At 61.4% G+C, this 56,781-nt stretch carries 52 protein-coding genes (2 of these 52 only partly in view); 21 read left to right on the forward strand and 31 right to left on the reverse strand.

What is annotated here, in order from left to right; translation table 11 throughout:
- The 7 genes from E5221_RS27920 to E5221_RS27950 form a co-directional block, all read right to left on the reverse strand.
- Positions 1-564 carry the 5' portion of a response regulator gene (locus tag E5221_RS27920; RefSeq protein WP_247846729.1) on the reverse strand. Its footprint begins 339 nt before the window's first position, so 564 of the gene's 903 nt are visible here — the first part of the coding sequence; the start codon lies at positions 562-564; its stop codon lies off the left edge, out of view.
- A gap of 164 nt (positions 565-728) precedes the next feature.
- Entirely contained in the window at positions 729-1,499 is a 771-nt protein-coding gene (gene phoU / locus E5221_RS27925) for a phosphate signaling complex protein PhoU (RefSeq protein WP_247846730.1), read from the reverse strand.
- A 63-nt stretch (positions 1,500-1,562) separates the two neighbouring features.
- Complete coding sequence (gene pstB, locus E5221_RS27930) at positions 1,563-2,396, reverse strand: phosphate ABC transporter ATP-binding protein PstB (protein ID WP_003258171.1); 834 nt, start codon at positions 2,394-2,396, stop codon at positions 1,563-1,565.
- Positions 2,397-2,468: 72 nt separating this feature from the next.
- Positions 2,469-4,085, reverse strand: coding sequence for a phosphate ABC transporter permease PstA (pstA, locus tag E5221_RS27935; protein ID WP_170977512.1), 1,617 nt, complete (start codon positions 4,083-4,085; stop codon positions 2,469-2,471).
- 71 nt (positions 4,086-4,156) lie between these two features.
- Entirely contained in the window at positions 4,157-6,445 is a 2,289-nt protein-coding gene (locus tag E5221_RS27940) for an ABC transporter permease subunit (protein WP_247846731.1), read from the reverse strand.
- Positions 6,446-6,584: 139 nt separating this feature from the next.
- The gene (locus E5221_RS27945; RefSeq protein WP_003258169.1) at positions 6,585-7,583 is read right to left on the reverse strand and encodes a phosphate ABC transporter substrate-binding protein PstS; all 999 of its coding nucleotides are present in this window, start codon (positions 7,581-7,583) and stop codon (positions 6,585-6,587) included.
- A 224-nt stretch (positions 7,584-7,807) separates the two neighbouring features.
- A complete protein-coding gene (locus E5221_RS27950) occupies positions 7,808-9,097 on the reverse strand; it encodes an MFS transporter (RefSeq protein WP_247846732.1) in 1,290 nt (429 codons plus the stop codon).
- 361 nt (positions 9,098-9,458) lie between these two features.
- On the opposite strand from E5221_RS27950, the gene E5221_RS27955 reads away from it, so the two are divergent.
- Together E5221_RS27955 and E5221_RS27960 are read left to right on the forward strand one after the other, a co-directional pair.
- Complete coding sequence (locus E5221_RS27955) at positions 9,459-9,857, forward strand: acyl-CoA thioesterase (RefSeq protein WP_003253317.1); 399 nt, start codon at positions 9,459-9,461, stop codon at positions 9,855-9,857.
- 71 nt (positions 9,858-9,928) lie between these two features.
- Complete coding sequence (locus E5221_RS27960; protein ID WP_247846733.1) at positions 9,929-10,825, forward strand: D-hexose-6-phosphate mutarotase; 897 nt, start codon at positions 9,929-9,931, stop codon at positions 10,823-10,825.
- Positions 10,826-10,886: 61 nt separating this feature from the next.
- On the opposite strand, the gene E5221_RS27965 is transcribed toward E5221_RS27960, so the two are convergent.
- The 4 genes from E5221_RS27965 to purE form a co-directional block, all read right to left on the reverse strand.
- Complete coding sequence (locus tag E5221_RS27965; RefSeq protein WP_013974825.1) at positions 10,887-11,456, reverse strand: DUF3299 domain-containing protein; 570 nt, start codon at positions 11,454-11,456, stop codon at positions 10,887-10,889.
- A gap of 12 nt (positions 11,457-11,468) precedes the next feature.
- The gene (locus E5221_RS27970) at positions 11,469-11,714 is read right to left on the reverse strand and encodes a GlsB/YeaQ/YmgE family stress response membrane protein (RefSeq protein ID WP_003260079.1); all 246 of its coding nucleotides are present in this window, start codon (positions 11,712-11,714) and stop codon (positions 11,469-11,471) included.
- A 96-nt stretch (positions 11,715-11,810) separates the two neighbouring features.
- On the reverse strand, positions 11,811-12,893 hold the full coding sequence (locus E5221_RS27975) for a 5-(carboxyamino)imidazole ribonucleotide synthase (protein ID WP_013974827.1): 1,083 nt from the start codon (positions 12,891-12,893) through the stop codon (positions 11,811-11,813).
- Between the two features lie 10 nt (positions 12,894-12,903).
- Positions 12,904-13,395 carry a 5-(carboxyamino)imidazole ribonucleotide mutase gene (purE, locus tag E5221_RS27980; RefSeq protein WP_003253304.1) on the reverse strand — a complete coding sequence of 164 codons (492 nt, stop codon included), beginning with the start codon at positions 13,393-13,395 and terminating at the stop codon, positions 12,904-12,906.
- A 270-nt stretch (positions 13,396-13,665) separates the two neighbouring features.
- On the opposite strand from purE, the gene E5221_RS27985 reads away from it, so the two are divergent.
- On the forward strand, positions 13,666-14,292 hold the full coding sequence (locus E5221_RS27985; protein WP_247846734.1) for a hypothetical protein: 627 nt from the start codon (positions 13,666-13,668) through the stop codon (positions 14,290-14,292).
- On the opposite strand, the gene E5221_RS27990 is transcribed toward E5221_RS27985, so the two are convergent.
- A complete protein-coding gene (locus tag E5221_RS27990) occupies positions 14,284-15,201 on the reverse strand; it encodes a LysR substrate-binding domain-containing protein (protein WP_013974829.1) in 918 nt (305 codons plus the stop codon). The two genes, E5221_RS27985 and E5221_RS27990, sit on opposite strands and share 9 nt — an antisense overlap.
- A 182-nt stretch (positions 15,202-15,383) precedes the next feature.
- On the opposite strand from E5221_RS27990, the gene aspA reads away from it, so the two are divergent.
- From aspA to E5221_RS28010, 4 genes are all read left to right on the forward strand, one after another.
- Positions 15,384-16,808: an aspartate ammonia-lyase gene (aspA, locus tag E5221_RS27995; RefSeq protein ID WP_003260072.1), complete on the forward strand. Its 1,425-nt coding sequence runs from the start codon at positions 15,384-15,386 to the stop codon at positions 16,806-16,808.
- A 183-nt stretch (positions 16,809-16,991) separates the two neighbouring features.
- The gene (locus E5221_RS28000) at positions 16,992-17,984 is read left to right on the forward strand and encodes an AraC family transcriptional regulator (protein ID WP_061550228.1); all 993 of its coding nucleotides are present in this window, start codon (positions 16,992-16,994) and stop codon (positions 17,982-17,984) included.
- 231 nt (positions 17,985-18,215) lie between these two features.
- On the forward strand, positions 18,216-19,259 hold the full coding sequence (locus E5221_RS28005) for a histone deacetylase family protein (protein WP_061550227.1): 1,044 nt from the start codon (positions 18,216-18,218) through the stop codon (positions 19,257-19,259).
- A complete protein-coding gene (locus tag E5221_RS28010; RefSeq protein ID WP_061550226.1) occupies positions 19,259-20,362 on the forward strand; it encodes a polyamine ABC transporter substrate-binding protein in 1,104 nt (367 codons plus the stop codon). Before E5221_RS28005 ends, E5221_RS28010 begins: the two co-directional genes overlap by 1 nt.
- Positions 20,363-20,392: 30 nt before the next feature.
- Here E5221_RS28010 and E5221_RS28015 read toward each other — a convergent pair whose 3' ends face one another.
- The gene (locus E5221_RS28015; RefSeq protein ID WP_061550225.1) at positions 20,393-21,937 is read right to left on the reverse strand and encodes a PLP-dependent aminotransferase family protein; all 1,545 of its coding nucleotides are present in this window, start codon (positions 21,935-21,937) and stop codon (positions 20,393-20,395) included.
- Between the two features lie 90 nt (positions 21,938-22,027).
- On the opposite strand from E5221_RS28015, the gene E5221_RS28020 reads away from it, so the two are divergent.
- Genes E5221_RS28020 through E5221_RS28030 form a run of 3 tightly spaced genes read left to right on the forward strand, consistent with a single transcriptional unit; the run spans position 22,028 to position 23,795 of the window.
- Entirely contained in the window at positions 22,028-22,657 is a 630-nt protein-coding gene (locus E5221_RS28020) for an FMN-binding negative transcriptional regulator (protein WP_061550224.1), read from the forward strand.
- 11 nt (positions 22,658-22,668) lie between these two features.
- Positions 22,669-23,115, forward strand: coding sequence for a GNAT family N-acetyltransferase (locus E5221_RS28025; protein ID WP_061550223.1), 447 nt, complete (start codon positions 22,669-22,671; stop codon positions 23,113-23,115).
- 8 nt (positions 23,116-23,123) lie between these two features.
- Positions 23,124-23,795, forward strand: coding sequence for a GNAT family protein (locus tag E5221_RS28030; protein WP_061550222.1), 672 nt, complete (start codon positions 23,124-23,126; stop codon positions 23,793-23,795).
- A 180-nt stretch (positions 23,796-23,975) separates the two neighbouring features.
- Here the strand turns inward: E5221_RS28030 and oadA are convergent, their stop codons facing one another.
- Entirely contained in the window at positions 23,976-25,784 is a 1,809-nt protein-coding gene (gene oadA / locus E5221_RS28035) for a sodium-extruding oxaloacetate decarboxylase subunit alpha (RefSeq protein ID WP_247846735.1), read from the reverse strand.
- An 11-nt stretch (positions 25,785-25,795) separates the two neighbouring features.
- The gene (locus E5221_RS28040) at positions 25,796-27,211 is read right to left on the reverse strand and encodes an acetyl-CoA carboxylase biotin carboxylase subunit (RefSeq protein WP_013974837.1); all 1,416 of its coding nucleotides are present in this window, start codon (positions 27,209-27,211) and stop codon (positions 25,796-25,798) included.
- A gap of 189 nt (positions 27,212-27,400) precedes the next feature.
- On the opposite strand from E5221_RS28040, the gene E5221_RS28045 reads away from it, so the two are divergent.
- Positions 27,401-28,363, forward strand: a complete 963-nt coding sequence (locus tag E5221_RS28045) for a LysR family transcriptional regulator (RefSeq protein WP_039612357.1) — start codon at positions 27,401-27,403, stop codon at positions 28,361-28,363.
- Here the strand turns inward: E5221_RS28045 and E5221_RS28050 are convergent.
- Both E5221_RS28050 and hexR read right to left on the reverse strand, forming a co-directional pair.
- Positions 28,305-28,523 (reverse strand): hypothetical protein, encoded by a 219-nt coding sequence (locus E5221_RS28050; protein ID WP_080563834.1) that lies wholly within the window; start codon positions 28,521-28,523, stop codon positions 28,305-28,307. The two genes, E5221_RS28045 and E5221_RS28050, sit on opposite strands and share 59 nt — an antisense overlap.
- A 213-nt stretch (positions 28,524-28,736) precedes the next feature.
- Positions 28,737-29,603, reverse strand: a complete 867-nt coding sequence (gene hexR, locus E5221_RS28055) for a transcriptional regulator HexR (protein ID WP_011536461.1) — start codon at positions 29,601-29,603, stop codon at positions 28,737-28,739.
- A gap of 103 nt (positions 29,604-29,706) precedes the next feature.
- Here hexR and zwf point away from each other — a divergent pair, with 103 nt between their 5' ends.
- From zwf to E5221_RS28080, 5 genes are all read left to right on the forward strand, one after another.
- Complete coding sequence (gene zwf, locus E5221_RS28060; protein WP_039612358.1) at positions 29,707-31,149, forward strand: glucose-6-phosphate dehydrogenase; 1,443 nt, start codon at positions 29,707-29,709, stop codon at positions 31,147-31,149.
- A gap of 87 nt (positions 31,150-31,236) precedes the next feature.
- Positions 31,237-31,551, forward strand: a complete 315-nt coding sequence (locus E5221_RS28065; RefSeq protein WP_013974840.1) for a hypothetical protein — start codon at positions 31,237-31,239, stop codon at positions 31,549-31,551.
- Positions 31,552-31,681: 130 nt separating this feature from the next.
- Positions 31,682-33,868, forward strand: a complete 2,187-nt coding sequence (uvrD, locus tag E5221_RS28070) for a DNA helicase II (RefSeq protein WP_061550219.1) — start codon at positions 31,682-31,684, stop codon at positions 33,866-33,868.
- 255 nt (positions 33,869-34,123) lie between these two features.
- A complete protein-coding gene (locus E5221_RS28075) occupies positions 34,124-34,978 on the forward strand; it encodes a TIM44-like domain-containing protein (protein ID WP_003260050.1) in 855 nt (284 codons plus the stop codon).
- Positions 34,979-35,092: 114 nt separating this feature from the next.
- A complete protein-coding gene (locus E5221_RS28080; protein ID WP_013974843.1) occupies positions 35,093-35,500 on the forward strand; it encodes an SMI1/KNR4 family protein in 408 nt (135 codons plus the stop codon).
- A 261-nt stretch (positions 35,501-35,761) separates the two neighbouring features.
- Here E5221_RS28080 and E5221_RS28085 read toward each other — a convergent pair whose 3' ends face one another.
- Positions 35,762-37,522, reverse strand: a complete 1,761-nt coding sequence (locus E5221_RS28085; RefSeq protein ID WP_247846736.1) for a cation:proton antiporter — start codon at positions 37,520-37,522, stop codon at positions 35,762-35,764.
- Between the two features lie 343 nt (positions 37,523-37,865).
- Here E5221_RS28085 and E5221_RS28090 point away from each other — a divergent pair, with 343 nt between their 5' ends.
- Positions 37,866-38,351: an acyl-CoA thioesterase gene (locus E5221_RS28090; RefSeq protein ID WP_003260046.1), complete on the forward strand. Its 486-nt coding sequence runs from the start codon at positions 37,866-37,868 to the stop codon at positions 38,349-38,351.
- Here the strand turns inward: E5221_RS28090 and pdxY are convergent.
- On the reverse strand, positions 38,348-39,220 hold the full coding sequence (gene pdxY, locus E5221_RS28095) for a pyridoxal kinase PdxY (RefSeq protein WP_013974845.1): 873 nt from the start codon (positions 39,218-39,220) through the stop codon (positions 38,348-38,350). The genes E5221_RS28090 and pdxY overlap by 4 nt on opposite strands.
- Positions 39,221-39,340: 120 nt before the next feature.
- Here pdxY and E5221_RS28100 point away from each other — a divergent pair, with 120 nt between their 5' ends.
- Positions 39,341-39,733: a DUF3301 domain-containing protein gene (locus E5221_RS28100; RefSeq protein ID WP_061550216.1), complete on the forward strand. Its 393-nt coding sequence runs from the start codon at positions 39,341-39,343 to the stop codon at positions 39,731-39,733.
- On the opposite strand, the gene E5221_RS28105 is transcribed toward E5221_RS28100, so the two are convergent.
- The 3 genes from E5221_RS28105 to zigA are packed head-to-tail and all read right to left on the reverse strand — an operon-like array spanning position 39,734 to position 42,577.
- On the reverse strand, positions 39,734-40,705 hold the full coding sequence (locus E5221_RS28105; protein WP_061550215.1) for a CobW family GTP-binding protein: 972 nt from the start codon (positions 40,703-40,705) through the stop codon (positions 39,734-39,736).
- 40 nt (positions 40,706-40,745) lie between these two features.
- Complete coding sequence (locus E5221_RS28110; RefSeq protein ID WP_061550214.1) at positions 40,746-41,372, reverse strand: DUF1826 domain-containing protein; 627 nt, start codon at positions 41,370-41,372, stop codon at positions 40,746-40,748.
- Positions 41,369-42,577: a zinc metallochaperone GTPase ZigA gene (gene zigA / locus E5221_RS28115; protein WP_247846737.1), complete on the reverse strand. Its 1,209-nt coding sequence runs from the start codon at positions 42,575-42,577 to the stop codon at positions 41,369-41,371. The genes E5221_RS28110 and zigA overlap by 4 nt, the downstream gene beginning before the upstream one ends.
- A gap of 201 nt (positions 42,578-42,778) precedes the next feature.
- Here zigA and folE2 point away from each other — a divergent pair, with 201 nt between their 5' ends.
- A complete protein-coding gene (gene folE2, locus E5221_RS28120; RefSeq protein WP_247846738.1) occupies positions 42,779-43,684 on the forward strand; it encodes a GTP cyclohydrolase FolE2 in 906 nt (301 codons plus the stop codon).
- Here folE2 and E5221_RS28125 read toward each other — a convergent pair.
- Positions 43,668-44,195, reverse strand: coding sequence for a DUF3617 domain-containing protein (locus tag E5221_RS28125; protein ID WP_247846739.1), 528 nt, complete (start codon positions 44,193-44,195; stop codon positions 43,668-43,670). The two genes, folE2 and E5221_RS28125, sit on opposite strands and share 17 nt — an antisense overlap.
- Positions 44,196-44,326: 131 nt before the next feature.
- On the opposite strand from E5221_RS28125, the gene cls reads away from it, so the two are divergent.
- Complete coding sequence (gene cls / locus E5221_RS28130; protein ID WP_247846740.1) at positions 44,327-45,766, forward strand: cardiolipin synthase; 1,440 nt, start codon at positions 44,327-44,329, stop codon at positions 45,764-45,766.
- 141 nt (positions 45,767-45,907) lie between these two features.
- Here the strand turns inward: cls and cfaB are convergent, their stop codons facing one another.
- Positions 45,908-47,092: a C17 cyclopropane fatty acid synthase CfaB gene (cfaB, locus tag E5221_RS28135; protein WP_013974853.1), complete on the reverse strand. Its 1,185-nt coding sequence runs from the start codon at positions 47,090-47,092 to the stop codon at positions 45,908-45,910.
- A 207-nt stretch (positions 47,093-47,299) separates the two neighbouring features.
- Between cfaB and lpdA the strand changes: the two genes are divergently transcribed.
- Positions 47,300-48,700, forward strand: coding sequence for a dihydrolipoyl dehydrogenase (lpdA, locus tag E5221_RS28140; RefSeq protein WP_247846741.1), 1,401 nt, complete (start codon positions 47,300-47,302; stop codon positions 48,698-48,700).
- A 125-nt stretch (positions 48,701-48,825) separates the two neighbouring features.
- Here the strand turns inward: lpdA and glmS are convergent, their stop codons facing one another.
- From glmS to atpA, 7 genes are all read right to left on the reverse strand, one after another.
- Complete coding sequence (glmS, locus tag E5221_RS28145) at positions 48,826-50,661, reverse strand: glutamine--fructose-6-phosphate transaminase (isomerizing) (RefSeq protein ID WP_247846742.1); 1,836 nt, start codon at positions 50,659-50,661, stop codon at positions 48,826-48,828.
- 3 nt (positions 50,662-50,664) lie between these two features.
- Positions 50,665-51,441, reverse strand: a complete 777-nt coding sequence (locus E5221_RS28150) for a DeoR family transcriptional regulator (RefSeq protein WP_247846743.1) — start codon at positions 51,439-51,441, stop codon at positions 50,665-50,667.
- A gap of 306 nt (positions 51,442-51,747) precedes the next feature.
- On the reverse strand, positions 51,748-53,115 hold the full coding sequence (gene glmU / locus E5221_RS28155) for a bifunctional UDP-N-acetylglucosamine diphosphorylase/glucosamine-1-phosphate N-acetyltransferase GlmU (protein WP_247846744.1): 1,368 nt from the start codon (positions 53,113-53,115) through the stop codon (positions 51,748-51,750).
- A 121-nt stretch (positions 53,116-53,236) separates the two neighbouring features.
- A complete protein-coding gene (locus E5221_RS28160; RefSeq protein WP_003260039.1) occupies positions 53,237-53,656 on the reverse strand; it encodes a F0F1 ATP synthase subunit epsilon in 420 nt (139 codons plus the stop codon).
- Between the two features lie 43 nt (positions 53,657-53,699).
- Positions 53,700-55,076, reverse strand: coding sequence for a F0F1 ATP synthase subunit beta (gene atpD, locus E5221_RS28165; protein WP_013974904.1), 1,377 nt, complete (start codon positions 55,074-55,076; stop codon positions 53,700-53,702).
- Between the two features lie 27 nt (positions 55,077-55,103).
- The gene (gene atpG, locus E5221_RS28170) at positions 55,104-55,964 is read right to left on the reverse strand and encodes a F0F1 ATP synthase subunit gamma (protein WP_013974905.1); all 861 of its coding nucleotides are present in this window, start codon (positions 55,962-55,964) and stop codon (positions 55,104-55,106) included.
- 48 nt (positions 55,965-56,012) lie between these two features.
- On the reverse strand, positions 56,013-56,781 hold the end of the coding sequence (atpA, locus tag E5221_RS28175; RefSeq protein WP_013974906.1) for a F0F1 ATP synthase subunit alpha. 776 nt of this gene lie beyond the right edge of the window; 769 of the gene's 1,545 nt are visible here — the last part of the coding sequence; its start codon lies off the right edge, out of view; its stop codon occupies positions 56,013-56,015.

Genomic DNA, 56,781 nt, shown 5'->3' on the forward strand with positions numbered 1-56,781 from the left:
CGGCGCAGGAGCGGCGGGCCGGGGGGCATTGGCCACTGGCCTGGCGGGTGCGGTTGCAGGTGCCGGAGCTGGCGCCGCGACCTTCACCGCTTCAGGCTTGCCGGCTGTCAGCGCATTCAGCGAGTCATTGGCGAACGCCGAGTTGACCCGTGCCGGGCCGCTTGACATCAGGCTGTCGAGCTTGCCGATCTTGGTCAGGGCCTTTTTCACCTTGGTCAGCAATTGCTCGTTGGTGAATGGCTTGCCGACAAAATCGGAAACGCCCGCCTGAATCGCCTGGATGACGTTTTCCTTGTCGCCACGGCTGGTCACCATGATGAATTGCAGGTTCTTCAACTCAGGCTGCTGGCGGCACCAGGTGAGCAGTTCCAGGCCGGACATTTCCGGCATTTCCCAGTCGCACAGAACCAGGTCGAACGCTTCCTTGCCCAGCATGGCCATTGCCTTGCGACCGTTGACGGCGTCGTCGATGGTCATGCCCGGGAAGGCATTGCGCAGGCATTTGCGGACCAGATCACGGATAAACGGGGCGTCATCCACGACCAGCACATTCACTTTACTCATCGATACTCCTTCTGAATCCCGACTAGCCTACCGCCGAATAATGGCCACTTGCTACAACCTGGTCACGCCGGGACTTCTTCACATCGTTCGCGGGTGCCTGCCGGCTCCTCGACCGCAAACGAAAACGCCCGGCCAAGGCCGGGCGTCGATGCTCGGGAGCAACCTTACTTATCGTCAGGTTCAGCCGGAACATTAGCGTTATCGCCGTCGGAAACAGCAGTGCCTTGCACTTCTGCCGTCATGCGCTTGAGGCCCATGTGACGCACGTCGGTGCCGCGCACCAGATAGATCACCAGCTCGGAGATATTGCGCGCATGGTCGCCGATACGCTCCAGCGAACGCAGGACCCAGATAACGCTCAGTACCCGCGAGATCGAGCGCGGGTCTTCCATCATGTAGGTCACCAGCTCACGCAGGGCGGTCTTGTATTCGCGGTCGATGGTCTTGTCGTACTGGGCCACCGACAGCGCCAGGTCGGCGTCAAAGCGGGCAAAGGCGTCCAGCGCGTCACGGACCATGTTGCGTACCTGATCGCCGATGTGGCGCACCTCGACATAGCCGCGCGGTGACTCGCCTTCCTCGCACAGCTGGATGGCGCGGCGGGCGATCTTGGTCGACTCGTCACCGATGCGCTCCAGGTCGATCACCGACTTGGAGATGCTGATGATCAGACGCAGGTCGGAGGCCGCCGGCTGACGACGGGCGAGGATGCGCAGGCACTCCTCGTCGATGTTGCGCTCCATCTGGTTGATCTGCTCGTCGACTTCGCGCACTTGCTGGGCCAGGCCCGAGTCGGCTTCGATCAGCGCAGTGACTGCGTCGTTGACCTGCTTTTCGACCAGGCCACCCATGGCCAGCAGGTGGCTACGCACCTCTTCGAGCTCGGCGTTGAACTGCTGGGAAATGTGATGCGTAAGGCTTTCTTTGTTGATCATCGTTCGCTCCGCGAAGAAGCTGCAAGCTTCAAGTAGTTCGTGTCGTGCCCTGGCTGGCCAGGCTTAGCCGTAGCGACCGGTGATGTAGTCTTCGGTCTGTTTCTTCGCCGGGTTGGTGAACAGGGTGTCGGTATCCCCGAATTCGACCAGTTTGCCCATGTACATGAACGCGGTGTAGTCCGAAACACGGGCCGCCTGCTGCATGTTGTGGGTCACGATGACGATGGTGTACTTGGATTTCAATTCGTAGATCAGTTCCTCGACTTTCAGGGTCGAGATCGGGTCCAGTGCCGAGCACGGTTCGTCGAGCAGCAGCACTTCCGGCTCCACGGCGATGGTGCGGGCGATGACCAGACGCTGCTGCTGGCCACCGGACAGGCCCAGTGCCGAATCGTGCAGGCGGTCCTTGACCTCGTCCCACAGTGCCGCGCCCTTCAGCGCCCATTCGACCGCTTCGTCCAGCACGCGCTTCTTGTTGATGCCCTGGATCCGCAGGCCGTAGACCACGTTTTCGTAGATGGTCTTTGGGAACGGGTTGGGCTTCTGGAACACCATGCCCACACGACGGCGCAGCTCGGCCACGTCTTCGCCCTTGCGGTAGATGTTATTGCCATACAGGTTGATGGCGCCTTCCACGCGGCAACCATCAACCAGATCGTTCATGCGGTTGAAGGTGCGCAGCAGGGTCGACTTGCCGCAGCCGGACGGGCCGATAAAGGCGGTCACGCGCTGCTTGGGAATGTTCATCTGCACATCGAACAGCGCTTGTTTGTCACCGTAGAACAGGCTCAGGCCCGGCACTTCGATGGCTACGGTTTCTTCGGCCAGGCGCAGGCTCTGCTTGTCGCGGCCCAGGGCAGACATGTCGATGCCGTGGGTATGGGATTCTTGCTGCATGGTCAACTCCATACGCTAACAATTCGTTTCCAAGGGCCGCCCGTTTAACGGGCGGCACGCTTGCAATCAGGATCAGCTGTCGAGGGCCTTGTACTTCTCGCGCAGGTGGTTACGGATCCACACGGCCGAGAGGTTGAGGGCCGCGATCACCAGCACCAGCAGCAACGCCGTGGCGTATACCAGCGGCCGCGCGGCTTCTACGTTGGGGCTCTGGAAGCCGACGTCATAGATATGGAAGCCCAGGTGCATGATCTTCTGGTCCAGGTGCAGGTACGGGTAGTTCCCGTCCACCGGCAGGGATGGAGCCAGCTTTACCACACCCACCAGCATCAGCGGCGCCACTTCACCGGCGGCGCGGGCCACGGCGAGGATCATGCCGGTCATCATCGCCGGGCTGGCCATCGGCAGGACGATCTTCCACAGGGTTTCGGCCTTGGTAGCGCCCAGGGCCAGCGAGCCTTCGCGCACGGTGCGCGGGATACGCGCCAGGCCTTCCTCCGTGGCCACGATCACCACCGGCACGGCCAGCAGCGCCAGGGTCAGCGATGCCCACAACAGGCCTGGGGTACCCAGGGTTGGCGCCGGCAGTGCTTCGGGGAAGAACAGGCGGTCGATCGAGCCACCCAGCACGTAGACGAAGAAGCCCAAGCCGAACACGCCGTAGACGATCGCGGGCACACCAGCCAGGTTGTTCACCGCGATGCGGATCAAGCGGGTCACCGGGCCCTGTCTGGCGTATTCGCGCAGGTACACGGCAGCCAGCACACCGAACGGGGTGACGATCACGGCCATGATCAGGGTCATCATCACAGTACCGAAGATGGCCGGGAAGATACCGCCCTCGGTGTTGGCTTCACGCGGGTCATCGCTGAGGAACTCCCAGACCTTGGTGAAGTAGGTGCCCAGCTTGGTGAACCCCGACATGGCGTTAGGCTGGATGGCGTGCACCACCTTGCTGAGGTTGATTTCCACTTCACGGCCGTTGCCATCACGGGCCACCAAGCTGTCGCGGGCGAAGGCCTGGTGCAGACCGGTCAGGCGGTCTTCGATGGCCTTGTAGCGACTGTTCAGCTCGGCGCGCTCGGCGTCCATATCGGCCTGGGCGGCGGCGTCCAGCTTGCCGTCCAGCTCCAGCTTGCGCGCTTGCAGACGCAGGCGCTCGAGGCCATGGTTGATGGCGCCGATGTCTTTCTTTTCGAGGCTTTGCAGTTCGCTGTTGAGCTGGTTGGCGCGCTTGAGGCGGGCCTGCAGCTCGGCCCAGGCCGCAGCGCCTTCGGCGACCACGCGGCCTTCTTCCTTGACGCTGACCAGGTAACCGTAGAAGTTGCCCCACTCGCGGCGCTCCAGGGCGACCAGGTCGGTCGGGTGCCTTTCGTCGACCAGCCAGTCGCCGACCACCCAGGTGAAGTCGCTGCCGTTGAGGTCGCGGTTGCCCACCTTGATCAGCTCACGGGTCATGAACTCCGGGCCTTGGTCAGGCACTGGCAGGCCGGCGCCCTTCAGGCGGGCACGGGGTACTTCTTCCTTTTGCACCACTTCGCCAATGACGACATGGTCGGCCTGGCCCGGCACCTTGTAGGTAGCCTGGACAAGATCGGCCGGCCAGAAGTGGCCCAGGCCGCGCACGGCAATCACCGCCAGCAGGCCAACGGTCATGATCACTGCCATGGCCACCGCGCCGCCGCTCATCCAGACGCCTGGGGCGCCGCTCTTGAACCAGCCTTTGAGGGAATCCTTTTTCACGGATCGCTACCTTTCTATCAAAGCGACGAGTATTTCTTGCGCAGACGCTGGCGAATCAGCTCGGCCAAGGTGTTCATGATGAAGGTGAACATCAGCAGCACCAGCGCGGCCAGGAACAGCACGCGGTAGTGGCTGCCGCCGACTTCCGATTCCGGCATTTCCACCGCCACGTTGGCGGCCAGGGTGCGCATGCCCTCGAACAGGTTCAGCTCCATCACCGGGGTGTTGCCGGTGGCCATCAGCACGATCATGGTCTCGCCCACCGCACGGCCCATGCCGATCATCAGCGCCGAGAAGATACCTGGGCTGGCGGTGAGGATGACCACGCGGGTCAGGGTCTGCCAGGGCGTCGCCCCCAGGGCCAGGGAGCCCAGGGTCAGGCTGCGCGGCACACTGAACACGGCGTCTTCGGCGATGGAGTAGATGTTCGGAATGACCGCGAAGCCCATGGCGATACCCACGACCAGGGCATTGCGCTGGTCGTAGGTTATCCCCAGGTCGTTGGTGATCCACAGGCGCATGTCGCCGCCAAAGAACCAGTTCTCGAGGTGCGGGCTCATGGTCAGGGCGAACCACCCGGTGAACAAGATGACCGGGATCAGGATCGCCGCTTCCCAGCCATCCGGGATACGCAGGCGGATCGACTCGGGCAGGCGGGTCCAGGCGAAGCCGGCCAGCAGGATACCGAGCGGCATCAGCAGGAATAGGCTGAACACGCCCGGCAGGTGGCCTTCCAGATACGGGGCCAGGAACAGGCCGGCGAAGAAGCCGAGGATCACCGTCGGCATCGCTTCCATCAGTTCGATCACCGGCTTGACCTTGCGGCGCATGCCCGGGGCCATGAAGTAGGCAGTGTAGATGGCCGCGGCAATCGCCAGCGGGGCCGCCAGGATCATGGCGTAGAACGCAGCCTTGAGGGTACCGAAGGTCAGCGGCGACAGGCTTAGCTTGGGCTCGAAGTCGGTGTTCGATGCGGTCGATTGCCAGACGTATTTCGGCTCGTCGTAGTTCTCGTACCACACCTTGCCCCACAGCGCGCTGAAGGAAATTTCCGGGTGCGGGTTGCGCAGGCTCAGCGGCAGCAGCTTGCCGCCTTCTTCGATGATGATGCGGTTGGCACGTGGCGACAGGGCCAGGATGCCAGGGCCTTCGGCGGCCGGCTCGACCAGCAGGGTACGGTGCGCGGTGCTGTGGAACACGCCCAGCTCGCCTGCGGCGTCGAGGGCGACGAAGCCCTTGCGGCGCTCTTCGGCGTCGATCTGCACGACCGCGGCCTTGCCCATCTGGAAGGTGCGGATCAGCTTGAAGCGCGATTCGCCATCCGGGTCACGGGCCATGAACCACTGGGCCAGGCCGCCCTTGGAGTCGCCGATGATCAGCGAGATGCCGCCGACTAGCTGGGCGGTGGCGGTAATTTCGGTGTCGGCGCTTTCAGACAGCTTGTAGCGGCCGTTGAGGCTCTTGTCGCGCAGGTTGAACACGTCCGCGGTGGCACGGCCGTTGATCACGTACAGCCACTGCTGACGCGGGTCGATGAAGATGTTCTTCACCGTTTCGGTCATCTGCGGCAGTTCGATGCGGTTCTGCTCGGTGGTGACCTCTTCGGTCATCATGTTTTCGGTGCGGGTCAACTCGACCACCTGCAGGTGCGCGCCGGTGGAACCAGCCAGCAGCAGGGTGTCGCCATTGACGTTTACGCTGACATGATCCAGCGCACGCCCCTGCTCGTCGAGCACGAACGGCTGCTCGCCGTACGGGTAGTCGATGCCGGGGGCGATGGTTTTCTTGTTGTCCGGGTAGGTGATCTTGTAGGTGTGGTGAAACACCAGTGCCTGGCCATTGGACAAGCCCAGCACCACCAGCGGGCTACCCGGCTGGTCGGCACTGATCGAAGTGACCTGGGTGCCTGCCGGCAGTGGCAGGTCGACACGCTTGAGCTCGTTACCGGTCTTGGTATCGAAGAACAGTGCCTGGCCCTTGTCCGAAACACGCATGCCCACCAGGTTCTGCTCTTCAAGCGCGATCATCAGCGGCTTGCCGGCATCCTGTTGCAGCCAGGTCGGCTCCAGGGCTTTCTTGCTGGTCAGCTCGGCGCCCTGGAACAGCGGCAGCACCACATAGGCCAGATAGAAGAAGATCAGGGTGATAGCCGCCAATACGGCAAGCCCGCCCACCAGTACATACCAGCGGGTCAGGCGGTCCTTTAGCGCGCGCATGCGGCGCTTGCGTTGCAACTCCGGCGTATTGAAATCAATCCGCACGGGCTGGGAGTTTTGGGTCATGTTGGAATTGGCCAGATCATTCATGCGCACACCCTAGCGGTCCCGTGTGACAAAAACATTACAAATTGGTGACGCACGAAAGCCCGCCGCACAGGAAACCTGGCTTCGGACTGAAATTTCGTGGAAGAGGCCGGGCATCAGCGCCGGCCTCCCCCTCAGTTACTTACTTCTTTGCGACGTTGCCTGCGTGGGACAGGCCCAGGTCAGCCAAGGTCTTGTCGACGACTTTGGCCGGCAGCGGGATGTAGCCATCCTTCACCACGACCTGCTGGCCGGCTTGCGACAGCACCAGCTTGACGAACTCGGCTTCCAGCGGAGCCAGAGGTTTGTTCGGCGCCTTGTTGACATAGACGTACAGGAAGCGCGACAGCGGGTAGGTGCCGTTCAAGGCATTGGCTTCGTTGTCCTCAATGAACTCACCGCCTTCCTTCTTGGCCAGGGCCACGGTCTTGACGCTGGCGGTCTTGTAGCCGATGCCCGAGTAGCCGATGCCGTTCAGCGAGGAGCTGATCGATTGCACGACCGAAGCCGAGCCAGGCTGTTCGTTGACGTTAGGCTTGAAGTCGCCTTTGCACAGGGCTTCTTCCTTGAAGTAGCCGTAGGTGCCCGATACCGAGTTACGGCCGAACAGCTGTACTGGCTTGTTGGCCAGGTCGCCGGTCACGCCCAGGTCACCCCAGGTCTTGACGTCGGCTTTGCCACCGCACAGGCGGGTGGAAGAGAAGATGGCGTCGACCTGGGCCATGGTCAGGCCTTTGATCGGGTTGTCCTTGTGCACGAACACAGCCAGGGCGTCTACGGCGACCGGGATGGCGGTCGGTTTGTAGCCGTATTTCTGCTCGAAGGCCTGCAGCTCGACGTCCTTCATCTTGCGGCTCATCGGGCCGAGGTTGGCGGTGCCTTCGGTCAGCGCGGGTGGCGCGGTGGAGGAGCCGGCAGCCTGGATCTGGATGTTTACGTTCGGATATTCCTTCTTGTAGGCCTCGGCCCACAGAGTCATCAGGTTGGCGAGGGTGTCCGAACCGACGCTGGAGAGGTTGCCCGAAACACCAGTGGTCTTGGTGTAGGTCGGGATCGCAGGATCGACAGCGGCTACCGCGTTGGCGGTTGCAACGCCAGCGGCGGCAAAGGTGAGGGCCGCCATCAAACGCTTCAGTTTCATGCCTTGCTCCTAGCAGGAATATTGGGGTGTTGGATGGAACGGGCCCAAGTATCTGTAGGCCGCATGAATACGATATGACTTGAATATGACAATTGGATGAAAGGCCATCATCAAAAGCAGGTCTGGCCTCTTCGCGGCTAAAGCCGCTCCCACAGGTGCGGCATTGCCCTGAAGCCGGTGCGATTTCTGTGGGAGCGGCTTTAGCCGCGAAGAGGCCAGCAGCCTTAACGCTTGTTGGCCAGGAGGTACAGGCCAACAACCAGACCAACGGCACACAGCCCCGCCACATAGTAGGCCGGCGCCATCGGGCTCACTTTCAGCAGCGCAGTCACCACCATCGGTGTCAGCCCGCCAAAGATCGCGTAGGCCACGTTGTACGAGAACGACAGCCCGCTGAAGCGCACCACCGCCGGGAACGCCTTGACCATCACATAAGGCACCGCGCCAATCACGCCCACGCACAGGCCGGTCACTGCATACAGCGGGAACAGCAGCTCGGGCCGGGTCGGCAGGCTGTGGTAGAAGGTCCAGGAGGTCGACAGCAGCAGCAGGCTGCCGATCACGAACACCCGGCCCGCGCCGAAGCGATCGGCCAGGCTGCCAGCGCCGATGCAGCCGAAGCTGAGCAGCACGATGGCCAGGCTGTTGGCCTTGAGCGAGTCGGTTGGGCTGATGTGGTAGATGCTCTGCAGCAGCGCCGGAGTCATCAGGATGAGCACCACGATGGCGGCTGACAGCATCCAGGTCAGCAGCATCGACAGGATGATCGCGCCGCGATGGTCACGCAGCACCGCGCGCAACGGCAGCTCCTCGGCCAGCGCCTTGCGCTGCTGCATCTCGGCGAACACCGGGGTTTCGTGCAGCCAACGGCGCAGGTACACCGAGAACAGGCCGAATACACCGCCAAGCAGGAACGGGATACGCCAGGCGTAATCGGCCACTTCCTGTGCGCTGTAGACGCTGTTGATCAGGGTCGCCACCAGCGAACCAAGCAGGATGCCCGCAGTCAGGCCTGCGGTGAGGGTGCCGCAGGCGTAGCCGGTGTTGCGCTCTGGCACGTGCTCGGACACGAATACCCAGGCGCCCGGTACCTCGCCACCGATGGCCGCGCCCTGGATCACGCGCATCAGCAGCAACAGGATCGGCGCCCACATGCCGATCTGTGCATAGGTGGGCAGCAGGCCCATGATCAGCGTTGGCAGGGCCATCATGAAGATGCTCAGGGTGAACATCTTCTTGCGCCCGAGCAGGTCACCGAAGTGGGCCATGATGATGCCGCCCAGCGGCCGCGCCAGGTAGCCGGCGGCGAAAATGCCAAAGGTTTGCATCAGGCGCAGCCATTCGGGCATGTCAGCCGGGAAGAACAGCTTGCCGACCACTGTGGCGAAGAACACGAAAATGATGAAGTCGTAGAACTCCAGCGCGCCGCCCAGGGCGGACAGTGAGAGGGTCTTGTAGTCACTGCGGGTCAGCGGCCGCGAGGGCTGCTCGATACTGCTCGGCACGGAAGTCATCGCTCATTGTTCTCTTTGTGGGCATGCAGGCCGCTTGGCATGCGGCTTCTGGATTGGGAGACAGGCGAAGATAGCAAATTGCTGAGCTGCGCCGAAAGCGATACAAAATCCCTACACATATTCATGAATGCGCGGTCGTCGCTGGCCGTTATGCTCTATATACTGGCACTTCGTAGGAAAAGGTTGCTCCTAACGTGGGATGTTGTGCGAAAACGCCGGTCATTACTGTCAGGCGGTTTCGCAGAGTTTCCCTACGGCCGCCCAGTGAAACGAAATCGGCGTAGTATGTTTCAAGCTGAATCGTTTACCCGGCCTTTGCGCCACACCAACGAAAAGCGTCACGGGTCAGAGGCCCCATCGCATGATTGAGCTCGAACAAGAAGATCCAATCCCGCAAGGCGACCTGGCCTTGCAGATCACCGCACTCCCGCGCGAAACCAACGGGTTTGGCGACATCTTCGGCGGCTGGCTTGTCGCCCAGATGGATCTGGCCGGCACCGCCATGGCCAGTCGTGTCGCCGGCGGCCGCGTGGCCACCGTGGCCATCGATCGCATGGCCTTTCTGGTCCCGGTCGCCGTCGGCGCGCAGTTATCGTTCTATACCCAGACCCTGGAAATCGGCCGCAGCTCGATCCAGATGATGGTCGAAGTGTGGAGCGACGACCCGCTGTCCAGCGAATGGCGCAAGGTCACCGAAGCAGTCTTCGTCTTCGTCGCCATCGACGGCAGTGGCCGCACCCGCTCCGTACCTCGTCGCTGAGCCACGCCGGCGGTAAACTCATTGCATGTGCCCGGGTCCAAGGCCCACTGGCAATCAATGAGATGAATGCAATGGCTACCTTCCAGGTCGTAACCGAGCAACATGGCGAACTCAACTGCTGGCGTATCAGCAGTGACCACGCCGAACTACTGATCGCCCAGCAGGGCGCGCAGATCCTCAGCTACCAGCGCGTTGGCCAGCCACCGCTGCTGTGGCTGAGCGACCAGGCCATCTTCCGTAAGGGCAAGTCGGTACGCGCCGGTGTGCCGGTGTGCTGGCCGTGGTTCGGCAACCTGCAGCGCAACCCCCAGGCCGTGCAGGCCATGTACCACGGCGAACAGGCACCCGCCCACGGCCTGGCGCGCGCGCGCGACTGGCAATTGCTGGGTATCGAGGAGGCGGGCGAAGGCCTGCGCATCGAATTCGAACTGCCGGAAGCGCAGGGTGACCTGCCTGGCTGGCCTCATGACGTCGAGCTGAAGCTGGTAGTGGAGCTGGGCGAGGACCTGCGGCTGAACCTGACCAGCCGGAACATGGGAAATACCCCCGTCACCATCAGCCAGGCACTGCACAGCTACTTTGCCGTCAGTGATGTGCGCCAGGCGCGGGTCGAAGGGGTGGAAGGGCTGAGCTATATCGAGACCCTGGCTGACTGGGAGCAGCGCCAGCAGAAGGGGCCACTAGGGTTTGCCGGGGAGACTGACCGGATCTACCTGGCGACCCCGCAAACCCTGAGCATCGTCGACTCGCATTGGGAGCGGCGCATTACCTTGACCAGCAGTGGGTCGCGCTCGGCGGTGATCTGGAACCCTTGGACTGAACGGGCCAGGGAACTGCCAGACATGGCCGACGATGGGTGGCAGCGGATGCTGTGCATCGAGACGGCGAATGTGTGGGATGACCTGGTGGAATTGAAGCCTGGGGGCAGCAGCTCGCTGGGGGTCAGGATTGGCTGTGAAATGATCTGAGTCTTGCAGTGCCTATGCGGGCCTCTTCGCGGGCTTGCCTGCGAAGAGGCCAGTGCAGGCGTCAGAGGTCTGCGTCCTCCACCACCCTCACCTTCCCGGCATCCAGCGCATAGGCCGCATCGGCCAGGTCATTGCTGACCTTCTCCACCTTCAGCTTGCCGCTGACCCACAGCGGTGTGTAGATATCATCGATCTTCAGACCCTTCGGGTAGCGCACCAGCACCAGCTGGTTCGGCGGTGGCGGCGGCACATGGATGCACGCGCCTGGGTACGGCACCAGGAAGAACAGCGTGCTGTTGCCCTTGGCATCGCTCTCCAGCGGCACCGGGTAGCCCCCAAGGCGAATATCCTTGCCATTCATGGCCGCCACCGTCTTGGTCGAGTACATCACCGCCGGCAGGCCCTTGCTCTGCTTCAGGCCGCCCTTGTCGGTAAAGGTACCCATGGCTTCCGGCGAGTTGTGGTCGATTTCGGGCATTTGCTCGAGCGCCTGCTGATCAGACTCGGGCATCAGCTCCAGCCAGTCGGTTTCAGGCAGTTCGGCATGGGCCAGGGCGCTGGCCAGCAACAGTGGGGCGAGGAAAAAGGCACGCATGAAAATGCTCGGCAACTCCAATGAATTGCCGGGCATTCTAACCACTAATCAGCGCTTCTTGATGAATCCGTAAATCACCAGAAGGATCACGGCACCGACCAGCGCGCCAAGGAATCCCGCAGCCTGCCCGGCCTGATAGATGCCCAGTGCCTGGCCGCCGTAGGTGGCCAGCAGGGAGCCGGCAATCCCCAGCAGGATGGTCATGATCCAGCCCATGCTGTCGTCCCCCGGCTTGATGAAGCGGGCCAGCAGGCCAACGATGAGGCCGATGAAGATGGTTCCAATGATACCCATGGCAATCCCTCTGCAGTGAAGATGGAACAAGCCAAAGCCTAGACAGCGCTTTGGCTCGTTGCCATTTCAGAGGGCAAGCCGCTGGTAGAAGTTCGATCAGTTGCCGATCAGGGCTTCTACTTCGGCAATCTTGCGCTCGAGGGTGGCCATGTCGTGGCAGCGCAGGGTGGCGTGGCCAACCTTGCGACCGGCCTTGAACGCCTTGCCATAGTGATGCAGGTGGCAGTCACCGATGGCAACTACCTTTTCCACCGCCGGCACTTCACCGATGAAGTTGAGCATCGCGCTCTCGCCGACCTTGGCGGTCGAGCCCAGCGGCAGGCCGGCGACGGCGCGCAGGTGGTTCTCGAACTGGCTGCATTCGGCGCCTTCGATGGTCCAGTGCCCTGAGTTGTGCACGCGCGGGGCAATTTCGTTGGCCTTCAGGCCACCGTCCACTTCGAAGAACTCGAAGGCCATGACGCCTACGTAATCCAGCTTTTGCAGCACACGGCCGACGTAGTCTTCGGCCAGGGCCTGCAGCGGATGCGCCTGGCTGGCGACCGACAGGCGCAGGATGCCGCTTTCGTGGGTGTTGTGCACCAGCGGGTAGAAGCGGGTTTCACCATCACGGGCACGCACGGCTACCAGAGATACTTCACCGGTGAACGGCACGAAGCCTTCCAGCAGGCAAGGTACACTGCCCAGCTCGGCAAAGGTTCCGACCACGTCCTCAGGCGTGCGCAGCACCTTCTGGCCCTTGCCGTCGTAACCCAGGGTGCGGGTTTTCAGCACGGCCGGCAGGCCGATGCTGGCCACCGCGGCGTCCAGGTCGGCCTGCGAGAGGATGTCGGCGAAGGCCGGGGTGGGGATACCCAGGTCACGGAACATGCTCTTTTCGAACAGGCGGTCACGGGCGATGCGCAGCGCTTCGGCGCTGGGGTACACCGGCACGAACTGCGAGAGGAACGCCACGGTCTCGGCCGGGACGCTTTCGAACTCGAAGGTGACCAGATCAACTTCGTCGGCCAGCTGGCGCAGGTGGTCCTGGTCGCCGTAGTCGGCACGCAGGTGCTCGCCCAGCGGCGCGGCGCAGGCGTCCGGCGCCGGGTCGAGGAAAGCGAAGTTCATGCCCAGCGGGGTACCCGCCAGGGCCAGCATGCGGCCCAGCTGGCCGCCACCGATTACACCGATCTTCATGGGTTGAGCCTCAAGCCTGGCGCGGGTCTGGGTTGTCCAGCACGGTGTCTGTCTGCTCCGTGCGGAACTGCTTGAGCGCCGCGTGGTACTGCGGGTACTTGGCGCCGAGGATGCTGGCCGACAGCAGCGCCGCGTTGACCGCACCGGCACGACCGATGGCCAGGGTGGCAACCGGCACGCCGGCTGGCATCTGCACGATCGACAGCAGCGAATCGACACCCGACAGCATCGACGATTGCACGGGCACACCCAGCACCGGCAGGTGGGTCTTGGCGGCGCACATGCCTGGCAGGTGGGCAGCGCCACCGGCACCGGCGATGATCACCTCGATGCCACGACCCTCAGCCTCCTCGGCATACTGGAACAGCAGATCCGGGGTACGGTGGGCGGAAACCACCTTCACCTCGTAGGGAATGCCGAGTTTTTCCAGCATATCGGCGGTGTGGCTAAGGGTGGACCAATCGGACTTGGAGCCCATGATCACGCCAACCAGTGCACTCATCGTCGAGCCTCTCCTGCAAGCGCCTTCTGGCGCGCTAAAAGCAACAAGCCACGCAGGTGGGCCGGCGTGGCTTGTCATACGGATTCTAAATCGACCAGGTCGGCCGAAGGCGCGGGATTGTAGCGTATTTCAAGGCCCTGCGCCCACCCCCGCAAGCACATGTCGGATCAAAGGGCAAGCTGTCTCGCAGGACAACTTTTTCCTGCCGCCTCTGGGTGGACGAATACCAGACCCTTGTATCCCCGATCTCGAAAATTCAGGTACGTACATATGAGTGTTTCACGCCTCTTCGCGCTTTCGTGTGGCCTGGTACTCAGCTTGCAACTGCCAGTTGTTTCTGCTGCCCGCTCGCTTACCGTCACCGTCTATGTTCACGACGACCTTGCCGACATGAGCAATGAGCAATTGAACAAAGACTTCTTTCAGCATTGGCTGGACGAGATGCGCAGTTTCAGCCAACAGTCCATCGAGGTCATATTTCAACGCGAGGTAGAACACATTACCGATATTGCTTATGCAGGAATGCCGTCCGCTCAACTACTCGAGGCCTTCGCCCGGCAACTGCATGAACAACAGCGCCATCCATCCTTTTCCTTTATGGATAAACAGCTGCTGCTGACGCGCAACAGCTATGATCACAGCGGCCTGAACTACAATGCAGGCCTTGCCTATCAGAAGCAAAACACGGCTATTGCGTCGGCAGGTGCATACGGTGCTCCAGCCCATGAAATCGGTCATTTGCTAGGCGCCACCCACGAAGATGCCGAGCTGAAATTCAATGGCTGGGTGTGTGAAACGTACACCCCCCCCCGTGTACCGGCCCGATCCAATTGCTACCGCTACAGCGACAAGAATCGCGCGAATATCGCGGACTACTTGAAATACAACTCAAACTGAAGCCTCACCTTGTGCGCCTGACGACTCAAGCTTGCGCCACAACAAGCGGACGTTGGCCTTGCGCACCAGTGCGCAGCGGTACAGACGAATTTCCAGTGGCACATGCCACTGGCTGCCGCCGCAGATCGCCAGTTCGCCCCGCTCCAGTTCGCCACGCATCGACAGGCGCGGCACCCAGGCTATGCCCATGCCCTCCAACGCCATGCTCTTGAGGCTGTCGGCCATGGCGGTTTCGTAGACGGTGGTATAGCGCAGGTTTCGCTGGCGCAGCAGCAAATTGACCGACCGACCGAGGAAAGCGCCGGCGGTATACGCCAGCAGCGGCACACTGCCCTCGCCTTCCAGGTCGAACAACGGCTTGCCGTCGGCATCCACGGCGCACACCGGCAACATTTCAGTGGTGCCCATGTGCAGCGACGGGAAGATTTCGGCATCCATCTGCAAGGCGGCATCCGGGTCATAGAAGGCCAGCATCAGGTCGCAGCCACCTTCACGCAATGCATGCACGGCATCTCCGACGTTGGTCGCAACCAGGCGGGTGGCGATGTTCAAACCATCGTTGCGCAACTGGGCCACCCAACGCGGGAAAAAGCCCGACGCCAGCGAGTGTGCAGCGGCCACCTGTACCACTTCACCCTGCCCGCCCTCCAGGTGATGCAAATGGCGGAGAATTTCGCTCAATTGGTCGACAACAGTACGCGCGGTGACGAGAAACAGCTGCCCGGCCTCGGTCAGTTCGATCGGCGTGCGGGAACGATTCACCAATTGCAGGCCCAAAGCTGCTTCCAGACTGCGTATACGCCGGCTGAAGGCAGGTTGGGTAACGAAACGCCGCTCTGCCGCCTGGGAAAAACTGCGGGTCGCAGCCAGCGCGCTGAAGTCTTCCAGCCATTTGCTTTCAAGGTTCACGAAGCACATCTCCTGGCGCGCACCAAAATGGAACACGCTCGAATCTCAATTGGCGTCACATGAAACACTATGCCGTTTGTGCATAGGTTAGCGTGCAACAGCATTGGCCGCAAAATCACCTTCAGGCCTAGGATTGGCGCCATTCCGGCATGTGCCGGGTCAAAATCGAGATGATATACATCATGTCCTCCGCTGCATCGTTCCGCGTCGAAAAAGATTTGTTGGGTACCCTTGAAGTTCCTGCAGATGCCTACTACGGCATCCAGACCCTGCGCGCTGCCAACAACTTCCACCTCTCCGGTGTTCCGCTGTCGCACTACCCGAAGCTGGTCGTGGCCCTGGCCATGGTCAAGCAGGCTGCTGCTGACGCCAACCGTGAGCTGGGCCACCTGAGCGATGCCAAGCACGCTGCAATCACCGCAGCCTGCGCCCGCCTGATCAAAGGCGATTACCACGACCAGTTCGTAGTGGACATGATCCAGGGCGGTGCTGGTACTTCTACCAACATGAACGCCAACGAAGTAATCGCCAACGTTGCGCTGGAGGCCATGGGCCACCAGAAGGGTGAGTACCAGTACCTGCACCCGAACAACGACGTGAACATGGCGCAGTCGACCAACGACGCCTACCCGACGGCTATCCGCCTGGGCCTGCTGCTGGGCCACGACGCGCTGCTGGCCAGCCTCGACAGCCTGATCCAGGCCTTCGCTGCCAAGGGTAAAGAGTTCGACCACGTACTGAAGATGGGCCGTACCCAGCTGCAGGACGCCGTACCGATGACCCTGGGCCAGGAATTCCGTGCCTTCGCCACCACCATGACCGAAGACCTGCAGCGCCTGCGCTCGCTGGCCCCGGAACTGCTGACCGAAATCAACCTGGGCGGTACCGCCATCGGTACCGGCATCAACGCCGACCCTGGCTACCAGGCCCTGGCCGTACAGCGCCTGGCTGCCATCAGCGGCCAACCGCTGGTACCGGCTGCCGACCTGATCGAAGCCACCTCCGACATGGGCGCCTTCGTACTGTTCTCCGGCATGCTCAAGCGTACTGCAGTCAAGCTGTCGAAGATTTGCAACGACCTGCGCCTGCTGTCCAGCGGCCCACGCACCGGCATCAACGAAATCAACCTGCCAGCGCGTCAGCCAGGCAGCTCGATCATGCCAGGCAAGGTCAACCCGGTTATCCCGGAAGCCGTCAACCAAGTGGCCTTCGCCATCATGGGCAACGACCTGGCCCTGACCGTCGCCGCCGAAGGTGGCCAGCTGCAGCTGAACGTGATGGAGCCGCTGATCGCCTACAAGATCTTCGACTCGATCCGCCTGCTGCAACGTGCCATGGACATGCTGCGCGAGCATTGCATCGTCGGCATCACCGCCAACGAACAGCGCTGCCGTGAACTGGTCGAGCACTCGATCGGCCTGGTCACCGCCCTGAACCCGTACATCGGCTACGAAAACGCCACCCGTATCGCCCGCGTTGCCCTGGAAACCGGCCGCGGCGTACTGGAACTGGTGCGCGAAGAGAAGCTGCTGGACGACGCGATGCTCGACGACATCCTGCGTCCGGAAAACATGATCGCTCCCCGTCTGGTTCCGCTGAAGGCGTAACCAGGCTGCTGTAAACAGTCTCACCAGGTCGAGGGACTAGACACCTCTCAACCTTTCAAAGGCCCGAGCCTATGCTTCGGGCCTTTTTTTTGCCTGAAGGATTTTGGGGCTGCTTTGCGGCCCCCCGAACAACGGCACACAACTTGCTCCATAATGCGTCCCAGGCCAACGGGATTACCCAGCATGCTGCACAGCCACCTGACCACCCTCAACGCGGTTTCGCTGATCCTCAACGTCTTCCAGGCAGACGGTTGCGAGGCGTCGGCGCTGCTGGCCGGCAGCGGCATCGGCCCGGCAGACCTGGGCCATGCCGATGCGCGTATCACCACCCAGCAGGAACTGCAGGTGTGCGCCAACGCCGTTGCCCGACGCGAAGATATAGGCCTGGAGCTGGGCCAGCGCATGCATGTGTCGTGCTACGGCATGCTCGGTTACGCCCTGCTCTCCAGTGCCACTTTGGGTGACGCCTTGCGCTTGGCACTGCAGTATCCGGCACTGCTGGGAACAATCTTCAAGCTGCGTTTGCTCGATGACGGCCAGCGTGTCTGGTTCAGCGCCAGCGATTACCACGACAGCCCGGCGCTGACCGCCTTCAATGCCGAGTTCTGCCTGGTGTCGCTGAAGGTCATCTGCGACGACCTGCTCGGCCGCCCGCTGCCCCTGCTGGGTGCTCGTTTTGAACACCCACGGCCCGGTTACCATGCTCTCTATGCCGGGGCATTCCAGTGCCCAGTCGGTTTCGACGCCGAGGACAATGCCTTTGCCTTCGAACGGCGCTGGCTGGACACGCCACTGCCGCTGGCCGACCCGATTACCCACAAGGCAATGAGCGAACGCTGCCGGCGCCTGAACCTGGAATTCACCGGCCGCCAGGCCTGGCTGGGGCGGATTCGCCAACTGCTGGCGCAGCAACTGGATGCAGCGCCCGGGCTGGAAGGGCTGGCACGGCAGATGAACTGCTCCTCGCGCACGCTGCGCCGGCATTTGCAGGCGTTGGGCAGCAGTTATCAACAGCTGCTGGATGAACTGAGGTTCGAGCGGGCCAAACAGTTGCTGGCTGATGCGCAGATGCCGATCTACCGGATTGCCGAGTCCCTGGGGTTCAGCGAGACCGCCAGTTTTCGGCATGCCTTCCAGCGTTGGAGTGGTGTAGCGCCAAGCCATTTTCGCGGTTGAACTTTACCGGCCCTTTCGCGGGTGAACCCGCTCCCACAGGGATTGCACCCACTCAGGTGCAACACCGTACCTGTGGGAGCGGGTTCACCCGCGAAAGGGCCAGTACAGGCCACCAACAAATTCTGCCAATGAGCTTGGCCACATCGATCCCCTTTTGGCCGTATGCGTCATTCTCCCCGGGTGGCTCGCCCATGAAAATGGGCCCACGCCAGTATCCAATGGAGAACAACAATGCTGACGATCTATTCCGATGACCACCGCCTGCACCATGGCCGCTGCGAGCTGATCGACGGCAAGCTGATGCCCTGTTTCGAAATGCCGTCACGCGCCGACCATGTGCTCGACCAGGTGAAAAAGCGCAACCTTGGCGACATCCAGGGCCCCACCGACTATGGCCGTGCACCGTTGCTGCGTATCCACAGTGCCGGCTACCTGGACTTCTTCGAAGGCGCCTGGGCGCGCTGGGCCGCACTGGGCCAGGAAGGCGACCTGCTGCCATTCACCTGGCCCGCACGCTCCCTGCGCCAGATAAAACCCACCGGCCTGCACGGTGAGCTGGGCTACTACAGCTTCGACGCCGGCGCACCGATCACCGCCGGGACCTGGCAGGCTGCCTACAGCGCCGCCCAGGTCGCCCTCACCGCCCAGGCGGCGATCCAGCAAGGCGCCCATTCCGCCTTCGCCCTGTGCCGCCCGCCAGGGCACCATGCGGCTGGCGAAGTCATGGGCGGCTATTGCTACCTGAACAACGCCGCCATCGCCGCCCAGGCCTTCCTTGACCAGGGCCGGCGCAAGGTCGCAATCCTCGATGTCGACTATCACCACGGCAACGGCACCCAGGACATCTTCTACAGCCGCAACGATGTGTTCTTCGCCTCGATCCATGGCGACCCGCGCGACGAGTTCCCGTTCTTCCTCGGCTATGCCGATGAAACCGGCGAGGGTGCCGGCGAAGGCTGCAACATCAACTACCCACTGCCGGCTGGCAGCGACTGGGCCGCCTGGAACGCCGCCCTGGAGGACGCCTGCCAGCGCATCGCCGCCTATGACGCTGAAGTGCTGGTGATCTCGCTGGGTGTGGATACCTTCAAAGACGACCCGATCTCGCAGTTCAAGCTGGACAGCCCGGACTACCTGGAAATGGGCAAGCGCATCGCCCAGCTCGGCAAGCCGACCCTTTTCGTGATGGAAGGCGGCTACGCTGTGGAAGAAATCGGTATCAACGCGGTCAATGTGCTGGAAGGCTTCCAGCAGGCCCAGCCAGGAGCCCGATAATGGTTCGACTCAAGCGTCTGCTCGCCCCGTTCATCGCCGCTACCCTGTTCACCGGTGCCCTGCAGGCCCAGGCCGAACAGCGCACCCTGAGGGTGTTCAACTGGTTCGACTACATCACTCCGCAAACTCTCACCGAGTTTCAGAAAGACAGCGGAGTGAAGCTGGTCTACGACATCTTCGACACCAATGAGGCGCTGGAAGCGAAACTGCTGACCGGCAACTCCGGATATGACGTGGTAGTGCCATCCAACGTGTTCCTCGCCAAGCAGATCGAAGCGGGTGTGTTCCAGCCGCTGGACCGCAGCAAGCTGCCGAACTGGCAGCACCTGGACCCGGCGCTGATGAAGCTGATCGAAGCCAACGACCCCGGCAACAAATTTGCCGTACCCTACATGTACGGCACCGTGCTGATCGGCTTCAACCCGGCCAAGGTCAAGGCTGCGCTCGGCGACAACGCCCCGGTGGACAGTTGGGACCTGATCTTCAAGGAAGAGAACATCTCCAAGCTCAAGCAATGCGGCGTGGCCCTGCTCGACTCGCCGTCGGAGATCATGCCGCTGGCCCTGCAGTACCTGGGCCTGCCACCGAACAGCGACAAACCGGCTGATTACAAGAAAGCCGAAGCGCTGATGCTGAAGATTCGCCCGCACATCACCTACTTCCATTCCTCGAAGTACATGGCTGACATCGCCAACGGCGATATCTGCGTGGCAGTGGGCTACAGCGGTAGCTTCTCTCAGGCAGCCAACCGCGCCCGCGAGGCGAAGAATGGCGTGGTGGTGGACATGCGCCTGCCCAAGGAAGGTGCACCGATCTGGTTCGACATGCTGGCGATTCCGAAGAATGCGACCAACCCGGAAGATGCCCACGCGTTCATCAACTACTTACTGCGGCCTGAGGTGATTGCGCCTATCAGCGACTTTGTCGGGTACCCGAACCCGAACAAGGATGCGACCGACAAGGTCGACCCGGCGATTCGCAACAACCCCAACCTGTATCCGACAGCGGAGGCGATGGCCAAGCTGTATACCCTCAAGCCCCTGGCGCGGGATGCCGAGCGAGCTCGGACCAGGGCCTGGACACGGATCAAGTCTGGTACCTGATTTAGAGCCGGGGCCGCTAGGCGGCCCCATTCACTTTCTCCAGGCCTTGCGCAAGCGCATCAACGCCTCGGCAATCTCCCCCTCCGGCACCGCTGCAAACCCCAGCACCAGCCCTGCCCTTTTATCCACAGGCACCTCGCTGTCAGCCAGCCAGAAATTGCTAAGCGGCGTCACCTCAACCCCCACCGCTTCAGCCTTGGCCACCAACTCCTGCTCCCGCGCAAAGTTATCCACATCGACCTTCACATGCAGCCCGGCCGCCACCTCCGGCATGCCGCTCAAACCCGGAATATCCACGGGCCAGCCAGCCTTCAGCACATTGCGCCGGCTCAACGCCGCCTTGCGCATGCGCCGAATATGCCGCTGGAAGTGCCCCCGGGCCATGAACTCGGCCATCACGCACTGGCTACTGACCTCCGAATGCCGCACCGCCAGCGCCCTGCCCTGGCTGAACGGCTGCGCCAGTTGCGGTGGCAGTACCAGATAGCCCAGGCGCAACGCCGGAAAGGCGATCTTGCCGAAGGTACCGACGTACAGCACCCGCCCGTGCCGGTCGAGCGCTGCTAGCGGGGCCAAGGGCGCACCGCTGTACCGGTACTCGCCGTCGTAGTCGTCTTCGATGATCCAGCCTTCGCTGCGCTCGGCCCAGGCCAGCAGTTCCAGGCGTCGCGCCAGAGTCATGGTCACCCCGGTCGGGTACTGGTGGGCTGGCGTGACATAGGCCAGCCGGCAATCCGTCAGTTGCCCGAGCCGGCGACAGTCCATGCCGTCCTCGTCCACCGGCACGCCACACAGCCTGCCACCGGCCAGCGCAAAGGCATGCCCGGCTGCGCGGTAACCCGGGTTTTCCACAGCCACACCGTCGCCCGGCTGCAACAGCAACTGTGCACAAAGACTGATTGCCTGCTGCGCACCACTGGTGATCACAATTTGTTCAGCGGTACAACTCAGCCCACGCGAGCGACGCAGGTAGGCCGCGATCAGTTCACGCAGCAGCGGCTCGCCTGCCGGGTCACCATAACCCAACTGCGCCGGAGCCGGGTTGCGCCAGAAACCCGCCTGTAGCTTGGCCCAGACGTCGAAGGGGAACAGGTCGAACGCCGGAATACCGACGCGAAAAGCACGCGGTGCACCGCTTTTTGGGGGCGGCAGATGGTTACTTTTCAGGCGCTGCAAAGGCTCGCTGGAACGGCGCTTGCTGGATAAATCCTCAGTATTTTCTGAGGGATTTGTGGATAAGTCTGTTGATAACACACGGGATAACCCTGTGGATACTTTTGTGGATAGTTTTGCACTTGAGAGCTTCGGTAACTGGCTCACATAGGTGCCGTCGCCTACCCGGCTTTCGATGTAGCCCTCGGCATATAGCTGGTCATAGGCCCGCACCACACTGTTGCGTGACAGCGCCAGCATGGCGGCCAGATCACGAGTGGCCGGTAGCCGTGTGCCACTGCTCAGGCGCCCGTCCAGCACCCGCGCACGTAGCGCCTGGTACAGCTGCTGGCTGAGCCCGCGGCGGCGATCGAGGTCGATCCCGGCAGGGTCGAAAGGCAACACGAGGGGGCGCTCGCTCATGGCATTGGACCTATAAAAACAGCTGTTAATGGCTCTTACTATGAACCAATAGCCTGCCTAGGATGGAGCCATCGCACAAGGAAACCGAGCATGTACAACAGCAAACCCCATCAGGAACACGACCTCGGGCGCCTGCACCAGCACATGCTCGACACCCGCCTGGCCATCCTGGTCAGCCAGGGCGAACAAGGCCTGCTGGCCACGCACCTGCCAGTGCTGGTCGATATTGCCGAAGGCGAATTCGGCACCGTCTATGCCCACCTGGCGCGGGCCAACCCCCAATGGCACGACCTGAGGCAAGGTGGCGAAGCCCTGCTGGTGTTCCCCGGCGCCGATGCCTATGTCAGCCCCGGTTACTACCCGAGCAAGACCGACAACCCCAAGGTGGTGCCAACCTGGAACTACCTGGCGGTGCACGCCTATGGCCCAGCCGAAGTGATCCACGAAGCCGAACCCTTGCTGGCCATTGTCAGCCGACTGACCGAGCGCCACGAACAAGGCCGCGGCGAACCGTGGAAAGTCACCGACGCCCCGCGTGATTACCTCGATGGCATGCTCCGCGCCATCGTCGGTGTTCGCTTGCCCATCACCCGCCTGCAAGGCGCGCGCAAGCTAAGCCAGAACCGCTCTGAGCAAGACATTGCCGGCGTGCGTGAAGGCCTTAGCGCCAGCCCCGATTACCTGGATAACCAACTCGCGGCGCATATGCACCAACTCTGAAGGAATAGCCCATGTCCAGCGTTACCCTGCGTCCTGTCACCACCCAAGACCATGCTGCCTGGCTCGCCTTGTGGCAGGCCTACTTGCACTTCTATGAATCCGAATTGGCCGATGAGGTCAGCCTCAGCACCTGGCAACGCCTGCTCGACCCAAACGAACCGACCCATTCAGCCTTGGCCTGGGTCGATGGCAAGGCGGTGGGCATGGTCAACTTCATCTACCATCGTTCCAACTGGAGCATTGGCAACGCCTGCTACCTGCAGGACCTGTACGTGGAAAGCGGGCAGCGCGGCCTGGGCATCGGCCGCCAGCTGATCGAGCACGTCTACGCCCAAGCCAAGACCGACAACTGCATCAAGGTGTACTGGGTGACCCATGAGACCAACGCCACCGCCATCAGCCTGTACCAACAGGTTGCCGAGCGCTCGGGCTTCATCCAATTCCGCAAAGAGTTCTAAGGCCGAACATGACCGACGCATTGAACTGGAAACCCGCCGCAGTCCCACAGGCCGACCCTATCGACGGCCGTTTCATCCGCCTCGAAAAGCTTGACCCGGCGCGACATGGCGACGACCTCTGGGAGGTGTTGCAAGGCCCGGCTGCCGATCCGGTACTGTGGGACTACTTGCCCTATGGCCCATTTGCCGAGCGTGCCGCCTTCGACCGTTGGCTGGAAGGCAACGCCGCCGGCCGCGACCCGCTGTTCTACACCGTCATCGACCGCACCAGCGGCCAGGCCCAGGGCATCCTCAGCCTGATGTCGATCGTGCCCGACCACGGTCGCATCGAAATTGGCCACATCGCCTTCGGCGCCGCCATGCAGCGTACACCCAAGGGCACCGAGGCGGTGTACCTGCTGGGCAAGCTGGGCTTCGAGCTGGGCAACCGCCGGCTGGAGTGGAAGTGCAACAACGCCAACGCCCGCTCCAAGCGCGCGGCGGAGCGGTTTGGCTTTGTCTATGAAGGAGTGTTCCGCAAGCACCTGGTGGTGAAGGACCACAATCGGGATACGGCGTGGTATTCGATTACCGATGATGAGTGGCCAGCGGTGGCCGCCGGGTTCGAGCGGTGGTTGAGCGATACCAACCAACAACCTGGAGGTCAGGTAGAAACACTTGAGGCATGCCGTAAAGGTTGAGAGTTGTGTTGGATCAGCCGGCCTCTTCGCGGGTAAACCCGCTCCCACAGGTACTGACCTCAGGCTTGCGGGGGCCTGTAGGAGCAGCCTTGTGCTGCGAAGAGGCCGGCAGATTCAACGCAAAAAAAAAGGGGAGCATCCGCTCCCCAGAGGTAAACCGCCTATAGATGAGGGCTTATCTCAGCCCTCGATCTCGATCAGGATCTCGCCCGGAGTCACACGGTCGCCCTTGGCCACGTGGATGGCCACGACCTTGCCAGCGATACCCGCCTGCACTTCGGTCTCCATCTTCATGGCTTCGGTGATCAGCACGGCCTGGCCGGTCTTGACCATGTCGCCTTCCTTGACCAGCACATCGACGATGTTGCCTGGCATGGTGGTGCTGACGTGGCCCGGGGCACTGGCCTGCTTGCGCTTGCTGCTGCCGCCGCCGACGAATTCGTTGAGCGGCTCGAACACCACTTCTTCCGGCATGCCGTCGATCGACAGGTAGAAGTGGCGCTTGCCTTCGGCCTTCACGCCCACACCGGTGATGTCGACGCGGTAGGTTTCGCCGTGCACGTCGATGACGAACTCGGTCGGTACGCCTTCACCGCTATGGGACGCCACTGCGCCCGCTTCAGGAATTGGCAGCAGGACTTCAGGGGTCAGGGTGCCGGCTTCGCGTTCTTCGAGGAACTTGCGACCAATGTCAGGGAACATGGCGAAAGTCAGCACGTCTTCTTCGCAACGGGCCAGGGCGCCGATATCGGCACGCAGCTTGGCCATTTCCGGCTTCAGCAGGTCGGCCGGGCGCAAGTCGATCACTTCTTCACTGCCGATCGCCTGACGGCGCAGCTGCTCGTTGACCACGCCCGGAGCCTTGCCGTAACCGCCTTGCAGGTACAGCTTCACCTCGTTGGTGATGGTCTTGTAGCGCTCGCCGGCCAGCACGTTGAAGAACGCCTGGGTACCGACGATCTGCGAGGTCGGGGTCACTAGCGGTGGGAAGCCAAGGTCTTCACGCACGCGCGGGATCTCAGCCAGCACTTCGTTCATGCGGTTGAGGGCGCCCTGTTCCTTGAGCTGGTTGGCCAGGTTGGAAATCATGCCGCCCGGTACCTGGTTGACCTGTACGCGGGTGTCCACGGCGGTGAACTCGCTTTCGAACTGGTGGTACTTCTTGCGCACGGCATAGAAGTACAGGCCGATTTCCTGCAGCAGTTCCAGGTCCAGGCCAGTATCGAATTCGCTGCCCTTGAGCGCGGCAACCATCGACTCGGTACCCGGGTGGCTGGTGCCCCAAGCGAAGCTGGAGATGGCGGTGTCGATGTGATCGGCGCCGTTTTCCACAGCCTTCAGCTGGCACATTGCGGCCAGACCGGCAGTGTCGTGGGAGTGAATGAACACCGGCAGCGACTGCTCGGCTTTCAGCGCCTTGACCAGTTCGCCGGTGGCGAACGGGGTCAGCAGGCCGGCCATGTCCTTGATCGCGATCGAGTCGCAACCCATGGCTTCCATCTGCTTGGCCTGGTTCACGAAGGCTTCGATGGTGTGCACCGGGCTGGTGGTGTAGGCGATGGTGCCCTGAGCGTGCTTGCCGGCAGCCTTGACCGCTTCAATGGCCACGCGCAGGTTACGCACGTCGTTCATGGCATCGAAGATACGGAATACGTCGATACCGTTGACCGCGGCCTTGGCGACGAACGCCTTGACCACGTCGTCGCTGTAGTGGCGGTAGCCCAGCAGGTTCTGGCCGCGCAGCAGCATTTGCAGGCGGGTGTTGGGCAGCGCTGCGCGCAGCTTGCGCAGGCGCTCCCACGGGTCTTCCTTGAGGAAGCGCACGCAGGCGTCGAAGGTGGCGCCACCCCAGACTTCCAGCGACCAGTAGCCGACCTTGTCGAGCTTGTCGCAGATCGGCAGCATGTCTTCAGTACGCATGCGGGTGGCCAGCAGGGACTGGTGGGCGTCGCGCAGGATCGTGTCGGTTACGTGAATTTTCTTGGACATTATGGGGTTCCTCACAGGCCTGCGTGGGCGGCGATGGCGGCGGCGATGGCCAGGGCCAGCTCTTCGGGTTTGCGCTTGATCGAGTAATTGGTCAGTTCCGGGTGGCTTTCGACGAAGCTGGTGTTGAACTGGCCGCTACGGAATTCCGGATTGCGCAGGATTTCCTGGTAGTACGCGGCGGTGGTCTTCACCCCTTGCACGCGCATGTCGTCCAGGGCCCGCAGGCCGCGGTCCATGGCTTCTTCCCAGGTCAACGCCCACACCACCAGTTTCAGGCACATGGAGTCATAGAACGGCGGGATGGTGTAGCCGGTGTAGATCGCCGTGTCGGTACGCACGCCCGGGCCGCCGGGTGCGTAGTAACGGGTGATCTTGCCGAAGCTGGGCAGGAAGTTGTTCTTCGGATCTTCGGCGTTGATGCGGAACTGCAGCGCGTAACCGCGGTGCTGGATGTCTTCCTGCTTGACCGACAGCGGCAGGCCCGAGGCAATGCGGATCTGCTCACGGACGATGTCGATACCGGTGATTTCCTCGGTGATGGTGTGTTCCACCTGCACCCGGGTGTTCATTTCCATGAAGTACACCTCGCCATCGGCGAGCAGGAACTCCACGGTACCGGCGTTCTCGTAGTTCACCGCCTTGGCCGCACGCACCGCCAGGTCGCCGATGTAGGCGCGCTGTTCGGGGGTGAGCTGTGGGCTCGGGGCGATTTCGATGAGCTTCTGGTTGCGGCGCTGGATCGAGCAGTCGCGCTCGAACAGGTGCACGACGTTGCCAAAGCTGTCACCGAGGATCTGCGCCTCGATGTGCTTGGGGTTGACGATGCACTTTTCCAGGAACACTTCCGCAGAACCAAAGGCCTTGGTAGCCTCGGAGATGACGCGGGGGAAGTTCTGTTCCAGTTCTTCACGGCTGTTGCAACGGCGAATACCACGGCCGCCACCACCAGAGGTGGCCTTGAGCATGACCGGGTAACCGATGCGGTCACCTTCACTCAGGGCTTCGTGAATATCGGCAACGTTGCCTTCGGTACCCGGGGTTACCGGTACACCGGCGGCGATCATGGTACGGCGTGCTTCGGTCTTGTCGCCCATGCGGCGAATGACCTCGGCGGCCGGGCCGATGAACTTGATCCCGCGCTCGGCGCAAATCTCTGCCAGTTCGGCGTTTTCCGACAGGAAACCATAACCCGGGTGCAGGGCATCACAGCCGGTTTCCACAGCCAGGTTCACCAGCTTGCGCGGGTTCAGGTAACCGGCCAGCGGCTCGGCACCAATGCTGTGGGCTTCGTCGGCGCGCTTGACGTGCAATGCATGGCGGTCGGCGTCGGAATAGATCGCCACCGAGCGAATGCCCATTTCGGCGCACGCACGCACGATCCGAACTGCAATTTCACCTCGGTTGGCGATCAGGATTTTTTTTATCACTGGAGTCTTCCCAAAGCCGTAGGAACAGTCGAGCCGGTTCTCCCGGTCGGCGCGTGACCAGACGTTGCTGGCCAGTCGCACATTCACCCTAGCGCTGTAGGTTGATAAACAAAAATCAATATTTGTTAGAGGCTGTATTAGCAAAAGCTTATAGTGCGGTAACAAGGTGTTGCCGAAGGGCGGATAAAAATGCGTAAGTCCTTGATGCGTATGACTTTGCGTCAATTGCAGGTCTTCAATGAGGTGTGCGATTTGCGTTCATACAGCCGTGCGGCGGAAGAGATGGCGCTTACGCAACCCGCCGTTAGTCTACAGATCCGTCAGCTCGAAGAGCTGATCGGCCAGCCGCTGTTCGAGTACGTGGGCAAGAAGCTCTACCTGACCGAAGCTGCCGAGGCCTTGCAACGCGCCAGCCGCGATATCTTCGGGCGCCTGGAGAGCCTGGACATGCAGCTTTCGGATATGCAGGGCTCATTGCAGGGGCAGTTGAAACTGGCGATCGAGTCCAGTGCCAAGTACTTCGTGCCACACCTGTTCGCGGCCTTCAAGCAGCGTCACCCGGAGGTCAACCTGACCCTGACGGTGGTCAATCGCGCCCAGGCAATCCGCCGCCTGTCGGACAACCGCGACGACCTGATCATCATGTCCATGGTGCCGCAGGACATGGGCCTGGATTTTCTGCCGTTCCTCAACAACCCGATTGTCGCGGTGGCACCGCCCGAGCACCCGCTGTGCAAGCTGGAGCAACTGCGCCTGCAGGACCTGGAGCCTCATACCCTGCTGGTCCGCGAACAGGGTTCGGGCACGCGCAAGGCTTGCGAGGAATACTTCAAGGACAAGCGCGTGCATTTCACCCAGACCCTGGAGGTGGCCTCGGCCGACGCCCAGCGCGAGTGCGTAATTGCCGGGCTGGGCATTGCCATGCTTACCCGCCATGCGGTCAACCTGGAGCTGGCTACCGGTGTATTGAGGGAGCTGCCGGTGGAAGAACTGCCGCTGTACCGCAGCTGGTGCGTGGTGCAGTCCAAGGCCAAACGGCAGTCGCCGGTGGCCTTGGCCTTTCTGGCATTCATCCGCAGCGAACGTGCGCTGATCAGCGCGCTGGTTGAGCGTTTTTCGGGGAAGCTGCTGCCGACGCCTGCCAGACCGTGAGCTCTTGCAGTTCGGGGTAGTCCACTAGTTCGCGGAGCAGTTGACGTTGGTCGCAATAGCTCTCGATCGCGCGGCGGTATTCCATGCGGCGCTGATCCTTTTCCTGCTGCTTGCGAGCCTTGGCGCTGGGTTGGTACGTACCGTCGAAGTCACGAGCCATTGCCTGTCTCCCAGATAGGATGCGGGAGTTTCATACTGGCTTGAGTGGTTTACGGTTTGGCTGTGGAATGGTGACAAAACAGTGAAATTTATAGCGCCTGTGTCGGCCTCTTCGCGGGTAAACCCGCTCCCACAGGTGCTCACAGCCTCAAGGACGGTGCAGTACCTGTGGGAGCGGGTTTACCCGCGAAAGGGCCGGCACAAGCAACGACAATCAGTCGTCGGTAGCCTTGATCGACTTGGGCGACAAGCGCAGGCTGCGCAAGCTGCGCTTCACGCTCTTCAGGTGGTTGACCAGGCTCGGCCCGCGCGCCATGGCTACGCCCATGGCCAGCACGTCGATCACCACCAGGTGGGCGATACGCGAGGTCAGCGGGGTGTAGATTTCGGTGTCTTCATGCACATCGATCGCCAGGTTGACAGTCGAAAGCTCCGCCAGCGGTGTCTGGCTTGGGCACAGGGTAATCAGGTTGGCGCCGCTCTCACGGACCAGGTTGGCGGTAATCAGCAGGTCCTTGGAACGGCCCGACTGGGAAATGCATACCGCCACATCACCCGGCTTCAGGGTCACCGCCGACATCGCTTGCATGTGCGGGTCGGAATAGGCTGCCGCGCTGAGCAACAGACGGAAGAATTTGTGCTGAGCATCGGCCGCCACCGCACCGGAGGCGCCAAAGCCATAGAACTCCACACGCTGCGCCTGGGCCATGGCAGTCACCGCCTGCTGCAGCGCCTGCGGATCGAGGTGCTCGCGCACTTCCATCAGGGTGTGCAGCGTGGTGTCGAAGATCTTCAGGCTGTAGTCGGCGACCGAGTCGTCTTCATGGATGGCGAACTGGCCGAAACTCGCCCCCGCAGCCAGGCTCTGCGCCAGCTTCAGCTTCAGGTCCTGGAAGCCCGAGCAACCGATCGCGCGGCAGAAACGCACGATGGTCGGTTCGCTGATACCCACGCTGTGCGCCAGATCGGCCATGGAGCTGTGCATGACGGCAGCCGGGTCGAGTAGCACGTGGTCGGCTACCTTGAGTTCCGATTTGCGCAGCAGGTGGCGCGATTGGGCGATATGTTGCAACAGATTCACAGGCTGGACTCGGTTATGATCGGCTGGCCGGGTTGTAGCTTTCTTGTAGTTATACTACATGGACGCCAACCCGCCCAGTTAAACGAACGTGGAGAGTGGTGGTTTGACTATTCCTTGCGACATTCTGGTCTTCGGCGGCACCGGCGATCTGGCCCTGCACAAATTGCTTCCGGCGCTCTACCACCTGTTTCGCGAGGCCCGTCTGAACAACGCCGTGCGGATCATCGCGCTGGCACGACGCAACTTGCCACGTAACGATTATCTCAAGCTCGCGGAACGCCATTGCCGGGCACAGATTGCCCGCAACGACTTCGACGAAGAGGTCTGGCAGCGGTTTTCCGCACGGGTCGACTATTTCGCCATGGATGCTTCGCAAAGCGCCGACTTCGGTCGCCTGGCGCGCTACCTGGGCGAGCCCGGCGGCTTGACGCGCATCTTCTACCTAGCCACCGCCCCCAATCTGTTCGTACCGATTGCCAAGCACCTGCATAACGCCGGCCTGGCAGACACTGAGGCGCGCATCGTGCTGGAAAAGCCGATCGGCCACTCGCTGGAATCGGCTACCGCCATCAACGAAGCGATTGGCGCAGTGCTGGAGGAAAACCAGGTATTTCGCATCGACCACTACCTGGGCAAGGAAACCGTGCAGAACCTCATGGCCCTGCGTTTTGCCAACGCCCTGCTGGAGCCGGTGTGGCGCAACAACCAGGTTGATCACGTGCAGATCAGCGTTTGCGAGACCCTGGGTGTAGAGAACCGTGGTGCCTACTACGACCGCGCCGGGGCTACCCGCGACATGTTGCAGAACCACCTGCTTCAGCTGCTATGCCTGGTGGCCATGGAGCCCCCCGCGCAGTTCGAGGCCGAAGCGGTGCGTGACGAGAAAGTGAAGATCCTGCGGGCCCTCAAGCCCATCACTGGCCAGGACGTGCAGGACAAGACCGTACGCGGCCAGTATGGCGCCGGGCGCATCGGCGGCCAGGAAGTGCCGGCTTATTACTTCGAAAAGGACGTCGACAACGACAGCGACACCGAAACCTTCATCGCCATCGAGGCGCACATCGACAATTGGCGCTGGGCGGGCGTGCCCTTCTACCTGCGTACCGGCAAGCGCATGGCACGGCGCTCATCGCAGATCGTCATCCAGTTCAAGCCGGTGCCCCACGAGCTTTTCAATGGTGGCCAGGTCAACCAGTTGCTGATCCAGTTGCAACCGGACGAGCGCATCAGCCTGCGCATGATGACCAAGAGCCCGGGCAAGGGAATGCGCCTGGAACCTGTGGACCTGGACCTGAACCTGGCCCAGGTGTTCAGCCAGACCCGCCGCTGGGACGCCTACGAGCGCCTGCTGCTGGATGTGCTGGAGGGCGACTCGACGCTGTTCATGCGCCGCGATGAGGTGGAAGCGGCCTGGGCCTGGATCGATCCGATCATCAAGGGCTGTGAAGAGCACTTCCAGGCGCCGCGACCGTACCCGGCAGGCTGTAACGGGCCAGAGCAAGCCAACAGCCTGCTCGCCAGGCACGGCAGGCAATGGCATAGCTGAAGCACTGCCCTGCTCCCGTGGCAGGCGAAAGGGCAGAAAGTGGCCCAGCGCACTGGCGCTACTTTCAACCCGAAACAGGAGCAGACAATGGCCATTATCACCAACCTCGTTGCAATCAACGACATCGCTCACGGCAAGCAGGTTTTCAGGGTTCACGGCACCGTTACGGTCGCCTCCCCGGCCATCGAACCGGTGCTGGTCGAACCCAAGCTGCGCCACAGAGGTGGCTGGGAAGTACTTGAGCTTCAACTTCTGGATAGCGGCGCAATCACTCCGCAGGTGCTGACGGAAAAAACCGTGGCTTTCGAGCGCGCAGGCGGCACTGGCTGGAAAACCGTGGAGATCATTCATGCAGACGGTTCGCAGCGCTGCGAAATTCGTACCATCGAGGCGATTGACTGAGCCGCTGCCGGCCGGGTCGCCCGAGCGGTGGCCTGGCACCTTCCATCGGCTCGATGAACGGGCATGTTGCAGGTGAATATTTATACAGTAGAGGTTTGCCCCATTTCCTGCCGCGCCCTAGAATGGCCCGATGCGCACAGACGACCTCTCCCTCCTGCTGAATTCCCTCAACGACGCCCAACGCCAGGCCGTAGCGGCCACGCTCGGGCGTCAACTGGTGCTTGCTGGCGCCGGTTCCGGTAAAACCCGCGTGCTGGTGCACCGCATTGCCTGGCTGATCCAGGTGGAGCAGGCATCGCCGCACTCGATCCTGTCGGTGACCTTCACCAACAAGGCCGCGGCAGAAATGCGCCAGCGGATCGAGCAACTGCTGGGCATCAACCCGGCGGGCATGTGGGTCGGCACCTTCCACGGCCTGGCCCACCGCTTGCTGCGGGCCCATTGGCAGGAAGCACGGCTGGTGCAGAACTTCCAGATCCTCGACAGCGACGACCAGCAGCGCCTGATCAAGCGGGTGATGCGCGAGTTGGGCCTGGACGAGCAGAAATGGCCGGCACGCCAGGCCCAGTGGTTCATCAACGGGCAGAAGGACGAAGGCCTGCGACCACAGCATATCCAGGCCGGGGGCGACCTGTTCCTGTCGACCATGCGCGACGTCTATACCGCCTATGAGCAGGCCTGCGAGCGCGCCGGGGTCATCGACTTCTCCGAGCTGCTGCTGCGCGCCCTGGACTTGTGGCGCGACCACCCGGGCCTGCTGGAGCATTACCAGCGGCGCTTCCGCCACGTGCTGGTGGACGAGTTCCAGGATACCAACGCCGTGCAGTACGCCTGGCTGCGCCTGCTGGCGCGCGGCGGTGACAGCCTGATGGCGGTGGGCGATGACGACCAGTCGATCTACGGCTGGCGCGGTGCCAAGATCGAGAACATTCACCAGTACACTGCCGACTTCCCCGACGCCGAGATGATCCGCCTGGAGCAGAACTACCGCTCCACCGGTGGCATCCTCAAGGCGGCGAACGCGCTGATCGCCAACAACAGCGGGCGCCTGGGCAAAGAGCTGTGGACCGACATGGGTGAAGGCGAACCGCTGACCCTGTATGCGGCCTACAACGAGCACGACGAAGCGCGCTACGTGGTGGAAACCATCGAGAGCCTGGTCAAGAAGGGCAATGCGCGCAACGAGATCGCCATACTGTACCGTTCCAACGCCCAGTCGCGGGTGCTGGAAGAAGCCCTGCTGCGCGAACGCATCCCCTACCGCATCTACGGTGGCCAGCGCTTCTTCGAGCGCGCCGAAATCAAGAACGCCATGGCTTACCTGCGGCTGATAGAAGGCCGCGGTAACGATGCTGCCCTGGAACGGGTGATCAACGTGCCGCCACGTGGCATTGGCGAAAAAACTGTCGAAGCCATACGCGAGCACGCCCGCCACAGCCAGCTTTCGATGTGGGAAGCAATGTGCCAGCTGCTTGCCGCCAAAGCCCTGAAAGGCCGCGCTGCCAGTGCCCTGGGTGCATTTATCGAGCTGATCGAAGGGTTAGCTGCCAAGGTCGTGGACATGCCGCTGCATACCATGACCCAAACCACCATCGAGCAGTCCGGGCTGATCATCTACCATCAGGAAGAAAAGGGTGAGAAGGGCCAGGCACGGGTAGAAAACCTTGAGGAACTGGTCAGCGCAGCGCGCAACTTCGAGTCTACCGACGAAGACGCCGACCTCTCGCCTCTCTCGGCATTCCTTGGCCACGCCTCGCTCGAAGCAGGCGATACACAGGCCGACGAGCATGAAGACAGCGTCCAGCTGATGACCTTGCACAGTGCCAAGGGCCTGGAGTTTCCGTATGTGTTCCTGGTGGGCATGGAAGAAGGCCTGTTCCCGCACAAGATGAGCCTGGAAGAGCCTGGTCGCCTGGAAGAGGAACGCCGCCTGGCTTATGTGGGTATCACCCGCGCCATGCGCCAGCTGGTCATGACCTACGCCGAAACGCGTCGCCTGTATGGCAGCGAGACCTACAACAAGGTGTCACGTTTCATACGCGAAATTCCGGCAGGCCTGGTTCAGGAAGTGCGCCTGTCCAACAGCGTCAGCCGACCGTTCGGCGGGGCCAAGACGGCCACGAACAGCAACCTGTTCGCCAATGCCAGCATTCCGCAGACCGCGTTCAACCTTGGCCAACGTGTGCAGCACGCGGTGTTTGGCGAGGGTGTGATCCTCAACTTCGAGGGCTCCGGCGCCCAGGCGCGTGTGCAGGTGAATTTTGCCGAAGGGAGCAAGTGGCTGATGCTGGGGTATGCCAAGCTCGAGGCCATCTGAAAGCCTGCGCGGTCCCTTGTAGGAGCGGCCTTGTGTCGCGATAGGGCCGCAAAGCGGCCCCACAATCATGGCGTCGACGCTGATATCTTAGGGCTGCTTCGCAGCCCTTTCGCGACACAAGGCCGCCCCTACAGGTCCGTCATAAGCACCTTGTAACATTCAGGCAAAAGCTCGAAACATTATGTCGCTGGTCATGTGCCCGGGAACCTGTGCACCATGACGCGCGTGCAATCCACAACAGGGGATATCCCACTTATGCAACGTTTTCTTAGCATCGCTCTGGCGCTCTGCGTCGGCCTGACGCTGAGCCTGGACGCCAACGCCAAGCGTTTTGGCGGCGGCAAGAGCTCGGGCTCCGCGCCTATTCACCAGACCCGCCAGGCCACGCCAACCACGCCTGCCGCCGCGCCGACCGCACCTGGCCGTGCCGCTCCGGCCGCCAGCGGTGCTTCGCGCTGGTTAGGCCCTCTGGCCGGCCTCGCCGCCGGTGGCCTGCTGGCTTCCATGTTCATGGGCGACGGTTTCGAAGGCTTCCAGATCATGGACTTCCTGATCGTGGCGCTCATCGCCTTCCTGGTGTTCCGCTTCATCGCCGCGCGCCGTCGCCAGCAGCAGCCGCAAATGGCCATGCCGGGCCATGCGCCGATGCAGCGTGAAACTCACGCGCAGCCGGCCCAGCCGTCGATCTTCGGTGGTTCGGCCGCACCTGCTGCCGCAGCCGCCCCGGTGATCAACGCCCCGGCCTGGTTCAACGAGCAGAACTTCCTGGCTGCTGCCCGTAACCACTTCCAGGCGCTGCAGCAGCACTGGGACGCCAACGAGATGGACAAGATCGCCGAGTTCGTCACCCCGCAGATGCTCGAGTTCCTCAAGCGCGAGCGCGCCGAACTGGGTGATGGCTTCCAGTCCACCTACATCGACAACCTCGAGGTACAGCTGGACGGTGTTGACGACCGCGCCGACCGTACCGACGCCACCCTGACCTTCCGTGGCGTGTCGAAGAACTCGCGCTTCGACCAGGGCGAAGTGTTCAGCGAAAGCTGGCACATGGTTCGCGCCCAGGGCGAAAACCAGCCTTGGCTGGTGGCCGGTATCCGTCAAAACGGCTAACCGCTGCGTGCTGCACAAAAAAACCCGGGCCTGTCCCGGGGTTTTTGCTTTTGCCAGAGTGGCCTACTAGGGTATAACGCGCAGCGTTGTCATCTAGGTCAGAGGAAGTGAACCGTGGAAGAAGTGATCGAACAACTCCGTGAAGCCAACGAGCCAGTGCCGGTGCCCCTTGAGCTTCCCGACGAGGACCTGCTGGTCGAAATCGAAGAAGAGCTGTTCATTAACATTCCTTTCGTGTTCAAGGAGTTCCTGCTGACCGTCAGTGACGTGGTGTATGGCTCACTGGAGCCGGTGACCGTTACCGACCCACAGTCACATACCTACCTGCCCGACGTCGCCGCCAACGCCTGGGATGCCGGCGTACCGCGTGACCTGATTCCACTGTGCCAGGACGGCGACAACTACTACTGCGTCGAAGAGGATGGGACCGTGGTGCTGTGGGATGCCGAAGAGGAAATCGTCGGTGAAGACAGCTGGGAATCGGTGTGGCACTGGGCGCGGGATGTCTGGCTGGAGAGCTGATTTCGATCTCTGATCTGGTGCTGCTTGTGCCGGCCTCTTCGCGGGTAAACCCGCTCCCACAGGTATTGCACAGGTGCTGATCATTGTGCAGTACCTGTGGGAGCGGGTTTACCCGCGAAGAGGCCGGCCCAGAAATGGGAAACTTATGGCCTAGTGCCACTGGTATAGTTAATATCGCCAGGCTTTCTGCGCCTGGCGACATCGCTACCGCTCCATCCCCTCGGACGACGGTGAAATCTTGCGCAGGGAGCATTGCCCTCTTCAGTGCGTATTCTCGCGGCTGTTCTCCAGCGTCTCCAGCAAGGCAATCTGCATGCGCGTATGCACGCGGATAAACCAGCGCCACAGCAAGGCCACCACCACTGCAGCCACCACGGCGATCACCAGCAGCAGCTCGCTGGTCGGTAGAATGCTCGCCGACAGCGCCGACAGCAGCAGGAAAATCACCAGCAGCGACAACAACGGAATCACCTCGGCAATAACTCGTCGCACGCGCTGAGTATGCCGTCCGGCCGTTTCCGGTTTGACGCCCATCTCTGCCAGTAGCATCGACAGCGCCTTGAGCTTGCGATAGGCCGCAATCAGGAATGGTAACGACAGCAATAACGCTACCCCCCAGATCAGCGCTTTCTGTTGGCTGGTATCGCTGACCCACTCGCTGAGCCAGTTGCCGATCCGCCCGGCGAAATAGCCACCACTGAAGAAGATGGCGATCACCAGCGCCAGGTTCACCCCAACCTGCAACAGGATGCGCCGGATCATCGCCGCGAGCATGGCGCTCTCGCCTTGCGGCTGGATGCTCCGCAACCATTCGCCATACAACGACAACACCCGCGCCAGGCGGCTGGGCACCACCTTGCCCAGCTTGAGCGACAGCGGGTCGGCGGCACGGATCAGGTAGGGTGTCAGCAGCGTCGTGATTGCCGATACCGCCACAGCCACCGGGTAGAGGAAGTCGCTGGTCACCTGCAGAGTCATGCCCAGCGCGGCGATGATGAAGGAAAACTCGCCAATCTGCGAAAGCCCCATGCCCACCCGCAGTGATGTGCGCCCGTCATTTCCGGCAATGAACGCGCCCATGCCACACGACAACATCTTGCCCAACACCACCGCCAGGGTAATGACCACGATTGGCCAGGCGTAGTCGATCAGCACCTGGGGGTCGATCATCAGGCCGATGGCGACGAAGAAGATGGCGCTGAACAGGTCGCGTACCGGTTCGATCAGGCTCTCGATCTTCAGCAACTGGCGCGATTCGGCCATGATCGCGCCAATCAGGAAGGCGCCAAGCACCATGCTGTACTCGAGCTTCACCACCAGCAGGCAGAAGCCGAAGCACAGGCCCAATACGGTTATCAGCAGCATCTCGTTGCTTTCGAACTTGGCCACGTAGGCCAGCAGGCGCGGCACCAGCAGGATGCCAATGACCAGCGCGACGATCATGAACAGCGACAGCTTGCCGACAGTGGAGAACACCTCGCCCGAGCTGACCGTGCCGCTGACGGCGATGCCCGACAGCAGGGCGATGATGCCGATACCGAGGATGTCCTCGACGATCAGCACGCCGAATATCAGCTGGGCGAAACGCTCGTTCTTCATCTTCAGGTCGTTGAGCGCCTTGACGATGATGGTGGTCGAGGAAATCGCCAGGATGGCGCCGAGGAACAGCGAATCCATGGTGTTCCAGCCGAACCAGCGGCCGATCTCGAAGCCGATCCAGATCATCAGCACGATTTCCAGGAACGCCGCGATGAACGCCGTGGCGCCTACCTTGAACAGCTTGCGCAGGCTGAATTCGAGCCCCAGGCAGAACATCAGGAAGATCACTCCCAGCTCGGCGAGCGTCTTGATGGTGTCTTCATCGTGGATCAGGCCGAATGGTGGGGTGTGCGGGCCGATGATGAAGCCGGCGACGATGTAGCCCAGCACCACAGGCTGCTTGAGGCGGTGAAAGAGAATGGTGACCACGCCAGCAACCAGCATGATGACTGCCAGGTCCTGGATGAAGCTGATGGCATGCATGGCGTGATACTCCTTTTCTCGTCCGTTGCTGGATGCCTGGGCAGACCGCTCCTCTGCCAAGGCAACCCTGAGCGAGCAGCAAGTACATACTGTTTTGAATGCAGGAAAAGCCCATGTTGCATGGGTGCAGTCAGGTTAACATCGCACCCCGCCGCAAAGAGGCGGTGCAATATGCAGAAACAGATCGGCTGGAAAAGCGCCGCTGATGGCATGATCGGCGTGACGATGGAGCGTCAGCCAACGTCCCGTACCAGGAAGGCAAATTCAAAAGAGGGGAACAGAAGTGTCTGCAGATAATGCCCCCCATTCGCCCGATTCCGCGCAACCTCACCGTGAGCACACTATGGAACCTGGAAACGCCCAGCTGAGCATGACCGTCCTGATGACCCCGGACATGGCCAACTTTTCTGGCAATGTACATGGCGGCACCCTGCTCAAGTACCTCGACGAAGTGGCCTATGCGTGCGCCAGCCGCTATGCCGGCAGCTATGTAGTCACCCTGTCGGTCGACCAGGTGATCTTCCGTGAGCCGGTGCACGTGGGTGAACTTGTGACCTTCCTGGCGTCGGTAAACTACACCGGCAACACCTCGATGGAGGTGGGCATCAAGGTGGTGACCGAGAACATCCGCGAGCGCTCGGTGCGCCATTCCAACAGCTGCTTCTTCACCATGGTAGCGGTCGACGACAACCGTCGCCCGGTGCAGGTGCCGCCGCGCCAGCCGCAAAGCAGTGAAGAAAAGCGCCGCTTCCTGCAGGGCCAGCAGCGCCGTCAGATCCGCCAGGAGCTGGAAAAGCGCTACCAGGACCTGAAAACCGACGCGATTTAAAGCGCCAGCAGCTGTGCCTCGAAGCGCACCCTTGGGTGCGCAATGCGGTCCTGGGCCCGCACCAGCTGCAGTTCATAGCTGGAGCAGGCCTGGGTTTCGAGCAGCACTTCGTGTACGGCCGCAGCGGTGAATTCGAACGCCTGCACCCAGCTGTCGCCGAGCAGGACTCGGGCCAGGAACAGGCCTGAGGTCAGGTCACCCACCCCTACCGGCTGCCGCGGGAACGCCAGCAGCGGGCGGCGCAGATGCCAGCTCTGCTCGGCGGTCACCAGCAGCATCTCGAACTGGTCCTCGGCGCGCCCGGGGTAAGCAAGGTGCTTGACCAGCACCACCTGCGGCCCGCGCTGCAACAGGCTGCGCGCCATGTTCACGCAGTCCTCCAGCGACTGCGCTCGGCGGCCACAGAAGCTGTCCAGCTCCAGCTGGTTGGGGCACAGGATATCGGCCCTGGTAGCCGCCTCATCGAGCAGGAACTCGCTCACTTCCGCTGGCACGATACAGCCCTTCTCAGGGTGCCCCATGACCGGGTCGCAAAGGTACAAAGCCTTTGGGTTGACTGCCTTGATCCGCTCGACGCCAGCCAGAATCGCCCGGCCTTGTTCGGCACTGCCCAGGTAACCGGACAACACCGCATCGCAATGGCCCAGCTCGCCGATGTTGGAAATGCCTTCCACCAACGCGGGAATTTGCGCGGGGGCAAGCACTTCACCCGCCCACTGGCCATACTGTGTGTGATTGGAGAACTGCACGGTATTGAGCGGCCACACATTGACCCCGATACGCTGCATGGGAAACACCGCGGCGCTGTTGCCGGCGTGGCCGAACACCACGTGGGACTGGATGGCGAGCAGGTGCGGGGTACGTTTCATGCGGGAGGTTTCCAAAGCTGTTTCAGGGATTGTGCGCAACGCAGTATGAACTCGATTGCCACCTGTACGACAGGCCAGGGACGCAGTTAAGCTGGATCGACCTGTTTGGAGCATACGCAAATGTTGACCCTGGAAAACCTCTTCGTCCTGATGCTGGTCGCCACGGCAGGCGGCTGGTTGTGGCACAACCACGGGTTGCGCGAGAAAGCCCTGGAACGGGTCAAACAGCATTGCGCCAAGCTCGACCTCGAACTGCTCGACGACGCGGTCGCACTCAAGCGCATCGCCTTTGTCCGTGACGCCAACGGCCGCAAGCGCCTGGCGCGCGTCTACGCATTCGAATTCACCGTCACGGGCGAGCAGCGCCACCCCGGTACCGTGACCCAGTTCGGCGCCCACAGCGTGCAGATCGAACTGGCGCCCTACCCGTTCGAGATCAAGACCCCACCGCGCACCGACAATGTCATCGAGATGCAGCAGTGGCGCCAGGAGCACAACCGCTGGCGCAACTGATCAGCTGACACGACATTCGCTCAACCCGGCCTGCAGCGCGGATTGCGATTGCGGCTGGTCGAAAATCAGCTCGATACGCGTATCCCTGCGCCAGTCACTGGGCTGCCAGGCGGGCATGTCCCCATTCAGGCCATTGAATGATTGCCACCCCTCCACGCTGTGGATAACCCCCTTCGCGCGCCGCCACGGCCAAGCCCGCAAGAACGCCTGCAGCCGCTGTGGATAAAATTGCTGGCCAGGGTGCCAGCGCCAGCCGATGCTCCAACCTCCCTCTCCCTGCTGTGCAAGACAAATCGGCTGCCCGGGGTCTGCCCATAGCGCTGTCGGTGGATTTACAAGATTGTCGACAATCCTGTTATCCACAACCGAGCTGTCGACAATGCCATTAGTTACAGCCGGAAGGTCCGACAAGGGCAGCCTACCTTGGACGGTCCAGAAGATTTTCTTTTCACGAAATCTATTATTTATCAACAATTTAGTACTTTCATCCACAGCCTCTGATTTGTTCAAGACAACGTTTTCAGCAGCATCGAACGCCTGCTGTTGAGCCTCCGGAAGCTGCTCGTTCCGTACCATCGACTGCGCGTCCACGACCATCAGCAATGGCTGTATTGTCAGCACTCCAGCCCAAGGGGCTTTTTGCAACTGAGCGAGCAACTGCAAAGGATGACCCAGCCCGGACGGCTCGATGAACAGCCGGTCAGGGCGGGATTTGCGCAGCAGTCGGCCCAGCCCCACCTGGAACGGCATGCCATTGACGCAGCACAGGCAGCCACCTGCGACCTCGCCGATGGCGATGCCGTCTTCGTCACAGCTGAGCAAGGCCGCATCCAGGCCTATCAGGCCGAATTCGTTGATCAATACCGCCCAGCGCTCATTGGCCGGGCGCTGGGCCAGCAGGTGACGGATCAGGGTAGTCTTGCCGGCCCCCAGCGGGCCGGCAATCACGTGGGTGGGAATGTTCTGCAGCATGGGGCGGCTTCGGGCGATGGTGATGCCTCACTATGCGCTGTCAGGCCAGCCAGTCAAGGCTGAGCAGCAGGCGCCCCAGCTGCCCCGACGGCGAACGATGCACCAGGCCCGCACCTTCGTTGCCCTGCCACTTCTCACCTTTGAGCACAGCCACGTCGCCAGCTTGCAGGTGCTGCACTTTATCCACAGGTAATATAGCTGTGTGTAAGTTGCCACGAGGGCTCGCGTCCTCTTTCAACCACTCGCTACCTGGGCCTGCGTAGGTGGTGAGCAGACGCAGCGGAACGTTATCCACATGGAAGCGCGGGCACATCGGGCCTGTCAGTACCCGCAGGCGCAAACCTACCCGCTGCGCACCCACCAGGCAGGTATAGGCCGCCACCAGCCAGGCCACATCCGCCACGAATGCCTCATAGCCTTGCAAGTCGGCCGCTTCGCGCAAGAGTTCGGTGAAAACCGGCATGTGTTGCTCATCCACATCGATGACGCGCTGGTCTGCCAAGGGCTGGCCGAGGCTGACCACCAGCGCGGCAAAGTCCTCCAGTTGCGGCGGCAAACGTCGGCGCCATACCGCCAGGTTTACGCCATCCTGCAGCACATCGGTCAGCACCTGCGGTGTCTCGCCAAATACCTGGAAAATATCCACAGGCTTGGATGCAGGGTTCATGCTGCGGCCTCCTCATGCCATGAACCGAACGGATCGGGCAGGCGCAACCAGCCCATGTGCCCCATTTCCATTTCCTGATCGGTCAAAAGGCATGCATCGAGTGCTGTGGATAATTCTTCGAAGTCGATATTCTGCCCGATGAATACCAGTTCCTGGCGGCAGTCACCGCTCTCGGCAACCCAGTTCTTCAAGATCGCGGCGGTGTTATCCACATCCTGTGGCCACTGCTCGCGCGGCACGAAACGCCACCAGCGGCCCGCCAAGCCATGGCGCATCATGCCGCCTGCCTGCGACCAGCTGCCGGCTTCCTGGTATTTGCTGGCCAGCCAGAAAAAACCTTTCGAACGCAGCAGGCGGCCATTGCTCCAGGGCGTGTGGATAAAGTCGAAAAAGCGCTGTGGATGAAAGGGGCGCCGGGCCTGCCAGGTGGTGGCGGCAATGCCGTACTCTTCGGTTTCCGGCACATGCTCGCCGCGCAACTCTTGCAGCCAGCCCGGAGCTTGGGCGGCCTGGTCGAAGTCGAACAGGCCGGTGTCGAGGATGCGGTCCAGCGGTACCTGGCCCATGACCATGGGCACGATCTGCGCCCGGGCATTGAGGCTGCGCAGAATGGCCATGAGCTCTTCGCGCTCGTGCTGGCTGATCAGGTCGATCTTGCTCAGCAACAGTACATCGGCGAACTCGACCTGCTCGATCAGCAAGTCACTGATCGAGCGCTCGTCCTCCTCACCCAGGGTTTCGCCACGGCTGGCCAGGCTGTCTGCTGCCTGGTAATCACGCAGAAAGTTCAGGCCATCGACCACAGTGACCATGGTGTCCAGGCGCGCCATGTCGGACAGGCTACGGCCCTGTTCGTCGCGGAAGGTGAAGGTCTCGGCCACAGGCAGTGGCTCCGAGATCCCCGTGGACTCGATCAGCAAATAATCGAAACGCCCTTCTTCAGCCAGCCGCGCCACTTCCTCGAGCAGGTCTTCACGCAGCGTGCAGCAGATGCAGCCATTGCTCATCTCCACCAGCTTCTCCTCGGCACGGTTGAGGCTTACGTTGCGCTGCACCTCGCTCGCATCGATGTTGATTTCGCTCATGTCATTGACGATGACCGCGACTCGCAGGTTGTCGCGGTTACGCAGCACATGGTTGAGCAAGGTGCTCTTGCCGGCGCCAAGGAAGCCGGATAGCACGGTGACAGGGAGACGGTTGGACATGGCGAAACCTCTTCAGGCGAGCGCATTCGAAACGATGCATTGCACAATGTTATAAAGTAACAATACAATTTCGCCAAGCCGTTCGTGATGAATGAGTGCCCACCGGGAGGAAAAATGAACCCGCCACGTGTCTGGGTGCCTCCCCTGACATGCAGCTTGATCGGTGATGGCCGCTGATCTCCCTTTTGTTTGGAATACCAGATGACTCAGCTCAAGCTCCCCGACATTGCCGCACAAACCCATGAATACGCCTTACCTTTGAACTGGGTGGGTATGTGCGGGATCGCCCAACCTGTACAGTTCGAGGGGCGCACAGCAGCTGCCACGGTCGATGCCGGCGTTAGCCTGGTAGACGGCAGCTCACGCGGTATCCATATGTCGCGGCTTTATCTCGCCCTGGAGTCGTTGGAACATCAGCCTCTGACGCCGCTCACCATCCGCCAGCTGCTGGGTAACTTCCTCAGCAGCCACGAAGGCCTTTCTTCCGCCGCCTATCTGCGTTTGCGCTTCGAGCATCTACTGAAAAGGCCTGCGTTGATCAGCCCGTTGGAGGGTTGGAAAAGCTATGCCGTCACAGTCGATGCAAGGATCGAAAATGAAATGTTCCACGTGGAACTATCCGTTTCTGTGCCTTACTCCTCGACCTGCCCATGCTCGGCTGCACTTGCACGGCAACTGATTCAGCAGCAGTTCCAGGCGCATTTCAGCGCAGAGCAGGTCGACAAATCTACAGTGCTGCAGTGGCTTGGTAGCGCCGAAGGCATCGTAGCGACGCCCCATAGCCAACGTAGTAGCGCGCAAATCCAGGTAAGGCTGCGCAGCAATCAGCAGGTTCTGCCAATCACCGAGTTGATCGACCGCATAGAAGCAAGCCTTGGGACAGCGGTGCAGACCGCAGTTAAGCGCGCAGACGAACAAGCCTTTGCCTTGGCCAACGGCCAGAATCTGATGTTCTGCGAAGACGCCGCACGACGCCTGCACAAGGCGCTACGGCAAATAGAATGGAGCACGGCATTCAAGCTGCGCGTGGAACATGCAGAAAGCCTGCATGCCCACGATGCTGTCGCGACCAGCCAGTGGCAATGGGATGTCAGCTGCGCGGCTTGACCGAGCCGCAGTCACTGCCCAACCACACGGCACGGGTGTTCATGCTGCCTTGCTGCTGTACACCCGAGGCGTTGAACGTACCGTTGACCTGGGTGGTGAATTCCCGGTCACTGAGGAAAGTCGCCTGACCGCTGCCCTGCGCTTTGGGGCAGCTGAACTGAAACTTCCATACATTGCCGGTGCGGTCGGTTATCTTTTGGGTACAACCTGACTTCGGGTCTTGCAGAGGGATATCGTTGGTTGCCACCTGTTCTGGCGTCAGGCACGAGCGCACCCCCTTACCCCCAACAGTCACTCCCTGCTTGGCCAGCACCCCTTCCATCATCGCGCGCTGCTCTGGCGGCAGGTTCTTCAACTGGCCGAGCATGAACTCCATATCGGGTAACGGCTTGCCATCGACCTGCATGTTGCTGGTGGTCAGCTCCCACAAACCTGGCTGTAGCATCTGAGCATGCACCAGCGGGCTGCTCACACCTAGGGCCAACGCCAACAGTGGCAGACGAATCTTCATGGACGAACGCTCCTGGAAAAAGCCGGCCAAGCGGGCCGGTCTGTGCCTTAGACGCCAAATCCACCTGCAGGTTGCAAGGCGGACCGGGAACGTGTTCTGTTACTCAAGTGTACTCGGCAAGCAGGATGCATATGGACTACCACAGCCCCTACTTCTTCGGTTACCTACTCGGCCTGGTTCATTTGCTGGGTATCGTCGCCGCATTACACGCACTGTTCACCGTGCGCACTGCCCAGGGCGCAATCGCCTGGGCCATGCCGTTGTTCTTCATCCCCTACCTCACCCTGATCCCTTACCTGATCTTCGGTGCGCGCTCGTTCTATGCCTACATCAAGGCTCGGCGCCAGGCCAACCAGGAAATGCATGTGGCCATGGCCAACCTCAACTGGCGGCCTTGGGTAGAAGAAGCCCTTACCGCCCGCGAGTCGGAAAGCTATGCGGCCTTGCGCGCCATGCCCAAACTCGGGCGGATGCCCTGCCTTGCCAATAACGAGGTGAAGCTGCTGATCGATGGCAAGGCAACATTCGATGCAATATTTGCCGCCATCGAAAAAGCCCGCGACGTGGTGTTGGTGCAGTTCTTCATCATCCATGACGACAACCTTGGCAAAGCGTTGCAGCAACTGCTGCTGCGCAAGGCCGCCGAGGGGGTGCGGGTGTTCGTGCTGTATGACCGTGTCGGCAGCCATGCCTTGCCGGCAAGCTACAGCCAGTTGCTGCGCGACGGTGGTGTACAGATTCATGCCTTCGCAACCCGTCGGGGCTGGTTCAACCGCTTCCAGGTTAACTTCCGTAACCACCGCAAAATCGTGGTGGTGGATGGCTTGCTCGGTTTTATCGGCGGGCACAACGTGGGCGATGAGTACCTCGGTGGCCACCCGCAGCTTTCACCTTGGCGCGACACCCACGTGCAGATCAGCGGGCCGGTGCTGGCCTGCCTGCAGGAGTCGTTCGCCGAGGACTGGTACTGGGCCACGCGCCAGCTACCGCCGCTGATTCTGCCGGACGCCTACCCTGACAACGGCGTGCTGTGCCAAGCCTTGGCCAGCGGCCCGGCCGATCCACAGGAAACCTGCTCGCTGTTCTTCCTTGAGGCGATCCATTCAGCCACCCGGCGCGTGTGGATCACCAGCCCGTACTTCATCCCCGACGAGGCGGTGTTCGCCGCGTTGCGTTTGGCAGTACTGCGTGGGGTCGATGTGCGAGTGCTGATTCCGTCACGCCCAGACCATCGCATCGTCTATGCCGCCTCCAGCCTTTTCGCCTTCGAAGCGGTACGTGCGGGTGTACGCATGTTCCGCTACCAACCGGGCTTCCTGCATCAGAAGGTGGTGCTGGTGGATGACGATGTCAGCGCGATCGGCAGTGCCAACCTGGACAACCGCTCGTTCCGCCTGAACTTCGAAATCACCCTGCTCACGGTCGACCGCGGCTTCGCTGACCAGGTCGAGAAAATGCTGAGCAATGACTTTGAACAGGCACGGGAAATTACTGCGGAGGACAGCCGCGATACTCATCGGCTGCAGCAACTGGGGATGCGGATTGCTCGGCTGATTTCGCCGATTCTCTGAAGCGTAAGCGCCCCTCTCTGGGTATCGCACACCTTGTGGGAGCGGGTTTACCCGCGAAGACGTCAGTGGCTGTACCGACGCATTCGCGGGTAAACCCGCTCCCACTGGGTATGGTGTCGCGCTTGCGTACTTTTTAGCAATTCAGCGATATAGGTCTTCACGCGTCCAGGGCAGATCATGGTGCCCATCGGGGTAGGGTTTAACTGCCAGAATCTGATGCAGATTGATCCAGCCCTTCTGGAAGGCATAGGCACACCCGGCCAGATACAAGCGCCAGATGCGCAAGGTCTTCTCGGGCACCAGCGCCGCCGCCTTGTGCAGCTGGTTCTCCAGGTTCTCGCTCCAGTGGTGCAAGGTCTTGGCGTAGTGCAAACGCAGGCTTTCCACGTCTACCACCTCCAGCCCCGCTTCACAGATGCTGGCACTGATCATCGACAGGTGCGGCAGCTCGCCATGGGGGAAGACGTAGCGATCGATGAACTCGCCAGCGCCACGCCCGACCGGGCGACCATCCACATGCTTGGCGGTAATACCGTGATTCATCACCAGGCCCCCTTCCCTCACGGCACCGAACAGCTTCTGGCTATACAGCGCCAGGTTGGCATGCCCGACATGCTCGAACATGCCAACGCTGACAACCTTGTCGAAGCGGCCGTCCTGAGGCAGGTCGCGGTAGTCGAGAATCTGCAGGTCGACCTTGTCGGCCAAACCCTCTGCCTTCACCCGCTCGCGACCGAGCTTGAGCTGCTCCTTGCTCAAGGTGATACCAAACACCTTGGCGCCATATTCGCGAGCAGCGAAACGCGCCAGCCCACCCCAGCCGCAGCCAACGTCGAGCAGGTAATCACCTGCTTCCAGGCGTAGCTTGCGGCACAGATGATCGAATTTGTCCTGCTGTGCCTGATCCAGCGTGTTGTCCGGCTCACGGAAGTAGGCGCACGAGTAGGCCATGTCCTGATCCAGCCATAGCTGGTAGAACGCGTTTGAAACATCGTAATGGTAGGAAATCGCTTCGGCGTCCGTGCTCTTGTCGTGGGCCTGACGCTGCGGTGGGGTGTCGTCTTCGTCGGTCAGTAGCGCTTCGCTCAGCTCATCGCATACGCGGATGGCTTCACCAATATCGCCTTCAAGCTCCAGCTTGCCTTCGACGAATGCCGTGCCCAGTTGGTCCATGCTCGGGTGGCTCAACTGGCTGATCAGCTGTGGCTCCTTGACCAGGATAGTGACCTGCGGGCTAGGCCCCAGATCGAACTGGTTACCGTCCCACAGTTTCAGCCGCAGCGGCAGATGCAGGCTCTGCAGTGCCGGTGGAAGTTGCGCAAGCATGAACGACCCTCCTGTCCGTATTTGGCCACGACGCCTGATATTTCGAACGTCGCCGGATCAGAGTAGTTCATTCGTGGGATGTTTCCTCTAAACGAGACCATGGTCTAGAACCAACTAATCTTATGCCCACCGCGGATTGTATACAATTCTTGCATCTCAGCTTAACCTTGTGCCCCTCTTGCGCTTCTTCATCCTGGAGTTGAACCCATGAAATCCTATGACGTGGTGATCATCGGCGGTGGCCCTGGCGGCTACAACGCAGCCATCCGCGCCGGCCAACTGGGCCTGAGCGTAGCCTGCGTGGAAGGCCGCTCGACCTTGGGCGGCACCTGCCTGAACGTGGGCTGCATGCCCTCCAAGGCACTTTTGCATGCTTCCGAGCTGTACGAAGCCGCCAGTGGTGACGAGTTCGCCCACCTCGGTATCGAAGTCAAACCTACCCTCAACCTCGCCCAGATGATGAAACAGAAGGACGAGAGCGTGACCGGCCTGACTAAGGGCATCGAGTACCTGTTCCGCAAGAACAAGGTCGACTGGATCAAGGGCTGGGGTCGCCTGGATGGCGTCGGCAAGGTCGTGGTCAAGGCTGAGGATGGCAGCGAAACCGCACTGCAGGCCAAAGACATCGTCATTGCCACTGGCTCCGAACCTACGCCCCTGCCGGGCGTAACCATCGACAACCAGCGCATCATCGACTCCACCGGCGCGCTGTCGCTGCCACAGGTGCCCAAGCATTTGGTCGTCATCGGAGCTGGCGTGATCGGCCTCGAGCTGGGTTCGGTATGGCGCCGCCTGGGCAGCCAGGTCACGGTCATCGAATACCTCGACCGCATCTGTCCGGGCACCGACGAAGAAACCGCCAAGACCCTGCAGAAGGCCTTGGCCAAACAAGGCATGGTGTTCAAGCTGGGTAGCAAGGTGACCCAGGCGAACGCCAGCGCCGATGGCGTGAACCTGACCCTGGAGCCAGCAGCTGGCGGCACCGCAGAAACGCTGCAGGCTGACTATGTACTGGTCGCCATCGGCCGACGCCCCTATACCAAAGGGCTGAACCTGGAAAGCGTGGGCCTGGAAACCGACAAGCGCGGCATGCTCGACAACGATCACCACCGCACTTCCGTGCCGGGTATCTGGGTGATTGGCGACGTCACCTCCGGCCCGATGCTGGCGCACAAAGCCGAAGACGAAGCGGTGGCCTGCATTGAACGCATCGCCGGCAAGCCCCACGAGGTCAACTACAACCTTATCCCTGGCGTGATCTACACTCGCCCGGAGCTGGCCACCGTGGGCAAGACCGAAGAGCAGCTCAAGGCCGAAGGGCGTGCCTATAAAGTAGGCAAGTTCCCGTTCACGGCCAACAGCCGGGCCAAGATCAACCACGAGACCGAAGGCTTCGCCAAGGTCATCGCCGATGCCGAGACCGACGAAGTGCTGGGTGTGCACCTGGTAGGCCCAAGTGTCAGCGAGATGATCGGTGAGTTCTGCGTGGCCATGGAGTTCTCGGCCTCGGCCGAAGACATCGCCCTCACCTGCCACCCCCACCCGACCCGCTCCGAGGCCTTGCGCCAGGCAGCGATGAATGTGGACGGGATGGCGATGCAGATATGATGTGAGATAGCCGGGGGCTGCTTTGCAGCCCATCACGACACAAGGCCGCTCCTACAGGAGAACGCAATTTCCTGTAGGAGCGGCCTTGTGTCGCGACGGGGCGCAAAGCGCCCCTGGCTTCTGGCTTACTCGACCGTAACCGACTTGGCCAGGTTACGCGGCTGGTCCACGTCGGTGCCCTTGAGCACGGCCACGTAGTAAGACAGCAGCTGCAGCGGGATGGTATACAGGATCGGTGCCAGGGCGTCGGCGATGTGCGGCACCTTGATCACGTGGGTACCTTCGCCATTGGTCATGCCGGCCTGCTCGTCGGCAAACACTACCAGCTCGCCACCACGGGCGCGTACTTCCTGCAGGTTGGACTTCAGCTTCTCCAGCAGTTCGTTGTTCGGCGCAACGGTTACCACTGGCATGTCGTTGTCCACCAGCGCCAGCGGGCCGTGCTTCAGCTCGCCTGCCGGGTAGGCTTCGGCGTGGATGTAGGAGATTTCCTTGAGCTTGAGCGCACCTTCCATCGCCACCGGGTACTGCGCACCACGGCCGAGGAACAGGGTGTGGTGCTTGTCGGCGAACAGCTCGGCGATCTTCTCGACGGTGGCGTCCATGGCCAGGGCTTCGCCCAGTCGGGCCGGCAGGCGGCGCAGCTCTTCAACCAGCTCGGCTTCGACGCCGGCTTCCAAGGTACCGCGCACCTGGCCCAGAGCCAGGGTCAGCAGCATCAGCGAAACCAGCTGGGTGGTGAAAGCCTTGGTCGAAGCCACGCCGATTTCCGGGCCGGCCAGGGTCAACAGGGTCAGGTCCGACTCACGCACCAGCGAGCTGATACCGACGTTGCAGATCGCCAGGCTGCCGAGGAAGCCCAGCTCCTTGGCGTTGCGCAGTGCGGCCAGGGTGTCGGCGGTTTCGCCAGACTGTGAGATGGAGACGAACAGAGTGTCCGGCTGCACCACCACCTTGCGGTAACGGAACTCACTGGCTACTTCGACCTGGCACGGGATCCCGGCCAGGCTTTCCAGCCAGTAACGGGCGACCATGCCGGCGTGGTAGCTGGTACCACAGGCAACGATCTGCACGTTGCGCACCTTGGCGAACAGTTCGGCAGCCTGCGGGCCGAAGGCCTGGACCATCACGTTGTCCTTACCCAGGCGGCCTTCCAGGGTGCGCTGCACCACGCTTGGCTGCTCGTGGATTTCCTTGAGCATGAAGTGGCGGTAGGCGCCCTTGTCGGCAGCTTCGGCACCTTCGTGGTACTGCACGGTTTCGCGCTGAACCTTGTGGCCATCCTGGTCCCAGATGGAGACCTGGTCACGGCGGATTTCGGCGATGTCGCCTTCTTCCAGGTACATGAAGCGGTCGGTGACCTGGCGCAGGGCCAGCTGGTCGGAAGCCAGGAAGTTCTCGCCCAGGCCCAGGCCGATGACCAGCGGGCTACCACTGCGTGCGGCTACCAGGCGGTCAGGCTGCTTGGCACTGATCAGCGCCAGGCCGTAAGCACCATGCAATCGCTTCACCGCAGCCTTCAGGGCATCGGTCAAGTCCGGAATGCTCTTCAGGGTGTGGTGGATCAGGTGGACGATGACTTCGGTATCGGTCTGCGAAGTGAAGACATAGCCAAGGCCCTTCAGCTCTTCGCGCAGTTCTTCGTGGTTCTCGATGATGCCGTTGTGCACCACGGCCACTTCATTGCCCGAGAAGTGGGGGTGGGCGTTGCCCTCGGTCGGCGCACCGTGGGTGGCCCAGCGAGTGTGGGCGATGCCCAGCTGGCCGGCCAGTGGCTCGGCAGCAACAGCGGCTTCCAGTTCACTGACCTTGCCGATACGGCGACGGCGCTGCAGTTCACCGTTCTGGGTGAGGACGGCCAGGCCGGCGCTGTCGTACCCGCGGTACTCAAGACGCTTGAGGCCTTCGATCAGGATGGCTGTGATGTTGCGCTCGGCGACGGCACCAACGATTCCACACATGGTTTATTGCTCCTGGCTGATCGCGGCGCAGATCAGGTTGATGCCGCGGGCTTGAATTTGTTCGCGTGCCGCTGCGGGCAGGCGTTCGTCAGTAATAAGGGTGTGCACGCTGCCCCAGGGCAGCTCGAGGTTGGGGATCTTGCGTCCTACCTTGTCCGATTCGACCATCACGATCACTTCACGGGCGACTTCGGCCATGACCCGGCTCAGGCCGAGAAGTTCGTTGAAGGTGGTGGTGCCGCGGCCGAGGTCGATACCGTCGGCGCCTATGAACAGTTGGTCGAAATCGTAGGAGCGCAGCACCTGCTCAGCCACCTGGCCCTGGAACGACTCGGAATGCGGGTCCCAGGTACCACCGGTCATCAGCAGCACCGGCTCGTGTTCAAGGTCGCAGATGGCGCGAGCCACGTTCATCGAATTGGTCATCACCACCAAGCCAGGATGGCGGCCCAGTTCAGGGATCATGGCTGCCGTGGTGCTGCCGCTGTCGATAATGATGCGCGCATGTTCGCGGATACGCGTCACAGCAGCGCGGGCGATGGCCTTCTTATAGGAAGACACCGGCTGGGCAGGTTCACCGAGCAGCTCTTGAGGCACCGGGACCGCGCCACCATAACGTCGTAGCAACAGGCCATTGGTTTCCAGGGCAGCGAGGTCCTTGCGGATGGTGACCTCCGAGGTAGCGAAACGCTTGGCCAACGCGTCCACACTCACCTCGCCCTGCTCGCTGAGCAAAGCCAGGATGTTGTGCCGCCGCTGCGGGGTGTTTCGTTTCGACATGAGCGCTTAAGTTTCGATTCGAAAGATAATGATGGCAATCAAAACCTAAGATGAGCGATTCGTCAAGTTGTCACTGCCCTGTGGATAGATTCTCTCTGCACTGGCGCGGCCCCTGTAGGAGCGGCCTTGTGTCGCGATGGGCCGCAGCGCGGCCCCAGGGTTTTCGAGGCAACACAGAAATTGTCGGGCCTACTTTGCAGTCCGTCGCGACACAAGGCCGCTCCTACAGAGACTGCAATATGCCGCAAAATAAAAAGCCGACTTATTCACATAAGTCGGCTTTCGATCGAAACAGCTGTGTATAACTCAGCTCTTTTTTAACTTCTCCGGTCGCTTCCAACCCGAGATGTTGCGCTGGCGCGCACGAGCCACCGCCAGATCGCCTGCCTCAACGGTCTGAGTGATGGTCGAACCGGCAGCAGTGGTCGCACCAGCCTTGATTTCCACAGGCGCTACCAACGAGTTGTTCGAGCCGATGAACACGTCCTCGCCCATTACGGTCTTGAACTTGTTGGCGCCATCGTAGTTGCAAGTGATGGTGCCGGCGCCGATGTTGGTACGAGCACCGATTTCCGCATCGCCCAGATAAGTCAGGTGACCGGCCTTGGCGCCCTCACCCAGATGAGCGTTTTTCAGTTCGACGAAGTTACCCACATGGGCCTTGGCGTCCAGCACGCTACCCGGGCGCAGGCGGGCGAACGGGCCGGCATCGCTGCCCTCGCCCATCACGGCACCTTCGAGGTGGCTGTTGGCCTTGACCACTGCACCTTTGCGCAGGGTGGTGTTCTTGATCACACAGTTCGGGCCGATCTGCACATCGTCCTCGATGACCACCTTGCCTTCGAGAATCACGTTGATGTCGATCAGCACGTCACGGCCAACGGTCACTTCACCGCGGACATCGAAGCGCGCCGGGTCGCGCAGGGTCACACCCTGGGCCATTAAGCGACGGCCTTCGCGCAACTGGTAGTGGCGCTCCAGCTCGGACAGCTGGCGACGGTCGTTGGCGCCCTGCACTTCCATCGGGTCGTGCGGCTGTTCAGTAGCCACCACCAGGCCATCGGCCACAGCCATGGCGATGACGTCGGTCAGGTAATACTCGCCCTGAGCGTTGTTGTTCGACAGACGGCCCATCCAGTCGGCCAGGCGCGCGGCTGGCAGGGCCAGAATACCGGTGTTGCCTTCCTTGATTGCTTTCTGCTCATCGTTGGCGTCCTTGTGCTCAACGATGGCGGTCACCTTGCCCTGCTCGTCACGCACGATGCGGCCATAGCCGGTCGGGTCGTCGAGGGTCACCGTGAGCAGGCCCAGCTGCTTCTCGTTGGCCTTGGCCAGCAGACGCTGCAGGGTTTCCACTTCGATCAACGGCACATCACCGTACAGCACCAGCACGGTTTCGGCGGTCAAGGCCGGCAATGCCTGGGCAACCGCATGGCCGGTACCCAGCTGCTTGTCCTGCATGACGAAGTTCAGATCATCGGCGGCCAGGCGCTCGCGAACCAGCTCGGCACCATGGCCAATGACCACATGAATGCCTTGCGGCTGCAGCTGACGCGCGCTGTGGATAACATGGCCGAGCATGGAGTTGCCGGCAACCGGGTGCAGCACCTTGGGCAGCGCCGAGCGCATGCGGGTGCCTTGGCCGGCGGCGAGAATAACGATATCGAGTGACATTACTGGCTACCAATCCTGGGTGGTCAGTGAAATGACCGGGGGGAGAAATCAGAAAAAGAAAAAGGGTAGCCGAGGCTACCCTTTTACTCAATCGCAACAGAAGTTATCAGCCGAGGGCCGATTACTTGCCTCTGCGCATTTGCTGGACGGTACGCAGCTGAGCTGCGGCCTCGGCCAGACGTGCGGCGGCGGCGCCGTAGTCGAAGTCCGCGCCTTTCAGATTCAGGGCGTTCTCGGCAGCCTTGAGGGCTTCCTGAGCCTGAGCTTCATCCAGGTCTGCAGCACGTTGCACGGTATCGGCAAGCACCTTGACCATGTTCGGCTGAACCTCGAGGAAACCACCAGAGATGTAGAACACCTCTTGGGCGCCACCCTGCTTGGTCAGCGTGATCGGACCAGGCTTGAGATTGGTGATCAGCGGCGCGTGACCCGGAGCGATACCAAGATCACCTAGGTTACCGTGCGCAACTACCATCTCGACCAGGCCGGAGAAGATCTCTCCTTCCGCGCTGACGATATCGCAATGGACTGTCATAGCCATCTGCTTGCCTCAACCTGATAGCGCCCCTTGCGGGGCGCAGGAATTACAGTTTCTTGGCTTTCTCGATCGCTTCGTCGATGCTGCCGACCATGTAGAACGCTTGTTCTGGCAGGTGGTCGTAGTCACCTTTGAGGATGCCGCTGAAGCCAGCGATGGTGTCTTTCAGGGAAACGTACTTGCCTGGCGAACCGGTGAAGACTTCGGCCACGAAGAACGGCTGCGACAGGAAGCGCTGGATCTTACGAGCGCGGGCTACCAGTTGCTTGTCGGCTTCGGACAGTTCGTCCATACCCAGGATCGCGATGATGTCTTTCAGCTCTTTGTAGCGCTGCAGAACATACTGAACGCCACGAGCGGTCTCGTAGTGCTCGTTGCCGATCACGTTCGGGTCCAGCTGGCGCGAAGTCGAGTCCAGTGGGTCGACCGCTGGGTAGATACCCAGGGAGGCGATGTCACGGGACAGAACGACGGTGGCGTCCAAGTGGGCGAAGGTGGTCGCAGGCGACGGGTCGGTCAAGTCGTCCGCAGGTACGTATACGGCCTGAACGGAGGTGATCGAACCTTCCTTGGTGGAGGTGATACGCTCTTGCAGAACGCCCATCTCTTCAGCCAGGGTCGGCTGGTAACCTACTGCCGAAGGCATACGGCCCAGCAGTGCGGATACTTCGGTACCGGCCAGGGTGTAACGATAGATGTTGTCGACGAACAGCAGAACGTCGTTACCTTCGTCACGGAACTTCTCGGCCATGGTCAGGCCGGTCAGCGCTACGCGCAGACGGTTTCCTGGTGGCTCGTTCATCTGACCGTAGACCAGCGCTACCTTGTCGAGAACGTTGGAGTCCTTCATCTCGTGGTAGAAGTCGTTACCCTCACGAGTACGCTCACCCACACCAGCGAACACGGAGTAACCGCTGTGTTCCATGGCGATGTTACGGATCAGTTCCATCATGTTTACGGTCTTGCCGACACCGGCACCACCGAACAGACCAACCTTACCACCCTTGGCGAACGGGCAAACCAGGTCGATAACCTTGATGCCGGTTTCCAGCAGGTCGTTGCCGCCTGCCTGGTCAGCGAACGAAGGCGCTGGCTGGTGGATACCGCGACGCTCTTCTTCGCCGATCGGGCCGGCCTCGTCGATCGGGTTGCCCAGTACGTCCATGATACGGCCCAAGGTGGCCTTACCAACAGGAACGGAAATGGCAGCGCCGGAGTCAACGACTTCCAGACCGCGCTTCAGGCCTTCGGTCGAGCCCATCGCAATGGTACGAACCACGCCGTCGCCCAGCTGCTGCTGAACTTCCAGGGTGGTTTCCGCGCCTTGTACTTTCAGCGCGTTGTAAACACTCGGCACGACGTCACGTGGGAATTCCACGTCGATGACGGCGCCGATGATTTGAACGATACGTCCGCTACTCATAGCTGGATCCTCTGAATATTTGAACCGTTAAACCGCGGCAGCGCCGCCGACGATTTCCGAGATCTCCTGGGTGATCGCAGCCTGACGCGCCTTGTTGTAGATCAACTGAAGCTCTTTGATCAAATCACCGGCGTTGTCTGTGGCGTTCTTCATGGCGATCATCCGGGCCGCTTGTTCAGCAGCGTTGTTCTCGACCACCGCCTGGTACACCTGCGACTCCACGTAACGCACCATCAAGCCGTCCAGCAGCTCTTTTGCGTCGGGTTCGTACAGGTAGTCCCAGTGATGCTTGAGATCCTGATCCGGGGTTGCCACCAACGGTACCAATTGCTCGACCGTTGGCTTCTGGGTCATGGTGTTGATGAACTTGTTCGAAACCACCGAGAGGCGATCGATACGGCCGTCCAGGTAGGCGTCCAGCATCACTTTGACGGAGCCGATCAGATCGTTGATCGATGGCTCTTCGCCCAAGTGGCTGATCGCGGCTACGACGTTGCCGCCAAAGATGCGGAAGAAAGTCGCACCCTTGCTGCCGATCACGCACAGGTCGATTTCCACGCCCTGTTCGCGGTTTTCGTTCATGTCCTTGACCAGGGCCTTGAACAGGTTGGTGTTCAAGCCACCGCACAGACCACGGTCACTGCTCACCACGATATAACCGGCGCGCTTTACAGGGCGCTCGATCATGAACGGGTGGCGGTATTCCGGGTTGGCGTTGGCCAGATGACCGATCACCTGGCGGATACGCTCCGCGTAAGGACGGCTAGCAGCCATGCGCATTTGTGCTTTGCGCATCTTGCTGACCGCCACTTTCTCCATGGCGCTGGTAATTTTTTGCGTGCTTTTGATGCTCGCAATCTTACTGCGAATCTCTTTTGCGCCTGCCATGTATCACCTATCAGGTTAGCAAGCGGGGGCCTGAGCCCCCGCTGCGGCTTACCAGGTCTGGGTGGCCTTGAACTTCTCGATACCGGCTTTCAGGCCTGCGTCGATTTCGTCGTTGAAGTCACCCTTCACGTTGATCTTCGCCATCAGTTCAGCGTGATCACGGTTGAAGAAGGCGATCAGTGCTTGCTCGAAGCTACCGATCTTGGAGACTTCTACGTCAGTCAGGAAGCCACGCTCAGCGGCATACAGCGACAGGGCCATGTCCGCGATGGACATCGGCGCGTACTGCTTCTGCTTCATCAGCTCGGTAACGCGCTGACCATGCTCCAGCTGCTTGCGGGTCGCTTCGTCCAGATCGGAAGCGAACTGGGCGAATGCAGCCAGTTCACGGTACTGAGCCAGAGCGGTACGGATACCACCGGACAGCTTCTTGATGATCTTGGTCTGAGCGGCACCACCTACGCGGGATACCGAAACACCGGCGTTCACTGCTGGGCGGATGCCCGAGTTGAACATGGCCGATTCCAGGAAGATCTGACCGTCGGTGATGGAAATCACGTTGGTCGGAACGAACGCGGAAACGTCGCCAGCCTGGGTTTCGATGATCGGCAGGGCGGTCAGGGAACCGGTCTTGCCAGTGACTGCGCCGTTGGTGAACTTCTCGACATACTCTTCCGAAACGCGCGATGCACGCTCCAGCAGACGGGAGTGGAGATAGAACACGTCACCTGGGTACGCTTCACGTCCTGGTGGACGACGCAGCAGCAGGGAGATCTGACGGTAGGCAACGGCCTGCTTGGACAGGTCATCGTAAACG

This window comes from Pseudomonas sp. A2 (assembly GCF_023100865.1).
Taxonomy (GTDB): domain Bacteria; phylum Pseudomonadota; class Gammaproteobacteria; order Pseudomonadales; family Pseudomonadaceae; genus Aquipseudomonas; species Aquipseudomonas asiatica.

Excerpts from the sequence above, each read along its gene's own strand:
- phoU (WP_247846730.1), bottom strand. The coding sequence starts at position 1,499 with ATGATCAACAAAGAAAGCCTTACGCATCACATTTCCCAGCAGTTCAAC.
- pstB (WP_003258171.1), bottom strand. The coding sequence starts at position 2,396 with ATGCAGCAAGAATCCCATACCCACGGCATCGACATGTCTGCCCTGGGC.
- pstA (WP_170977512.1), bottom strand. The coding sequence starts at position 4,085 with ATGAGCGGCGGCGCGGTGGCCATGGCAGTGATCATGACCGTTGGCCTG.
- E5221_RS27940 (WP_247846731.1), bottom strand. The coding sequence starts at position 6,445 with ATGAATGATCTGGCCAATTCCAACATGACCCAAAACTCCCAGCCCGTG.
- E5221_RS27945 (WP_003258169.1), bottom strand. The coding sequence starts at position 7,583 with ATGAAACTGAAGCGTTTGATGGCGGCCCTCACCTTTGCCGCCGCTGGC.
- E5221_RS27950 (WP_247846732.1), bottom strand. The coding sequence starts at position 9,097 with ATGACTTCCGTGCCGAGCAGTATCGAGCAGCCCTCGCGGCCGCTGACC.
- E5221_RS27955 (WP_003253317.1), top strand. The coding sequence starts at position 9,459 with ATGATTGAGCTCGAACAAGAAGATCCAATCCCGCAAGGCGACCTGGCC.
- E5221_RS27960 (WP_247846733.1), top strand. The coding sequence starts at position 9,929 with ATGGCTACCTTCCAGGTCGTAACCGAGCAACATGGCGAACTCAACTGC.
- E5221_RS27965 (WP_013974825.1), bottom strand. The coding sequence starts at position 11,456 with ATGCCCGGCAATTCATTGGAGTTGCCGAGCATTTTCATGCGTGCCTTT.
- E5221_RS27970 (WP_003260079.1), bottom strand. The coding sequence starts at position 11,714 with ATGGGTATCATTGGAACCATCTTCATCGGCCTCATCGTTGGCCTGCTG.
- E5221_RS27975 (WP_013974827.1), bottom strand. The coding sequence starts at position 12,893 with ATGAAGATCGGTGTAATCGGTGGCGGCCAGCTGGGCCGCATGCTGGCC.
- purE (WP_003253304.1), bottom strand. The coding sequence starts at position 13,395 with ATGAGTGCACTGGTTGGCGTGATCATGGGCTCCAAGTCCGATTGGTCC.
- E5221_RS27985 (WP_247846734.1), top strand. The coding sequence starts at position 13,666 with ATGAGTGTTTCACGCCTCTTCGCGCTTTCGTGTGGCCTGGTACTCAGC.
- aspA (WP_003260072.1), top strand. The coding sequence starts at position 15,384 with ATGTCCTCCGCTGCATCGTTCCGCGTCGAAAAAGATTTGTTGGGTACC.
- E5221_RS28000 (WP_061550228.1), top strand. The coding sequence starts at position 16,992 with ATGCTGCACAGCCACCTGACCACCCTCAACGCGGTTTCGCTGATCCTC.
- E5221_RS28005 (WP_061550227.1), top strand. The coding sequence starts at position 18,216 with ATGCTGACGATCTATTCCGATGACCACCGCCTGCACCATGGCCGCTGC.
- E5221_RS28010 (WP_061550226.1), top strand. The coding sequence starts at position 19,259 with ATGGTTCGACTCAAGCGTCTGCTCGCCCCGTTCATCGCCGCTACCCTG.
- E5221_RS28015 (WP_061550225.1), bottom strand. The coding sequence starts at position 21,937 with ATGAGCGAGCGCCCCCTCGTGTTGCCTTTCGACCCTGCCGGGATCGAC.
- E5221_RS28020 (WP_061550224.1), top strand. The coding sequence starts at position 22,028 with ATGTACAACAGCAAACCCCATCAGGAACACGACCTCGGGCGCCTGCAC.
- E5221_RS28025 (WP_061550223.1), top strand. The coding sequence starts at position 22,669 with ATGTCCAGCGTTACCCTGCGTCCTGTCACCACCCAAGACCATGCTGCC.
- E5221_RS28030 (WP_061550222.1), top strand. The coding sequence starts at position 23,124 with ATGACCGACGCATTGAACTGGAAACCCGCCGCAGTCCCACAGGCCGAC.
- oadA (WP_247846735.1), bottom strand. The coding sequence starts at position 25,784 with ATGTCCAAGAAAATTCACGTAACCGACACGATCCTGCGCGACGCCCAC.
- E5221_RS28045 (WP_039612357.1), top strand. The coding sequence starts at position 27,401 with ATGCGTAAGTCCTTGATGCGTATGACTTTGCGTCAATTGCAGGTCTTC.
- E5221_RS28050 (WP_080563834.1), bottom strand. The coding sequence starts at position 28,523 with ATGGCTCGTGACTTCGACGGTACGTACCAACCCAGCGCCAAGGCTCGC.
- E5221_RS28065 (WP_013974840.1), top strand. The coding sequence starts at position 31,237 with ATGGCCATTATCACCAACCTCGTTGCAATCAACGACATCGCTCACGGC.
- uvrD (WP_061550219.1), top strand. The coding sequence starts at position 31,682 with ATGCGCACAGACGACCTCTCCCTCCTGCTGAATTCCCTCAACGACGCC.
- E5221_RS28075 (WP_003260050.1), top strand. The coding sequence starts at position 34,124 with ATGCAACGTTTTCTTAGCATCGCTCTGGCGCTCTGCGTCGGCCTGACG.
- E5221_RS28085 (WP_247846736.1), bottom strand. The coding sequence starts at position 37,522 with ATGCATGCCATCAGCTTCATCCAGGACCTGGCAGTCATCATGCTGGTT.
- E5221_RS28090 (WP_003260046.1), top strand. The coding sequence starts at position 37,866 with ATGGAACCTGGAAACGCCCAGCTGAGCATGACCGTCCTGATGACCCCG.
- pdxY (WP_013974845.1), bottom strand. The coding sequence starts at position 39,220 with ATGAAACGTACCCCGCACCTGCTCGCCATCCAGTCCCACGTGGTGTTC.
- E5221_RS28100 (WP_061550216.1), top strand. The coding sequence starts at position 39,341 with ATGTTGACCCTGGAAAACCTCTTCGTCCTGATGCTGGTCGCCACGGCA.
- E5221_RS28105 (WP_061550215.1), bottom strand. The coding sequence starts at position 40,705 with ATGCTGCAGAACATTCCCACCCACGTGATTGCCGGCCCGCTGGGGGCC.
- E5221_RS28110 (WP_061550214.1), bottom strand. The coding sequence starts at position 41,372 with ATGAACCCTGCATCCAAGCCTGTGGATATTTTCCAGGTATTTGGCGAG.
- zigA (WP_247846737.1), bottom strand. The coding sequence starts at position 42,577 with ATGTCCAACCGTCTCCCTGTCACCGTGCTATCCGGCTTCCTTGGCGCC.
- folE2 (WP_247846738.1), top strand. The coding sequence starts at position 42,779 with ATGACTCAGCTCAAGCTCCCCGACATTGCCGCACAAACCCATGAATAC.
- E5221_RS28125 (WP_247846739.1), bottom strand. The coding sequence starts at position 44,195 with ATGAAGATTCGTCTGCCACTGTTGGCGTTGGCCCTAGGTGTGAGCAGC.
- cls (WP_247846740.1), top strand. The coding sequence starts at position 44,327 with ATGGACTACCACAGCCCCTACTTCTTCGGTTACCTACTCGGCCTGGTT.
- cfaB (WP_013974853.1), bottom strand. The coding sequence starts at position 47,092 with ATGCTTGCGCAACTTCCACCGGCACTGCAGAGCCTGCATCTGCCGCTG.
- lpdA (WP_247846741.1), top strand. The coding sequence starts at position 47,300 with ATGAAATCCTATGACGTGGTGATCATCGGCGGTGGCCCTGGCGGCTAC.
- glmS (WP_247846742.1), bottom strand. The coding sequence starts at position 50,661 with ATGTGTGGAATCGTTGGTGCCGTCGCCGAGCGCAACATCACAGCCATC.
- E5221_RS28150 (WP_247846743.1), bottom strand. The coding sequence starts at position 51,441 with ATGTCGAAACGAAACACCCCGCAGCGGCGGCACAACATCCTGGCTTTG.
- glmU (WP_247846744.1), bottom strand. The coding sequence starts at position 53,115 with ATGTCACTCGATATCGTTATTCTCGCCGCCGGCCAAGGCACCCGCATG.
- E5221_RS28160 (WP_003260039.1), bottom strand. The coding sequence starts at position 53,656 with ATGGCTATGACAGTCCATTGCGATATCGTCAGCGCGGAAGGAGAGATC.
- atpD (WP_013974904.1), bottom strand. The coding sequence starts at position 55,076 with ATGAGTAGCGGACGTATCGTTCAAATCATCGGCGCCGTCATCGACGTG.
- atpG (WP_013974905.1), bottom strand. The coding sequence starts at position 55,964 with ATGGCAGGCGCAAAAGAGATTCGCAGTAAGATTGCGAGCATCAAAAGC.